We start from the raw sequence: 57,671 nt of genomic DNA on the forward strand, positions 1-57,671 counted from the left end.
TTGATCTCCTCAAGTCCCATAATTGGAAGGTTTTTGTCATCTGTTTTAGGCATTTTGTTTACTGCCCACAGAATCTTCTGATCCATGTTACTTTATCCTCCTTAAAATTTTTGGTTCTTAAAAATTTTTAGTTCTTAAGATGATTTACGACTGTTTACGTCGATGTAACTGTACAGAGTAAATTTGGAAATTCCAAAATACTTGGAGACTTTGTCTCCTGATTTTGTTATGAGAAAAGCGCCTGCGTCATTCAAAAACTGGATGGCGGTTACTTTTTCTTCCTTATTCATAAGAGCTGCCGGTTTTCCAATCAGAGCTACGGACTGTTCGATCAGGTTGTCCAGAAGATCATTTACATTGTGTACGATCTGTTCTGGCTGCTGTCTGGTATCACTTGGATCTTCTGTACTGATGAGAGCTTTAATGGATCTCTCAATGGTCATCAGACCGGTGATATCGTAGTTGATGGAAAAAATGTAATCCACAGCGGAATCCTCTGGGTTTCTGATAAAAAACGTACTGGATTTTAAGATCTTACCGTTTGATGTGCGGGTAAGATAACCAAGATGGTCTTTCAGTGAAGCCGGATCCCTATGCAGGGTTTCCAGAACTACCTTAGATGGTCCGTCGCCTTCACGCCGGTTGGTGATATGTCCGTTGTTGATGTGTACAACAGAGTGTTCCAGGTCGTGGCGCTTTAAGTCGTGGATCACAATTTCGCAGTCTGGTCCGAACTGTCTTGCAAGGCCGTCTGCAATCTGTTCAAGCAAGCTAAGTGTGTATGCCATGAACAACCTCCTCATTTCGGACTTTCATAATATGATATGGTAACTTTGTACAATAAACAATCTGCAAAACATTTTTGCGTTGTTTATGATTACATAATAGCACAAATAAAACAGATTGCAATAGTTTTTTACAAAAAAATTTTGAATAACTAAAAAAAATTGTATTTTTCCCTTGCAAATGGTATTTCCAGGTGTTAATATAAGAGTACGACAACATTGTTATTATATAGGAAAAGGAGAGAGCCATATGTTGATCATTGGAAACGGACGTCTGGTTACAAGAGATGCCGGACAGCCATTTTTCGAAAATGGAGCAGTAGCAATTGACGGAACTACTATTAAGAAAGTAGGAACTCTGGAAGAGATCAAAAAGGAGTTTCCGGAAGCTGAGTTTGTAGACGCTAAGGGGGGCGTTATCATGCCGGCTTTCATTAATACACATGAGCATATCTACAGTGCAATGGCAAGAGGCTTAAGCATTAAAGGATATGATCCTCACGGATTTTTAGATATCTTAGACGGATTATGGTGGACCATCGACCGCCATCTGACCAATGAGCAGACCCGTCAGAGCGCAAGAGTTACTTTCATCGACAGTATCAAGAACGGTGTTACCACTGTATTTGACCATCATGCAAGCTTTGGCCAGATCAAGGACAGCCTGTTTGCCATCGAAGATGCTGCAAAAGAATTTGGTGTAAGAGCCTGTCTGTGTTATGAAGTATCTGACCGTGACGGTATGGACAAGTCCAGAGAAGCTGTATTAGAGAATGCAAGATGGATCAAGCATGCATTAGCAGATGATACAGATATGTTTGCTGGTATGATGGGTATGCATGCACAGTTTACCATTTCAGATGAGACAATGGAATTTGCTGCAGCAAACAAACCAGATGAAGTTGGATATCATATCCATGTTGCAGAAGGTATCGAAGATCTTCATGACTGCTTACATAAATATGGAAAGCGCATTGTAGACCGTTTATACGACTGCAATATCTTAGGAAGCAAGACTTTACTTGGCCACTGTATCTATGTAAACCCACATGAGATGGAACTGATCAAGGCAACTGATACTATGGTAGTACACAACCCTGAGTCTAACATGGGTAATGCCTGCGGATGCCCTCCAACCATGGAGATCGTTCACAGAGGTATCTTGACAGGTCTTGGAACAGATGGTTATACACAGGATGTTCTGGAGTCTTATAAGGTAGCAAATGTACTTCACAAGCATCATCTGTGTGACGCAAATGCAGCATGGGGCGAAGTTCCTCAGATGCTCTTTGAAGGAAATGCTAAGATCGCAAACCGCTACTTCAAGAAGCAGTTAGGCGTATTAAAAGAAGGCGCAGCAGCAGATGTGATCGTTACAGATTATGTACCGAGAACACCTATGGATGCTTCTAATATCAACAGCCACATCTTATTCGGTATGACCGGACGCAGCGTTGTTACCACAGTCTGCAACGGTAAAGTCTTAATGAAAGACAGAGAGCTGATCGGAATTGATGAAGAGAAGGTTCTTTACGAAGTAAGAGAAGAGGCTAAGAAGCTGGAACGTTCCATTAACGGTTAATAATGTAAATGTTACAGTTCAACCATGCCATCTTCTTGTTTCCATATTCATGAAAACAAGAGGCTTGGTGGATCCACCATATGCTGATTTGAACAAGAAAGTGTTTATGCAAGCGAACTTGCAACACGCTTTCTCATTCAAATCAGCGCATGGTTGAACTGATGTAAATTAATTAGTAATAGCCGATTACAGGGCGGCGGGAAAACAGCACACCGGAATATCCGGGCGGCTGAGCCGTTGAAAGATAAAAACTGGCTTCTGCAAAGATACAAAAATTTTGCAGAAGCCCCCCTACGGTGCTGGGACCTGATCGGGTGCTATATATAAGGAGGAAATAGAATATGAGCGATATTATGACACCCATTCCCTTTGGAAAAATGATGAACTGGATCCTGGAGGAACACAAGAAAGGCGCGATCTTCGGCATCAGAAGACCTTTTGTTGCAGATCAGAGCAAGAAATATGAGATCTTTGGACGTACATTAGAGACACCTTTCGGACCTGCTGCAGGACCACACACCCAGCTGACCCAGAATATTGTAGCTGCTTATGTGGCAGGAAGCCGCTTCTTTGAATTAAAGACAGTTCAGAAGTTAGATGGTGAAGACCTTCCGGTAGCAAAGCCATGTATCAAGGCTGATGATGAGTGCTACAACTGTGAATGGTCCACTGAGCTTTATGTGCCGCAGGCATATGATGAGTACGTGAAAGCATGGTTTGCCTGTAAAGTATTAGCTAAGGAATATGGCCTTGGCTCTATGGACGGCTTCCAGTTTAATATGTCCGTTGGTTATGACCTGGACGGCATCAAACTGGAAAAGGTAGACCGTTTTATTGAAGGAATGAAGGATGCTTCTGCAGCACCTATTTTTAATGAGTGCCGTCAGTGGCTGTTAGATAACCTGGATCGTTTTGATAACCTGACAAAAGAGGATGTTGAAAGTATCTCCCCTGAAATCTGCAACTGTGCAACTCTCTCCACTCTGCACGGATGTCCTCCACAGGAGATCGAGCGTATCGCAAGCTATCTGCTCACTGAGAAGAAAGTACATACCTTTATCAAGTGCAATCCAACTCTGTTAGGATATGAGTATGCAAGAAAATTAATGGATGACATGGGCTATGATTATGTAGCGTTCGGTGACTTCCATTTCAGAGATGACCTTCAGTACACAGATGCAGTTCCAATGTTACAGAGACTGCAGAAGCTGGCAGATGAGAAGGGACTGGAATTTGGTGTTAAGATCACAAATACCTTCCCTGTTGATGTAAAACAGAATGAACTTCCAAGTGAAGAAATGTACATGTCCGGTAAGTCTTTATACGCTCTGTCCATGTCTGTTGCACAGAAACTGGCAAAAGACTTTGACGGAAAACTGCGTATTTCCTACTCCGGCGGTGCTGATTACTTTAATATCACAAAGATCGTAGACGCTGGTATCTGGCCTGTAACCATGGCAACTACCATGTTAAAGCCAGGCGGCTATGAAAGATTAGAGCAGATCGGACAGTTATTTAAGGCAAAAGAAGCAGCAGCTTTCGCTGGCGTAAGCGCAGAGAAGGTAGAAGCTATGGTAGAGGCTGCAAAGTCTGACAAACACCATGTAAAGGCTGTTAAGCCGCTTCCATCCAGAAAGGTGAAAAAGCCGGTTCCGTTAACAGACTGCTTTATCGCTCCATGTCAGGAAGGATGCCCGATCCATCAGGATATCACCCGTTACATGCAGTTGGCAGGTGAAGGAAAGTACGAAGAAGCATTAAAGGTTATCTTAAACAAGAACCCGCTTCCATTTATCACCGGTACCATCTGTGCGCACAACTGTATGAGCAAATGTACCAGAAACTTCTACGAGGCTTCTGTAAATATCCGCAGAACCAAGTTAGAGTCTGCACAGGGCGGAATTGATGCTGTTATGGCAGCATTAAAGGCACCTGCAGTTACTTCTGATAAGAAGGCAGCTGTAGTAGGCGGCGGCCCTGCTGGTCTGGCAGCTGCATACTTCCTTGCAAAGGGCGGTATGAAGGTTACTGTATTTGAGAAGGCAGAAAAGATGGGCGGCGTTGTACGCAATGTGATCCCAGGCTTCCGTATTTCCCACGAAGCAATCGATCATGACGTTGAGCTGGTTCGTGCTATGGGTGCAGAGCTGGTAAACGGCAAAGAGATCACTTCTGTTGATGAATTAAAGAAAGAATATGACTACGTTGTACTGGCAGTTGGTGCTTCTGAACCAGGCAGACTGAGACTGGAAGCTGGCGAGACCATGAACGCATTAGAGTTCCTGGCACAGTTTAAGGCAACTGACGGCAAGGTAGATTTAGGCAAGAACGTTGTTGTTATCGGTGGCGGTAACACAGCTATGGATACTGCAAGAGCTGCAAAGCGCAATGCAGGCGTAGAAAAGGTATCCCTGGTTTACAGAAGAACCAAGAGATATATGCCAGCTGATGAAGAAGAGTTAGTAATGGCAATTGATGACGGCGTAGAGTTTGCAGAGCTGTTAGCACCTGTTAAACTGGAAAATGGCGAACTGATCTGCCGCAAGATGCAGTTAGGTGATTACGATGCAAGCGGAAGAAGAAGCGTTGTTGAGACTGAGGAGATCGTTAAGATCGCTGCTGACACTGTGATCGCAGCTGTTGGTGAGAAGGTTCCAGGCGCATTCTACGAAGCAAATGGTATCGCTGTAGACGAAAAGAAGCGTCCAGTTGTTGACCACAACACTCTGGAGACCTCTGTAAAGGGCGTTTATGTTGCCGGCGATGGTCTCTTTGGACCAGCTACTGTTGTAGAAGGCATCAGAGATGGTAAGAAAGCAGCAGAAGCTATTATCGGAAGAGATTTATCTGAGGATATCTTCAAGATGGCTGATGCTGAGGTTGTTTACGGACGTAAGGGCAAACTGTCTGAGGAGAATGAAGAGTCTGACAGCAGAAGATGTCTCTCCTGCAACAGCATCTGCGAAAACTGCGTAGAGGTATGCCCGAACAGAGCAAACGTAACCTTAACAGTACCTGGCATGGACAAACATCAGGTGATCCATGTAGATTATATGTGTAATGAATGTGGCAACTGCCGCAGCTTCTGCCCATGGGACAGCGCTCCATATCTTGACAAGTTCACCTTATTTGCAAATGAAGCAGATATGGAAAACAGCAAGAACCAGGGCTTCACGGTTCTTGATGCAGCAGCAGGAACCTGTAAGGTACGTTTAGCAGGCAATGTAATTGATTACACAGTTGGAACTGCAAATGAGAATGTTCCGGATGGAATTCAGAAGATCATTAAGACTGTAATTTCTGATTACAGCTATCTGCTGATCGGTTAATTTTATAAAAGAAAAAAACTTCGGGGCGTGGCTTTTTGGTCATGCCCTAGAGGTTTTTTCACAAGCCATTAATGAAGGTTCCGCCTGCGTAAGCAGGCAGTGAAGCATGTCAGCATGTGTACGTGTGGATCTGAGCGAGAGAGGAAGATAACATGCCCAGAGAAAAGACAATGAAGGTGGTATTTGCATTTCCAACTACCACAATGGCAATGAAAATGGAAGCAGCTGCAAAAGCAAAAGAGGCTCCGGGACGTCTGATCCCGGTTCCAAGGCAGATCAGCGCAGGCTGTGGAATGGCCTGGTGCGCACCGGTTGCGGACAGAGTTTCTCTGGAGCAGCTGATCGCTACGGAACAGATCGTAACAGAGGGCTGCTATGAGCTGTTATTATAAAGGAGGCTGGATAATATGAGACAGATCATTAAAAACGGAACTATAGTCACAGGAAGCGGAAGTTTTCCTGCAGATATCCTCATTGATGGGGAAAAGATCGCGGCTACAGGTACAGCTGAAGAGATTAAAAAACTGGCACAGCCGGGAGATAAGGAGATCGATGCATCTGGATGCCTGATTTTCCCTGGATTTATTGATGCACATACCCATTTCGACCTGCATGTGGCAGGAACTGTAACAGCAGATGATTTTGCTACCGGTACAAAGGCTGCTTTAAAAGGCGGTACTACTACCATTATCGATTTTGGAACCCAGTATCCGGGAGAAACACTGGCAGAAGGCTTAAAGAACTGGCATGAAAAGGCAGATGGAAAGTGTTCCTGCGATTACAGCTTCCATATGTCTATTACAGACTGGAACCCTTCTGTTTCCAAAGAAGTCCAGGATATGATGGATGAAGGAATTACTTCTTTTAAACTGTATATGACTTATGATACCCAGGTAGATGATAAGACCTTATTTGAGATCTTACAGAGATTAAAAGAGACTGGCGGTATCACCGGTGTACACTGTGAAAACAGCGGTATGATTGCAGCTTTACAGGAAGAAGCAAAGGCAGCAGGAAAAATGGGTGTTTCCAGCCATCCAAAGACCAGACCGGTAGCTGCGGAAGCAGAAGCAATTGGAAGACTGTTACGTCTGGCAGAAGTAGCAGATGTTCCTGTAGTTGTAGTGCATCTGACCTGTAAAGAAGGATATGATGTGATTGCACAGGCCCGCAAGAGAGGACAGAAGGTTTATGTGGAGACCTGTCCACAGTATCTGCTGATGGATGACAGTCTTTATGAACTTCCTGGCTTTGAAAGTGCAAAATATGTGTGCGCGCCGCCTTTAAGAAAGAAAGAAGACCAGGACTGCTTGTGGAAAGGTCTGGCAGACGGTACCATCCAGACTGTTTCTACTGACCACTGCAGCTTTACCACAGAGCAGAAGAAGTTAGGAGAAGGCGACTTTACCAAGATCCCAGGCGGTATGCCGGGTGCTGAGACAAGAGGGACTTTGATCTATACTTACGGTGTAGATAAGGGTCGTATCACAAAAGAAGATATGTGTCGCGTTCTGTCTGAAAATCCTGCAAAACTGTATGGCTTATACCCGAGAAAGGGCGTGATCGCTCCAGGAAGTGACGCAGACCTTGTGATCATGCGTACAGGTGTAGAAGATGTGATCACAGCCAAAGATCAGGTCCAGAATGTAGATTATGCACCATTTGAAGGTACAAAAGTGACCGGAAGAGTGGAAAGCGTGTTCTTACGTGGACTTCAGGCTGTAAAGGACGGAAAAGTGGTAGAAGAGAAGAAGGGCGAGTTCCTGAAGAGAGGAAAATATGCTCTGTAAAATAGAGTGAGTGAGAAAACGGGCTCTGGCAGCTGACTAATGTGGCTGCCGGGCCCGTTTTTTGTTATGGCAGTTGACTTTCTCCGCCTGGCGGCGGGAAAGCGTGTGTATATGCACGCAAGCCCGTCAGCAGCTGGGAAATTGCAAGTCTTCCGCCAACAGCGGAAAAATCCTGAGTATATGCACGAAACCCCGCTGCCGGGCGGGGTTCCAATGCTATATTTATCTCACTTTCGTAAAAATTCCTCGCAAATCATAGATTGCATGCCGTGGACATTTCACTGCACACATACCGCAGCTTAAGCAGGATGCTTCATCAATCACTGCGCAGTTGTCTTCTACGTGGATGGCACTGGCAGTACAGGTCTTTTCGCAGATGCCGCAGCCGATACAGCTGACGGCACAGACACCTCTTGCGTCTTTGCCTTTATCTTTGTTGGAACATTTAACAGCAATGGTATTGGCACAGTCGTGTAAGTGGATGATGTGCTGAGGACATTCTCTGGTGCAGCGTCCGCAGGCGATACATTTTTCTTCATCTACTTCAGCTACGCCATGTTCATTCAGATGGATGGCACCGAATTTACAGCTTTCTACACATTTTCCGCAGGCGATACAGCCATAGGAACAGCTGGAGCCTTCTGTTACATGACATCCGCCGTTGCAGGCTACAAAAGCAGAACGATATGGAAATTTCTTTTTAACAGCCATGATTAGAATCTCCTTTCATAAGGTGTTCCTGAAATTGGAAGGCTGTAGCGGCGTTCTCCGTCACAGCGATAGTAAGCGTCTGTAATGGCCGGAGCAGTAGGGATAGAAGTGATCTCTCCGATACCGATGGCTCCGCAGGCTACATTCAGACCAGGTTTGTCAATAACAATGGCTTCGATCTCAGGTACTTCATGAGCGCGGAAGAGACCTAAAGAACCATATTTTTCAATAGGCTTGCAGTTGTCATCAATTGGATAACGCTCTCTTAAAGCATATCCCATGGACATAACGACACCGCCCTCGATCTGGCCTTCGCAGGATAATGGGTTTACTGCCTTACCTACATCATGGGCAGCAACCATTTTCTCGATCTTCTTGGTCTTTGGATCGACGATGCACATCTGGGTAGCATAACCGTAAGCTACGTGGGATACAGGGTTTGGTACGTCAGCTCCTAACGGGTCTGTCTTTGCAAGGTATTCACCGTAGAATACCTGTCCCTTCAGGTCATCTAAGGAATGATGTTCGCTGGCATTCTTTGCTTCCATTACCTTTTCGCAGGCACGGCGGCAGGCTTCACCGGTAACTAAAGTCTGGCGGGAACCGGAAGTATCACCGGAGTCAGGTGCGATCCAGGTGTTGCTCCGCTCATATACGATCTGGTCTCTTGTCAGGTCAGTATTTGTAACTACCATCTGTACCAGGACGGTACCAAGTCCCTGTCCAATACAGGAAGCACCGGTATAGATGTGCAGTTTTGCGTCATCTTCTACGATTAGTTTTACACGGCCCCAGTCAGGGATACCAACGCCGACACCGGCATTCTTCATAGCACAGGCAAGACCAACGGCTTTACCAGAAGCTACAGCAGCGTCATATTCTTCTTTTACAGCTTCCAGTGTTTCAACCAGACCGGTGGAATTATCTACGATCTGACCGTTTGGAAGAACGCCGCCCGGACGGATGGCATTGCGGTAGCGGATCTCCCAAGGAGTGATACCGATCTCATCTGCCATCATGTTCAGAAGAGTTTCTACTGCAAAACAGGTCTGTGTTACGCCGAAACCGCGGAAAGCACCGGCTGGCGGGTTGTTTGTATAATAAGCAGTTCCCTCGATCTCAAAGTTTTCATAAGCATAAGGACCTGCAGCGTGGGTACATGCACGTTCCAGAACAGGACCGCCAAGGGAAGCGAAAGCACCTGTATCAGAAGTAACTTTTGCCTTAACGCCCATGATCTTACCGTTTTCATCACAGCCCATGGTGAAATCCATAACAAAGTGATGACGCTTTGGATGTACCAGGAGAGACTCTGCTCTTGTAAGGCTTACTTTTACAGCACGGCCTGTGCAGTAGGTCATCAGTGCAGCGTGATGCTGAACGGACATATCCTCTTTGCCGCCGAAACCGCCGCCAACTAAGGCATTCTGTACCTTGACTTTTTTGCTTCCTAACAGTCTGGTACATTCGTGAAGGGTAGTATGGGAAGACTGGTCAGTAGTGATCAGGAACACATCGCCGTCACTGTCCATATAGGAAACAACACATTCCGGTTCCAGGAAAGCATGCTCAGTCCACGGAGTCTCAAAGTGATGGGAAATAACGTGTGCTGCATGTTTGATGGCTTCCTCAGCATTGCCGCGACAGACATGTTTGTAAGCCTGTACATTGGAGGTTTCCTCATCATATACTAAAGGTGCATCTGGTGCAGCTGCTTCTTCAATGTTGTGGATAGCCGGAAGTACCTCATACTCAACTTTTACCAGTTTCTTTGCTTTCTCCAGAGTTTCTCTGTCTTCAGCAACCACCAGGGCAATGGCATCTCCCAGATAATGGGTCAGACCGCCTACCGGGATCAGTGTATATTGGTCATGCTTTAAGTGTCCAACCAGATTTTCACCAGGAACATCTTCTGCAGTAAGTACAGCCACAACACCAGGAAGTGCTTTTGCTGCAGAAATATCAATAGAAAGCACACGAGCTCTTGGATATTTGCTTCGTACAGCAGAGCCATAGCACATGTTGTCAAAATAGAAGTCGTCCGGATATTTGCCATATCCTAAAACTTTTTCTTCTACGTCCAGACGATGGACTCTGGAACCGATCTTCCAGTCAGTTGCGCTGTCTTCCGGGATAATTCCTTCACGTTTGATCTTGGCTGCCAGACGGATCGCAGCAATGATCTTTACATAACCGGTACAGCGGCAGTAGTTGTTGCGGATGGCATAGCGTATCTCAGCTTCTGTCGGATCTGGATTTTTATCTAACAGTGCTTTGGTACACATAACCATGCCAGGGATACAGAAACCGCACTGTACAGCACCTGCTTCCCCGTAAGCGTAGGTGTAAACTTTGGATTCCCAGTCAGTAAGGCCTTCTACGGTAATAATGTTGCGGCCCTCTAAGGTGTCCGTGGTAGGAACACAGGCGCGACAGGTTTCACCGTCAATGATAACGGTACAGGCACCGCAGGCACCCTGACTGCATCCGTCTTTTACGGAAGTCAGTTTCAGCTCGTCACGCAGGAACCGTAACAGGGACTGCTTACGTGTAGTTGTCACAGACTTGCCGTTTACAAAGAATGTAGACATATGTATAATCTCCTTTCAAGGTAGGAACAAATAAGTTGTTAAAACGAATAATAAACCGACCATTTATACTTTTATTTTATCATAAAATAAACAAAAAGCAACAACAATCTCAAAAAAATTTATGTATGAACAAAAAAATTGTAAGCGCTTATTTCAAGGGAGAATAACGAAAATCCCCGGTTTTTGAAGATAACGTAAGTCACCTTCAGAAATCGGGGATGTAATTGGTAAAATATGGAAAAATTATTTTTGTGGGAGAAAAAACTATTTCTTTTTGGGGTCCGGACGTTCTGCACGAAGCTGGTCTGTCAGCTGCTCGATCATCTGCATTTTCATATACACATCAAAGGAAAGTTCACAGATAAAGGAAAATAATTTCAGGTAATCCTGGTCGCCGTCTTCCTCAGAAACATCCTGGAATGTATCCATTGCTTTCTGGAATTTAGAGGCGATATCTGTTTTAATAGAGGACATTTCACTTTCTTCTAATGTAAATACTTCTCTGTAAATGTCTTCCAATGAAAGACTGGAACCATGACCTGTAAAATGTTTGGCGGTGATAGGCTTAAACAGTTCTTCAATATCCCTGAAAGATAACAGGCTCTTAAAATAGTAGATAAAGATCAGCATGAGCATGTGTTCTTTGGAATATTTCTTTTTAACAGGTGGTGGGAGAAGATTATTTTTTGCGTAATTATTGATCATAGTCTTGGTAAGGACCTTGTCTTCTTCATACCGTCTGGTGTTCTTTAAATGTTCTTCCATAAAGGTTGTGACCTGATCCATATACAGGTCAATATTGGGGATCTCTTCCGGTTGTACGTGGGTCTGTCTGTCAAGATAGGCGAAAAGATCCTGAAGCCGTTCTTCATTTATTTTCATTAAAAGTCACCTCGGTTTATATTGTAACATTGCTATATATATTATATAGTATTGAATACTATATGACAAGAATAAAATGTTGATGATTTTTTGAATGAAATGGTTTATAATGTTTCGATGTAACGTTACTTTAATAAGTTCACGCGTAAAACAGCTAAAGAAGTGAAGGTGAAAATACACATAATATTAAGAGCAACTTAAAAAATACACTGTAAAAAACAAATAAAACAAAAACAGAAAAATAAAGATTAATAAAATAAATTGCACAAAAACTATTTGACATATATCATTGGCAATGCTATAATTCATTTAACAACATTATTAATAATATTAGAGATAATATTAAAAAAGGAGGAAGATATATGAAGAAGAGAGCAATGGTGATGGCGGTGGCAGCTATGATGGCAGCCGGAGCACTGACCGCATGCGGAGGCGGTTCCAAGGATACCGCAGGTACAGCTGACACAAAAGCCGCTGAAGAGACCAAGGCAGAGGAAAAGAGCGAGGAGACCGGTGCAGAAGCATCTGGTGAGAAGCAGGTATTCCCGGCTGGTACAGTAACTGTATATGCAATGGGTAACCCGCAGTACAGACAGCAGTGGTTTGAGACCTGGCTGGACAACCACAGAGACATCGCTCCGGATGTTAAGATCGAGTTTGTACAGACCAAGGGTACTGCTGATATCCGTGAGAAGATCACAATGACCGCACTTTCCGGTGCTACCGATGACCTTCCGGATGCAGCTATGTTAGACCCTGTTACCATCCAGGACCTTGCAAAGGCAGGATTATTAAAGGATGAGACAGAGTACCTGACCCCACTTATTGACAAGATGGTAGATGGTGCAACTACAGATGCAACCATCAGCGGTCACATCTATGCACTGCCTGACTCTGTAAGACCTCAGGTTCTGTTCTACAACAAAGCTATTTTCGATGAGTATGGCATTGATCCAGAAATGATGAAGACTATGGACGGCTATATCGAAGCTGGACGTCAGTTAAAGGAAAAGAGCAACGGAGAAGTTTACTTATCTTATATCGATCCTACCAGCAAGACCTGGAGATACTGGGGACGTCGTGGTTTAATGCCATCTGCAGGTGCTAAGATCTGGGATGAGAACGGTGAAGTTGTGATCGGTTCTGACGAAGGAACCAAGAAAGCTTTAGGCGCTCTTGATACTATGAATACAGAAGGACTTCTGTTAAAGACCACCATCATGGAGCCGGCTCTGTATGATGCAATCAACAAAAAGCAGGTTGCTACTTTCTGCATCGGCGCTTTCTGGGATGAGTTCATGCGTAAGAACTGTGAAGCTACCAAGGGTGACTGGAGAGTTATGTCCGCACCTGAATTTGAGGGTGTAAACAAGGCAGGTGCTCCTGTTTCCCAGTACATGGGTATCATTGAAAAAGGTGACAATCCTTATTCCGAACTGTTCCGTATGATGTGGTATGATTTCACCTTTGACGGAGCTGCAAAAGAAGAGTGGGTTAAGTCCATGGAAGAACAGAATGCTCCTTATTCCAACCCTGTTTCCAAGGAACTGTTACAGTCTGACTTCTGGAAAGAACCATCCGATTTCTACGGCGGAATGTCCTTCCGTGAAATGGAAGGTAAGTGCCTGGAGAATGGCGCAGAGAACCTGGTTGTAACTCCTCAGGATGCTGAAGCAGATGAGATCATTTCTGCAGAGTTAGAGAACTATGTTGCAGGCAACCAGACCATGGATGAAGCAATTGCAAACATGGACAAGAACTTAAAGGCTAAGATCGGAAAAGCCGAGATCGTTAAATAATCTATTTATAAACAGCCAGGCGGTTTACTGACAGAAGACCGCCTGGCGTAACTAAAGGAGGAGGTAGAACATGCTTAAGGCACTGAAAAAGTATAAAGCTCCCTATCTGTTTATTCTGCCCTTTTTTATCCTGTTTTTCGTATTCCAGCTGGTTCCTACCATATGGACATTCTACATCAGTTTTACTGACTGGAAGGGAATTGGGGATCCGGAATTTTCCGGTCTGGGCAATTACAAGAAAATGATGGTTGACAACATGTTCTGGGAGTCACTTGGAAATACAGTTGTCTATTGGCTGACAGGCCTCGTCTTTATTTTATTCTGTGCACTGTTGATTGCATGTCTGTTAAACAGCCGTTTTTTAAAGAGCAACAGCGCAAGAGCATTTTTCAAAACAGCTACATTCCTGCCAAATATCTGTGCAGCCATCGCTATGGGACTTATTTTCCGTATGCTGTTTGATGAAAATGTAGGTCTGTTTAATGAACTGCTTACCATATTTGGTGGCAGTAAGATCCCGTGGCTTACAAGTACCACGTATTCCAAGATCCCTGTTATCATCCTGAATGTGTGGAGATATACACCATGGTTTACCATGATCCTGTTATCCGGTCTTTTGAACATTTCAAAAGATTACTATGAGGCAGCAACTGTAGATGGAGCAACCGGACTTCAGCAGTTCTGGTACATCACACTGCCATCTTTAAAGAATATTTTATTCTTCTGTTCCGTGACTCTGACTGTAGATATGTGGAAACTGTTCAATGAGTCCTATATCCTGCCAGGTCCTGGTACATCCAATACATCCCTGTTCCAGTACATGTATGAGTCTGGTTTCAATGTATTTAACATGGGATATGCATCTGCTATTGGGGTAGTACTGATCCTGATCCTGATCGTTATATCTGTGATCCAGTTTATCGTGCGTCATAAGCAGGGAGAAATTTAGGAAAGGAGAACCGACATGAACCATAAAAAAGCAATGTCTTCCGCGATCACATATGGGGTACTGGTGCTGATCACTATTGTATGTCTGTTCCCTATTGTATGGATGTGCCTGATCTCTATCAAAGACATTTCTGAAAGCATTACCGGCTTTAACTCAATTCTTGTAACTCATCCTACACTGGGCAATTTCAAACGTCTGTTTGAGATGATCCCTGTAGGCCAGAATACATTTAACAGTGTATTTACCACCATTATGGGTACTGTAACTTCCCTGTTTTTCTGTGCACTGGCAGGTTTTGCTTTTGCAAAGTATAAATTCCCGGGAAAGACAGTTTTATTCTATTTTGTAATTGCTACCATGCTGGTACCGCCGGAAGTTGGTTCTGTACCACTGTTCATCATCATGAAAAAAGTGGGACTGATCAACAGCCTCTGGTCTTTAGTTATCCCAAGAATTGCAACAGCAGTTGGTATCTTCTACATGAACCAGTATATCACCGATGTTCCGGATGAACTGGTAGAAGCAGCCAGAATTGACGGCTGTACGGATTTTGGTATCTTTATGAAGATCATCCTTCCGGTTATCAAGCCGGCTATGGCTTCCTGGGGTGCGATCACACTGATCGCAAGATGGAATGACTTCTTCTGGCCATTACTTTACTTAAGAAAACAGGCAAAATACACATTGATGGTAACCATTTCCTTACTGCCAGTCAGTGAAGGTTTGTCTACACCATGGCCTGTTATCCTTGCAGGTACCACATTAGTTATCATTCCTATCATTATACTGTATCTGATCCTGGAACGTTTCCAGAAAGCAGGTATGATGGAAGGTGCTGTAAAGGGCTAAATAATGAAAATGACCGATCTTTATTAAAGGGTTCGGAGAAAATAAGAACAGAATGCCGTGTTTCAGGCTGTATGGAGAACGCCTGGAACATGGCATTTTTGTGTTTAGGGAGAACATTTGTTTTTGTGCCTGCTTGCAGGATAGGTACAGGGATGTTATAATGACTCCAGAGAAAAAAAGGCGGTAATAATATGAGCATTTATGATACATTAAATCCAAAACAAAAAGAGGCAGTCTTACATACAGACGGCCCTCTTCTTATACTGGCAGGCGCCGGTTCCGGAAAGACAAGGGTCCTGACCCACAGGATCGCTTATCTGATCGATGAATGTGGGGTAAATCCATGGAACATCATGGCGATCACTTTTACCAATAAAGCAGCCGGGGAAATGCGGGAACGTGTGGATGACCTGGTTGGCTTTGGGGCAGAGAGTATATGGGTCAGCACCTTCCATTCTTCCTGTGTGCGCATCCTGCGCCGTCATATTGAAAGTCTGGGCTATACCACCAGTTTTTCCATTTATGACAGTGATGACCAGAAGACCCTGATGCGTCAGGTGTTTAAGGCAATGAATGTTGATACCAAACAGTTTAAAGAACGGTCTGTCCTGGCAGCTATTTCTTCTGCAAAGGACAAGCTGATCACTCCGGAAGAGTTTCTGTTAAATGCAGGAGCGGATTTCAGGGAAAAGAAGACAGGGGAGATCTATAAAGAATACCAGAAGCAGCTGCGCAAAAATAATGCCCTGGACTTTGATGACCTGATCGTTAAGACTGTAGAACTGTTCCAGAATAACCCGCAGGTACTGGACTATTACCAGGAACGTTTTAAATATATCATGGTAGACGAGTACCAGGATACCAATATGGCCCAGTTTAAGCTGGTAAGCCTCCTGGCTTCCAAGTACCGCAATCTCTGCGTAGTGGGTGATGATGACCAGTCTATTTACCGGTTCAGAGGTGCGGATATCCAGAATATCTTAAGTTTTGAACATACATTCCCAGGCACAAAGGTGATCAAACTGGAGCAGAATTACCGTTCTACCCAGAATATTCTGGATGCGGCAAATGGAGTGATCCGTCATAACTTCGGGCGAAAGGATAAGACTCTGTGGACAGCCAACGGTGAAGGAGACAAGATCTTATTTAAGCAGTTTGATACAGCAAGGGATGAGGCGGATTTTGTAGCCCGCCAGATCCGTGACAGTTCATATTCCTATCAGGATCAGGCAGTGCTTTACAGGACCAATGCACAGTCACGACTGATAGAAGAGCGGTGTATTTTCTATAATATCCCTTACAGACTGGTAGGTGGAGTCAACTTCTATCAGAGAAAAGAAATCAAGGATGTACTGGCGTATTTAAAGACTATTGCAAATGGAGTGGATGACCTTTCCGTGATCCGTATCATCAATGTGCCGAAACGGGGGATCGGCGCCACTACCATTGGAAGGGTGACTGCCTTTGCGTCAGAACATGGAATGAGCTTTTATGATACTTTAAAAGAGGCAAAACAGATCCCGGGTATCGGTAAGGCGGCAGAAAAGATCAGCCGTTTTATTGCCCAGATGGAAGCCTTCCGGGCGATGGCACATTCAGAAGAGTACTCTATTAAAGATCTGATCGATCATATTCTGGAAGATACGGGTTATGAAGAGGAACTTCAGGAAGAGGGCGAGATCGAGGCCCAGACCCGTCTGGAAAATATTGAGGAATTGATCAACAAAGCAGCTGCCTACGAAGAAGACAGTGAACATCCTACACTGGATGAATTTTTGGAGCAGGTGGCGCTGGTTGCGGACATTGACAATGTAGATGACTCGGAAGACAGGGTAACCTTAATGACCCTTCACAGTGCCAAGGGCCTGGAATTTCCAAAGGTCTATTTAGTAGGTATGGAGGACGGGCTTTTCCCGGGAATGATGTCCATTATGTCTGGTGATAAGACAGAAATGGAAGAAGAGCGCAGGCTTTGTTATGTAGGTATCACCCGGGCAAAGAAGGAACTGGTGCTCACAGCAGCCAGACAGCGCATGGTAAACGGAGAGACCAGATGGTCCAAGCCAAGCCGCTTTATTAATGAGATCCCGCCGGAACTTTTAGATACGGATAAATTGCAGCCGGTCCTTGGAAAAGGAAAGCAGGATGACTTTGACGAGTCAGGACTTCCATGGAACCAGGGCACTAAAAGCGGTGTCAGCCGGTTTGGAATGGGATATAATGCCTATGCTTCTAAAACAGCATCACCAACGGGAAGCAGTAAAAGTTCTGGAATGGGCGGTTTTGGCAGCAGCATGCAAAGCTTAGAGCCAAAGAAAAAGCCGGGCTTTGGAAAGACATTTACAGTCCAGAAAGCAGCATCCCTTGACTACAAAGAAGGGGACCGTGTAAAACATGCAAAATTTGGCGAAGGAACTGTAAAAGAGATCATAGACGGGGCAAGGGATTATGAGATCACGGTAGAGTTTGACAAAGGTGGCCAGAAGAAGATGTTAGCGGGATTTGCAAAGCTGGAACGTGTCTGAAAACAGTAGTAAAAAGTAAGAGTTTATGGTATACTAAATAACAAGGAAAATAAGTGCAGAAAGGATGGACCTGCTATGAACAGATTTGACAGAGAAAGATGGGATACCATGGGAAAAGAGGCTTTAAGCCGTGTAGAAGAACTGATGAATACCAGCCGTATCAACGAACTGATCCACAAGAGAGAAGAAGATGAAAAGAAAAAGAACTGTATTCTCTGGGTACTGGCTATTATCGGTGCAGTAGCAGCAGTAGCAGGTATTGCATACGCAGTTTACCGTTTCTTTACCCCTGATTATCTGGAAGATTTTGAAGACGATTTCGATGATGACTTCGACGATGACTTCTTCGAGGATGAAAAGGCAGAAGAGAAGAAAAGCGAAAAGAAAGAAGAGAGGGCTGAGGAAAAAGCTGAATAAAATAAGAAAGAAGCCATAACAGGTGTAAAATCTTATAATTTTAAAAGCGTGTCTCATATAAAAGGGACACGCTTTTCTTAGGTATAGGTTGCTATTCGGGCATATTTGTGATAAATAAGTGATAGACTGAAATATTTAAAGTGACAGAATACAAAATAAGGAGTAGAAAAGTGAAAAAAGGCGAGATTTACGAAGCGATTGTAGAAAAGGTAGAATTCCCAAACAAAGGTATTGTTCATGTAGGCGAGGAAAAAGTGATCGTGAAAAATGCCATTCCTGGACAGAAAATACAGTTTGTGATCAATAAAAAAAGAAATGGAAAATGTGAAGGACGGCTTTTAGAAGTGTTAGAAGCCTCTGAACTGGAACGAAAGGAAGGCGCATGTCCTCATTTTGGCGTATGCGGCGGCTGTCTGTACCAGAGCCTTCCATACGAAGAACAGTTAAAGATCAAAGAGGGACAGATCAAATCACTTTTAGACAGTGTGTGCAAGTCCTATGAATTTGAAGGTATCAAGGGAAGCCCCGTTTCTGATGGCTACAGAAATAAAATGGAATTCTCTTTTGGTGATGAATATAAGGGTGGTCCCCTGGCACTGGGAATGCACCGCAGAGGCAGTTTTTATGACATTGTAAATACCCCGCAGTGTCATATTGTCCATGAGGATTTCCGTAAAATATTAACAGCTACCTTAGAGTATTTTACAGAAAAAGGCATGGGCTATTACAGAAAGCTGCAGCATGAGGGCTATTTAAGACATTTGCTGGTGCGTAGAGCTGTTAAGACAGGTGAGATCCTGGTAGCTTTGGTTACTTCCGGACAGACCGGCAAAGAAGGAATGCCACAGTCCTTAGAAACAGAAAAAGTGTTATTGGAAGAGTGGAAGAAAACACTGTTAGCTCTTAAAATGGAGGGAAGTTTTGCAGGTATCCTTCATATCCGCAATGATACTCTGGCAGATGTGGTACAGAGCGATGAAACTACAGTTCTTTATGGAAAAGGCTATTTCTATGAAGAATTGTTGGGCCTGAAATTCCAGATCACCCCATTTTCCTTCTTCCAGACCAATTCTCTGGGAGCAGAGGTGCTTTATGAGACAGCCAGAGGTTATGTAGGAGAAACAAAGGATAAAGTAGTTTTCGACTTATACAGCGGAACCGGAACCATTTCCCAGATCATTGCACCGGTAGCAAAGAAGGTAGTAGGGGTGGAGATCGTAGAAGAGGCAGTAGGCGCAGCAAAGGAAAATGCAGAAGCAAATGGTCTGCATAACTGCGAATTTATTGCAGGAGATGTATTAAAGGTGATCGATGAGATAACCGAAAAGCCAGACCTGATCATCTTAGATCCGCCAAGAGACGGCATCCATCCAAAGGCATTAGACCGTATCATTAATTTTGGTGTGGATCATCTGGTCTACATTTCCTGTAAGCCAACCAGCCTGGTAAGAGATCTGGTGATTTTACAGGAGAGAGGTTATAAGCTGGAAAGGGCAGTAGCTGTAGACATGTTCCCGGCAACTGCTAACTGTGAAACCGTAGCAAAACTGATCCGTGTAAAATAATCCGGTTATAAAAGGGGGTTACATTATGAAACTTCTGTTCCGTCAACGCTTCTTTTCCTGGTTTGACAGCTATGATATTTATGATGAAAATGAGAATACTGTATACACAGTGAAAGGTCAGCTTTCCTGGGGACACTGCCTGAAGATATATGATGTGGCCGGCCGTGAAGTGGGGACAGTGAAAGAGCGGGTATTTACTTTTCTGCCAAAGTTTGAGCTGTATGAAGGTCCGCAGTACATAGGCTGCCTCAGCAAGGAATTTTCGTTCTTAAAGCCGTGTTACAATATTGATTTTAACGGCTGGGAGATCCAGGGAAGTTTTATGGAGTGGGACTATACGATCGCGACGTCCGATGGGCGGAAAGTGGCAGTGATCTCCAAGGAACTGTTCCATATGACGGATACCTATATACTGGATATTGCGGATCCGAAAGATGCCCTTCATGTGCTGATGTTTGTGCTGGCCATTGATGCGGAGAAATGTTCCAGAAACAGGCATTAAAAGCGGTTTAGAATAAAATTACAGAAGATAAAACGAGGTGTAGAATGGAATTGGCGGTGCTGACACTGTTTGCAGTGCTTTTGATCGGTGCGCTGGCGGCAGGTGTCCCTATTTTGTATGCCCTGATAGCAGGTCTGATCCTGTTTTCGGCATACAGCTTGAAATGTGGATTTACCCTGGAACAGACGGGGAAAATGTGTTTAAAAGGCGTAAATACAGTAAAAAATGTGCTGATCACTATGACGATCATCGGAGTTCTTACAGGGTTATGGAGATCATCAGGAACGATCCCGGCTATTGTTGGCTATTGTGTGCAGCTGATCACACCTTCCGTATTTTTGCTGCTTACCTTTTTGTTAAACAGCCTGGTATCTTTTCTGATCGGAACTTCCTTTGGAACGGCAGCCACTATGGGAGCCATCTGTATTGCCATGGCCCAGGCAATGGATATAAGCCTTGCCCTTGCAGGCGGAGCAGCTATATCCGGCGCCTTTTTCGGGGACCGGTGTTCGCCTGTATCCACCAGCACTCTGCTTGTGGCAGAAGTGACCCATACGGATATGTATAAAAATATACCGAAACTGATGAAAGATTCTATCGTTCCTTTTGTGATGTCCTGTGTGGCATACCTGGTAATGGGATGGCTGCAGTCTGCTTCCGGCAGTGCGGCAGCAGGAGCAGGGGAGCTGTTTTCAAGAGAATTCCGTATGGGACTGATCCCTCTGATCCCGGCAGCAGCCATTTTTATTTTAGCAATATGCAAAGTAGAAGTGAAAAAGGCTATGGCAGTGAGTATTTTTCTGGCATTTGTGATCTGTCTGGTCTACCAGCATCGTCCTCTTACGGAAACTTTATACTCTATGGTATTTGGCTATGTTTCAGAGGATGCCCAGATCAGTAAAATGCTAAATGGGGGCGGCATCCAGTCCATGATAAAAGTGGTAGCTGTAGTGTGCCTGTCTTCCTGTTATTCCGGTATTTTTGAGAAAACAGGGCTTTTGCTGCCTTTACAGGAAAAGATCATAAAAGCAGGAGAAAAGCTGGCGCCTTTTGCCGTTGTACTTCCGGTTTCTGTGATCGCCTGTGCAGTGTCCTGCAACCAGTCGCTGGCTACACTGGTAACAGAGCAGCTTTGTAATAAGCTGGTGACAGATCAGGAGAAAATGGCCATGTATCTGGAAGACGGTACCATTGTGATCGCACCGCTGATTCCATGGTCCATTGCAGGCGCTGTTCCTTTAGCTTCTATGGGAGCACCTGGGACTGCGCTGTTTGCAGGGTGTTATCTGTATGCCCTTCCTTTATGGAGGCTGATCACAGACTGTTTTACACGGGGAAAACAGAAGGTATAAAGTGTATTGGTTTGATTGGGGAAAAACATGAAAAGGAAGTAAAAGTCATGGCATAGGATTTGACAAAGGGAAATCCATTTTCCGTAATCTTAAAATTTTCACTGCCGGTTATCGGTGGTAATCTATTTCAGTTATTTTATACTCTGGCAGATACAGTGATCGTAGGCAGGACGCTGGGAGCAGACGCTTTGGCAGCAGTTGGTTCTACGGCGATTGTTATTTATCTGGTACTCTGTTTTATCCAGGGTATTACCGGCGGTTTTGGTATCTGTCTGGGACACAGGTTTGGCGCAAGAGATGAAAAAGGAATGCGTCGCAGTGTGGCAGTGTCTATTATTCTATGTGTTTTTTTCTCACTGGTTATCATGGCGATCTGCTGCGGCCTGGCTCATCAGATCCTGTACTGGCAGAAAACACCGGAAAAGATCTACGATATGGCTTATGATTATATGTTTGCTGTATTGTTAGGAACCGGTGCGACTATCTTTTATAACATGATATCCAATATTCTTCGTGCATTGGGAGACAGCCGTACACCCCTGGTTTTCCTTGTATTTTCCTCTCTTTTAAACATTGTCCTGGATGTAGTATTTATTGTCCCGTTTAAAATGGGAGTAGCAGGAGCTGCCTGGGCAACGGTACTCAGCCAGCTTTTATCAGCAATATTATGTACAGTGATAGGCGTGAGAAAATTCCTCATACTTAGACTGAAGAAAGAAGATTTTCAAAATCTTGGTTCTGTGATAAAAACTCACATGAGTATGGGATTTCCTATGGGATTTCAGATGTCTGTTATGTGCATCGGCCAGCTTGCCATGCAGGGAGCCGTTAATGCACTGGGAACAGAGGCAATTGCCGGATATACGGCAGCGACGAAAGTGGATCAGTTTTCTGTACTTATGAATGCAGCTTTTGGTATCGCCATCTCCAACTATGTGGCCCAGAACTATGGTGCCGGTCTGTGGGACCGTATCCGCAAGGGAACGGCAGCCTGCCTGCTTCAGACAAGCATTGCAAATGCTCTTATGTGTGTGATGATCATTTTCGGACGCCATCTGGTCGTGCCCATGTTTGTAACACAGCCCACAGCAGAGATCATCTGGTATTCTGATTATTATCTGATGACCGTAGCGCCTTTTTACCTGCTTCTTGGAGTGCTGCAGATCTATCGTTCTGCCATCCAGAGTATGGGCAACAGCTGGATACCCTTTACAGCCTGTATCATTGAACTGATCTTTCGTATTACATCCACCACTGTGTTTGCAGGGATCATCGGTTATGTAGGGATCTGCTTTGCAACGCCCTTTGCATGGATCGGGGCGAGCGCATTGTTAGTGCCTGTGTACTGGCATGAAATATTAAAAAGAAGAAAAAAGTAAATTCGGAAAAGAAAAGGACAGAGGTGATCAACCTTCTGTCCTTTTTAGCTATTCATATTTTTTCTTTTTCTCATATTCAGCCAGCGCAGATAAGGCCTCATTTGAAAGAGGAAAGAGCACTGCCAGATTAAAAATAGTCATCAGTCCGATGCCAACATCTCCCAGATCCCACACCACTGTATAAGCCTGGATGCCGCCGATGAAGAGCATGATCAGGGCCAGGATCTTATAGAGAGTCTGCCACAGCCAGCGGTTTCCGAAAAGATAGGACACATTGGAACGGGCATAAAAGAGGATACCAAGGAAAGTGGAGAAACTGAACAGGGCCAGGATCACAGCTACGAAGATCACACCAAAGCTTCCCAGGTGGTAGTTCATGGCAGTCTGTAACAGCTCCATTCCCATAAGGCCACGGGTCAGTTCTTCCGGGACAAGGAGCAGGATAAAGGCAGTACAGCTGCAGATCACAATGGTATCAATAAATACGCCTAAAGCCTGGATCAGTCCCATTTTAACCGGTTCCTTTTCATCAGCAGCAGCTGCCGCGCAGGGAGCAGAACCGGAGCCAGCCTCGTTGGAGAAAAGACCACGTTTTACACCATTCATCAGTACAGCTCCAAAACCACCGCCTGCTACTGCACGAAGTCCGAAGGCTTCTTTAAAAATCCTGGAAAATACGCCTGGAAGCTGTCCGATATGGGTCACAATGATAAAAATAGTGATGATAAAATACATAGCTGCCATAATAGGAACAATGATATCCAGTGCCTTTATGGTGGCATTTTTACGCAGCACGATAATGGCGGATAAGATCACCAGGATCACAGTGGTGATGATAGGTGGTACAGAAAAAGCATTTTCAAAGGCAGAGGCAACGGAGTTGCTGATCACCTGGCTGATGCCGCACCAGCATAAGAGTCCGGATAAGGCGAAGAAAACTGCGATCACAGAGTGGTTCAGTTTCTTTCCACGGACTTTTTCTGCATAATAGTGGATATAGTAAGCCGGACCGCCGTGATAGCCGCCGTACAATGAATCTTCCTCTTTATGGATCTGGGCCAGAGTTGCCTCGATAAAAGCAGTGGCAGAGCCTAAAATAGCGGAAAGCCACATCCAGAACACAGCACCTGCGCCGCCTGCAGAAACAGCAGCCACTACGCCCACCAGATTTCCCATACCAACCCGGGTAGCGGTAGATACTAAAAGAGTCTGTAACGGTGATAAGCTGTTGCCATTTCCTTTCTTTTCTGTCAGGGAACGCACCATATCCGGAAAAAGACGCACGGATACAAAGTTAGTACGGAAGGTAAAATAAATACCTGTTGGGATCAGAAGCAGTACCAGAAGAGGAATACCAATGGAAGTGCCTGAAAGGTGCAGTGTAACCAGATCTCCCCACAAAAAGTGGTAAACAGCTTCGATTATATGAACGATCATAAATTATCTCCAGTCATTTTCATTTTCGGACCTGTTAAAACGTTGAAACACACTTAAACGCTTTAAAGGGCCAGTCTAATTATTGTACACTGTTTTTGATGATTTGTAAAACTATAAAACAGTGGAAAATGTCTATTATTGGTAACTTCTTGCCGTTTCATGGTATACCCGGGTGATCTCCTGAAGGATATCCATATGGGTAAAGTCTTTTTTGTATACGATCTTGGTCTCACGCATCATACTTAAGTTTTCAATAGGAAGAACGGCCATTTTTCCTTTTTTCTGTTCTCTTGCGCAGGCACTCTGAGGCAGGATGGAAACGCCCAGTCCTTTTCGTACCAGGTCTTTTATAGTGGCGATATTGTCAACTTCCAGAGTGATGTTGAAATTGTCAATGGAGTCCCCGATGCTTTTTAATGTGGACTCAAAAAGCATGCGTGTATCAGAAGTAGGAAGCCGCAGGATCATCCGTTCCTGTTTTAATTCTGATAAAGTGACCATGGCACGTTTGGCCAGAGGATGCCGGATGGACATAACACACACCAGATAATCGGTAGCTAACATCAGGGAACAGAGGGAATGCCCGGTTGGCGTTCCGTCCACAACAGCCAGATCGATCTCGTAATTATCCAACATATCATAAAGATTATTTATGGTATCCGTAATAATTGTTATTGAAAAATTATTATCAGCATTGCTGCAACGGGCCAGAACCTCCGTGATCAGGTTGCTTTCCGAGGTGTGGGTGATGCCGATGCGGACTTTGGTCAGCTGTTTTCTGGAATTATCGATCTCCGTCTCCATCTTTCCATACAGCGCTTTGATCCTTCGGGCATATTTTAAGACGATCTCACCTTCCGGGGTCAGCATTAAACTGCCTTTTCCGCGGATAAAAAGGGTGACTCCCAGTTCTTCTTCCAGCTGATTGATATGATGGCTGACTGCCGGCTGGGTAAGGGAGAGAGAAGCAGCCGCTTTTGTAAAATTCTGGAATTCAGCTACTGCCAGCAGAGTTTCTATTTTTGAACCGAGCATGGTACCTCCTTATTGTGTATAATAAATAAAATTTATCATACATAAAAATAAAATAATTTGCTTTTATTATAAAACAGTATATCATATAGAAGCATGACACACAAGGAAAACGAGGGGGTTATAGCATGAAGTCATTTTTATTTTACCATGCAACAAGCCAGGCATCGGTGGTCATTATCACCATTGCACTGATGCTGTTTGTTGGTTATCTTATGACCCGCATCACCAGAAAGTTTAAACTGCCAAATGTAACGGGGTACATTCTGGCAGGGATCCTTATGGGACCCTACTGTCTGGATATGGTGCCGGTGAAGGTCATAGATGGGATGGATTTTCTTTCAGATATCGCGCTTGCTTTTATTGCATTCAGCACAGGGGAATTTTTTCGCTTTTCCGTGTTAAAGAAAAACGGCTGGAAGGTGATCGTGATCACGGTTATGGAAGCGGTGCTGGCATCGGTATGTGTATTTGCAGCGGTTTATGGGGTGCTCCACTTAAATCTGGCATTTTCCATTGTACTGGCAGCTCTGGCATCAGCTACAGCTCCTGCGTCCACCATCATGACCATCCGTCAGACCGGAGCGAAGGGAGATTTTGTTGATACTCTTTTGCAGGTGGTGGCATTGGATGATGTGGTTGGTCTGGTGGAGTACAGTGCGGCTATTTCTATTGCGCTGGCAGCTCTTTCCGGGACTGGTGGTTTCCAGGTGGGAAATATCTTAAAACCGATCCTGATCAATGGGGCAGTACTGGTGTTAGGCGGTATTTTTGGCTGGCTGTTAAAATGCATGATGCCAAAGAAAAAATACAAAGACAACCGGCTGATCATATCGGTGGCAGCACTGTTTGCTTTTTGCGGAATCTGTTCTCTGGCAGATGTATCCCCTCTTCTGGGATGTATGTCCATGGGAACCATTTATATTAATTTATCTGATGATGATAAGCTGTTTAAACAGTTAAATTATTTCAGTCCGCCGATCCTGCTTTTGTTTTTTGTACGGTCCGGACTTTCCTTCCGGTTAGATGCGCTTCTTAATCCCTCAGCAGGAGAAGACGGGGCTTCCCTTTTAGTGATCGGAGTGGCATATTTCCTGACACGTGTCATAGGAAAATACGCAGGTGCTTATTTAGGCTGTCTTGCAGTACATAAGAAAAAACAGGTGCGCAATTATCTGGGGCTGGCACTGGTGCCTCAGGCAGGCGTAGCCATTGGTCTGGCGGCTCTGGGAGCAAGAACTTTAGGCGGTCAGATGGGGATTGATCTGCAGACCGTTATTCTTGCATCCAGTGTACTTTATGAACTGACGGGTCCGGCATGCGCAAAATTGTCCCTGTATCTGTCCGGATCCTATGGGGATATTGAACTGCCAAAAGAGGCGAAAGAAAAAGATCCGGTGACCCGGTTGGAAATGCTGATCGAGCGGATCCATGAGATCCAGCAGGAAATACCGGAAACAGAAGAGAATATTTCTCCGGAAGAACAGGCATTTTTGGAAGCTGCCAATGAGCAGTACGAAGCAGTGGGGGCGCTGCGCAATCATTTAAGAGCAAGGAGGACGTATTGATATGGGACATATAACAGCAGAACTGACAAAGGGATGGATGATGGAAGGAATAGGAATGCAGGTGATCCTGCGGATCCTATTATCACTGGCGCTGGCGGCGATCATTGGATGTGAACGCTCCAGCAAGCGTCATTCCGCAGGTATGAGGACTTTTATGCTGGTCAGTGTATCTGCTACAGCAGCCGTGTTCACAGATCTGTATCTGTCCAGTGAATTTTCTTTTGGGATCCCTGTTATTTCAGGAGCGGCCGTTGTGGGCATTGCCATGTTAAGCGGCAACTCCATTCTTTTCAGTTCCAAGAACCAGATCAAGGGACTGACTACATCTGCAGCACTCTGGGCCTGCGGTTTTATGGGCTTAATGGTTGGGGCCGGAATGTATATTTCCGCATTTGTGATCTTTATGGCACTTCTTTGTGGGATTTCCCTGTTCCCATCTGCAGAGCGTTATTTAAAAGACCGTTCCAATCATTTTGAGGTGCATCTGGAATTAAAGAGCAGTTTCAAACTTCAGGATTTTGTAGCGACGATCCGTAAACTGGGGATCCGCATTGATGATATTGAGGCAAATCCGGCTTATTTAAATTCCGGTCTCAGCGTGTATACGGTTTCTCTGACTGTGGACAGTCAGGAACTGAAAAAAGATAAAAAACACAGTGACATCATTGAAGCACTGCGCTCTCTTGATTACATTTACTATATAGAAGAAATCAAATAAAAACGATTTGCCTACTACCCAAAGCAGGAAAAGTATTGTATAATTAACAAGTTAGCAATAACAGGAGGAATACCCAAGTGGTTGAAGGGTCTGGCTTCGAACACCAGTAGGTCGGTAGCACCGGCGCAAGGGTTCAAATCCCTTTTCCTCCGTAAATAAGAATGTGCCTTGGCACATTCTCGCGCCGAGCGCGGTCGCTTGCGACAAACTTCCTCATTGCGCGAGTGCGCATCGTTGGCAGGTCGTGCCTTTTTGTGTACTAGAGAGTTCCAACGGAATTTCCTAGTACATAAGAAAACAGCCGCAGGAAATGCACCTTTGATGTGTTCCTGCGGCTGTTTTGCTATTATTTCAGATCACCGGTTACAGACTGGGGAATGGTAAACTCCACAGCTCCCATATAAGCCGGGGCTACCTCGGTCTCGTCAAAAGTAATGACCAGTTCTCCTTTTTCATTAAAATAGAAGCTTTCATCACCTTTTAATTCCTTAAAATCCCATTCCGGCATGTCACTGTCAATAAAATAAGTAACAGAGGAGTCGGCAGCCATCTGCTGTTTCATCTGTTCTTTTATGTTGTCGCTGATGGCAGTGAGCATTTCCGGTTTGTTTTTAAATAAATCAGAAAGAGAAATAATATCACCAGTGGTCTTATCAATGGTAAATACCTTGGTGTATTCGGTTCCGCTTGCCATCACAAGGGTGGTGTCAATGCGCAGGCACAGGTATCTGTCTGTGTCAGTTACTACCTTGTAAGTAGAAGTGAGAGAGTAGTTGCCTTCTCCCTGGGATGCCCGAAGATCCTTTTCGTACTGGGCGATCAGTTCATTTGCGTAGTCTTCAATGGAGCGGTTTACAGCTTCCGGTGCAGAGTCTATTTCCGGAATATCCACTTTGGCTTCAAAATGATTGGTCTTATCTTCGTATGTACGTAAAGTGACCACTTTTGCAATGGCACCGATCACCGGCAGGTTTGTCATGGCATTGGCAATGGTTGGGCTTACGTTGGTGACAATGGCCAGAGCTACTACAGCAGCGGCAGCAGTAGTGCCGGTGGTGCGTAAAATACGGAAAAATGGGTTGTGTTTTTTATTCATGGTTTTTCCTTTCTGGATACCTGACATGATACGTGCTTTTGCGGCTTCTGGAACGGGAATGTTGTTATATTCCTGCTTTAAAGACTCCAGTTTATCTAAATCATCAAAATATTCTAAATTACGATCCTGTTCTTTCATTAATATGTGCTCCTTTCTTTTAAAAACTGGCAGTGCCGTCTAAATGGATCCGAAGCTTTTTTAACGACCGGTATAATCTTGCTTTTACGGTGTTTACATTTTCGGCTACCGCAAGGGCAATGTCCTCTAATTTCATATCTTCAAAATAGCGAAGGATGATGATGGTGCGGTTTTTCGGTTCCAAATGGTTCAGTGCTTCTTTTAAGTCAAATTCCTCATATGTATCTTCTGTTGCCGTTTCAGGAAGTTCCTCGGCAGGCTGCTCTTTTGTCCGGCTTCGCAGCAGGTCCAGGCTTGTATTTACTACGATCCGGCACAGCCATGGAAAAAGTTTTTCTGTATCCTTTAAATTTTTACACTGTGTAATGGCTTTACAGGCACTTTCCTGGACGATATCCAAAGCGTCTGCTTCGTTATGTACATAACTGTAGGCCAGGCGGTAAAGGCGCTCATATTGGTCAATGAGCATTTTTTCCGTCTGCGCGGTTATTTGTTTTGTCTGATCAGAATGGTTCATGATATGTTCTCCTTTCATGTCTTACACTTATTAGACGCATGAACCGGGAAAAAAGTTGCAAAAGATATTATAATCTTCATAAAATTTACTGCAAGTCCTTAAGAAGTTCTTCATTGAGTTTTTCAGGGAATAATGTTATATTGGAAAAAAGATAAGATACAGGGGATAGATAACTTGGAAAAGCGAGAACGAAAGGTGATAACCTTTCCTATGGCGGCCGTTTTTATGGCAATGATGATCGGTATTCTCACCGGTCTTGGAAGCGGCTATTGTATATGGGGAAGAGAGCCTGAAAATACAATTGATCTGAAAGCAGTGGAAATGCCTGACTGGGTACAGCAGGATTTTTTGCGGAAAAATATTTTTTCCCGCCCGGATGTGACCCGCAGGCAGGTGAAAAATATTGTGATCCATTATGTGGGAAATCCGGGAACCAGTGCAAAGGCTACCAGAAACTATTTTGACGGTCTGGCAGACCAGGATGCACAGAAAGAGGGGGTTTCTTCCAGCAGCCATTTTGTAGTGGGACTGGACGGGGAAGTGATCCAGTGCATTCCCATTGATGAGGTGGCATATGCCAATGCTCCCAGAAATGACGATACGCTTTCCATTGAAGTCTGTCATGCGGATGATACAGGCAAGTTTAATGACGCTTCTTATGAGTCAGTGGTGAAATTGACAGCATGGCTCTGCAAACAGTTAAAACTTAAAAGTTCCGATGTGGTCCGTCATTATGATATTAATGGAAAACAGTGCCCGAAGTATTATGTAGAAGATAAAGAAGCCTGGAAACAGTTAAGAGAAGATGTAAAAGAGCAGATGAAGGCAGATTAATGGAGCCGTCTTGCAAATGTCATTGGCACGATACATGGATCTGTAAAAAACTCTGTAAAAAAGCGGAGACGCCCCTATAATGGGAGCATCTCCGCTTTTCTTTCGTGGAATACTGTATAATAGCGGAAACCATATTCTTTTAACATTTCCCGGCAGTAGTCAAAGCCGATGCCTAAAGTTTCCGGCGTATGGGCGTCAGAGCCAATGGTGATCCCTTCACCGCCCAGTTCTTTATAGAGACGGAAAACATCAGCACATGGATTGGTGTTTCCCAGTCCATAGCGGATGCCGCCTGTGTTACATTCCAGGCATTTTCCATTTTCAATAAGAAGTTTTAAAAGAGGACGGATATAGGGTTCGTAATCATTCCAGGAATAAAATTCATTTTTATGGGGAGCATATCTTACAACATAGTCCAGGTGGCCATAGGAGTCGAAAGTATCAAGGAGGTTTTGTACCCGCTTAAGGGATACTTCAAAAAATGCACGAAATCCTTCTTTTTCCTCGAAATGTTTCCAGTATTCCCTTTCATATGGATCCATCCGGTCTACGAAATGGCTGGAACCAAGGACAAAATCAAATTCCTTTCCCAAGGTTTTGGCAAAATCGTGGAGATACTCACCTACATGGTTTTGTAATCCTAATTCGATCCCTATATTTAAACGGATCCGTCCAGCGTATTCGTCCCGTATTTTGCGTAAACTTTCTATATAAGAAGGAATGTCTAACGTAAAATCGTCAGGACAGAATTCGCTGCCGTAATCATGATGATCGGTAATACAGATCTCTTTCATTCCAAGGGAGATGGCTTTTTCTAACTGATCCCGTACCGGGGTTTCGGAGTCTGCGGAAAATTCTGTGTGGAGATGGCAGTCATAAATGGCATCCATAGTGATATGCCTCCTTTTTATCATATTGCGTTTGTATCCATAAAAGCACATATCTGCCCCACGGGGAGTGCGGCAGCTGTATTCGTCTCTCACATTATACTCATAAACTGCCACAATAACAAGTCTATGCCCCACCCTTCTATTGAGAAAATAAAAATGCGCTGAAAATTAATGGAATTTATGAGAGAAAATAGTCAGAATGGCAGAAACAAAAAAAAGGCTTGCTATTTTGGATAAAATTGAGTACAATGTAGGCAGTTGATTAATATTTAACAAATAATATTTTTTTAACAAACTAGGAGGAATTGAATCATGGCAGTAAAAGTTGCAATTAATGGTTTCGGACGTATTGGACGTCTGGCTTTCCGTCAGATGTTCGGAGCAGAGGGTTACGAGGTAGTAGCAATCAACGACTTAACCGATCCTAAGATGTTAGCACATCTGTTAAAGTATGATACAGCACAGGGTGGATACGCTGGACGCATTGGCGAAGGCAAGCACACTGTAGAGGCTGGAGAAGATTCCATCACAGTTGACGGCAAGAAGATCACTATCTACAAAGAGCCAAAGGCTGCTGACCTTCCATGGGGCGAACTTGGCGTAGATGTAGTATTAGAGTGCACTGGCTTCTATACTTCCAAGGAAAAAGCACAGGCTCATATCGATGCAGGCGCTAAGAAGGTTGTTATTTCCGCACCAGCTGGAAAAGACTTAAAGACCATCGTTTACTCTGTAAATGAGAAGACTCTGACAGCAGAAGATACCATCATCTCCGCTGCATCTTGCACCACCAACTGCTTAGCACCTATGGCTAAGGCATTAAATGACTACGCTCCAATCCAGAGCGGTATCATGAGCACCATCCACGCTTACACCGGCGACCAGATGATCCTTGACGGACCACACAGAAAGGGCGACTTAAGAAGAGCACGCGCAGGCGCAGCTAACATCGTTCCTAACTCTACTGGCGCAGCTAAGGCAATCGGCCTGGTTATCCCAGAACTGAACGGCAAGCTGATCGGTTCCGCACAGCGTGTACCTGTACCAACCGGTTCTACCACAATCTTAACAGCTGTTGTTAAGAAGGCAGACGTAACTGCAGAAGAGATCAACGCTGCTATGAAGGCTGCTGCATCTGAGTCCTTCGGATACAATGAAGATCCGATCGTATCTTCTGACGTTATCGGTATGAGATATGGTTCTCTGTTTGATGCAACCCAGACTATGGTTTCCCATATCGCTGATGATCTGTATGAAGTACAGGTTGTTTCATGGTATGACAACGAGAATTCTTACACCAGCCAGATGGTAAGAACTATCAAGTACTTCGCTGAGTTAGCATAATCCAGATCATAAATCCAGATTTTAAAGACTCATAAGGGGTCCGGTCTTTAGGACCGGGCCCTTTTTTCGCGAAATAAATTTATCTATTTGCGAGTTTACTGAAAGGAGATATCCACCATGTTAAACAAGAAATCAATCGATGATATCAATGTAAAGGGAAGAAGAGTTTTAGTCCGCTGCGACTTCAACGTACCGTTAAAGAACGGCGAGATCACAGATGAGACCCGTATCGTAGCAGCTCTGCCAACCATCCAGAAGCTGATTAACGACGGCGCAAAGGTTATCCTGTGCTCCCACTTAGGAAAAGTTAAAAATGGCCCGAACGAAGGCGAGTCTTTAGCTCCAGTAGCAAAGAGACTGTCTGAGAAATTAGGCAAGGAAGTTGTTTTCGTATCTGATTACAATGTAACCGGCGAAGCAGCTACCAAGGCTGTAGAAGCTATGAAGGAAGGCGATGTAGTTCTTCTGCAGAATACACGTTTCCGCGGCGCTGAAGAGACCAAGAACGGCGAAGAGTTCAGCAAGGAACTGGCTGATCTGGCTGATGATTATGTATGCGACGCATTCGGTTCCTCCCACAGAGCACATGCTTCTGTAGCAGGCGTTACCAAGTTCATCTCTGCAAAGGGCGGCTCCAACGTAGTTGGTTACTTAATGCAGAAAGAGATCGATTTCTTAGGAAATGCAGTTGAAAATCCAGTAAGACCTTTCGTTGCTATCTTAGGCGGTGCTAAGGTTGCTGATAAGTTAAATGTTATCTCTAACCTCCTTGAAAAGTGCGATACACTGATCATCGGCGGTGGTATGGCATTCACCTTCTTAAAGGCTGAAGGCAAAGAGATCGGTAAGTCCTTAGTAGACGATACCAAGTTAGATTACTGCAAGGAAATGATGGCAAAGGCTGAGAAGCTTGGCAAGAAGCTTTTACTTCCAGTAGATGCTGTAGTAGCAGCTTCCTTCCCAGATCCGATCGATGCTGAGATCCCTGTAGAGAACGTTTCTGTAGACGCTATCCCAGATGACAAGATGGGTCTGGATATCGGTGCAGAAAGCGCAAAGCTGTATGCTGAAGCTGTTAAGAGCGCTAAGACCGTTGTTTGGAACGGACCGATGGGCGTATTCGAGAACCCTGTTCTTGCAAAGGGAACCATCGCAGTAGCTCAGGCTTTAGCTGATACTGACGCAACTACCATTATCGGTGGTGGTGACTCTGCAGCAGCAGTAAATCAGTTAGGATTTGCTGATAAGATGAGCCACATCTCTACCGGCGGCGGCGCTTCTCTGGAATTCCTGGAAGGAAAGGAACTGCCAGGCGTAGCTGCAGCAGATGACAAATAAAGATAACTGATATTGCAGGCGGCTGTTTTAGAAATAACTGGGGATAAAAACAGACCGCCTGTGAGTCGTGTATGTGTATAAAGGAGACGGAAGTTATGGCAAGAAAGAAGATCATCGCAGGCAACTGGAAGATGAACATGACACCTTCTGAGGCAGTTGCTCTTGTAAACGAATTAAAACCATTAGTAGTAAATGATGAAGTAGATGTAGTATTCTGTGTACCGGCTATTGATATCATTCCGGCAATGGAAGCAGCAAAGGAAACCAATATCCAGATCGGTGCTGAGAACATGTATTTTGAGGAAAAGGGCGCTTATACAGGCGAGATCTCCCCAAACATGTTAAATGACGCAGGCGTTAAGTATGTGATCATCGGCCACTCTGAGAGAAGAGAGTACTTTGCTGAAACAAATGAGACCGTAAACAAGAAAGTATTAAAGGCATTTGAGCATGGAATTACTCCTATCATCTGCTGCGGTGAATCTTTAACTCAGAGAGAGCAGGGCATTACCATTGACTGGATCCGTCAGCAGATCAAGATCGCTTTCTTAAACGTAACAGCAGATCAGGCAAAGACAGCTGTTATCGCTTACGAGCCGATCTGGGCTATCGGAACCGGTAAGGTAGCAACCACAGATCAGGCTGAAGAAGTATGCGCAGCGATCCGCGCATGCATCGGTGAGATCTATGATGAGGCAACTGCACAGGCTATCCGTATCCAGTATGGCGGTTCTGTATCAGCAGCAAGCGCACCAGAACTGTTTGCACAGCCGGATATCGACGGCGGCCTGGTAGGCGGCGCTTCCTTAAAGCCAGACTTTGGTAAGATCGTAAACTATAACAGATAATTACTCAGGACGGCGGTAAATTTGACCCAAAAAGGAGCGTCAAGCTTGCTTGTAAGCGCCTTTTTGGGGCAGATTTCACATTGGAGTGATCTCTGATGCTTCTTGTGCGGCAAAGCCGTGCAAGAAGATGCGCCGTCCGGGTGGTTGCGAATTTAGCCCTGGGGTCGTGAAAACGGGTCTCAGGGCATTTGTATCCATTTTATAAAGCCTTAGTAAAAAAGGCAGATTTAAGAGGAGAAAACAGATATGAGCAAGAAACCAGTAGTATTAATGATCCTGGACGGCTATGGACTGAATGATAACTGTGAGCACAACGCAGTATGCGAAGGAAAAACTCCTGTTATGGATCAGTTAATGAGCCAGTGTCCATTTGTAAAAGGCCAGGCAAGCGGCCTTGCAGTAGGACTTCCGGAAGGACAGATGGGTAACTCCGAGGTAGGACACTTAAATATGGGCGCAGGCCGTGTTGTATACCAGGAGCTGACAAGAATTACCAAGTCGATCAACGACGGTGATTTCTTTAATGTACCAGAATTTTTAACAGCAGTAGAAAACTGCAAGAAAAACAATTCCGCTCTGCACCTGTTCGGTCTGGTATCTACCGGCGGTGTACACAGCCACTTAAATCATATTTACGGCCTGTTAGAGCTGGCAAAGAGAAATGGCCTGGAAAAAGTATATGTACACTGCTTCTTAGACGGTCGTGACACACCACCGGAATCCGGCAAGGAATTTGTTACTGAGCTGGAAGCAAAGATGGCAGAGCTTGGCACAGGCAAGGTAGCATCTGTTATGGGACGTTACTATGCAATGGACCGTGATAAGAGATGGGATCGTGTAGAGTTAGCTTACAAGGCTCTTACAAAGGGCGAAGGAAATACAGCAGCAAGCGCTACTGAAGGCATCCAGGCTTCCTATGATGCAGGAAAGTCCGATGAGTTCGTTGTACCATTTGTAGTTACTGAAAACGGAAAAGCACTGGCAACGATCAATGACGGTGACTCCGTTATCTTCTTTAACTTCCGTCCGGACCGTGCAAGAGAGATCACCCATGCATTCTGCGATGACAATTTTGACGGTTTTGCAAGAGAGAAGAAGTTAGACCTGGTATATGTATGCTTCACCGATTATGATGAAACCATTACCAACAAACTGGTTGCATTTAAGAAAGAGTCCATTACCAATACCTTTGGCGAGTTCCTGGCAGCAAACGGCAAGAAGCAGGTAAGAATTGCTGAGACGGAAAAATATGCTCACGTTACCTTCTTCTTTAACGGCGGCGTAGAAGAGCCAAACGAAGGGGAAGACCGCATCCTGGTTCCTTCTCCAAAGGAAGTTGCTACCTACGACTTAAAGCCGGAGATGAGCGCTTACGGCGTATGCGATAAGTTAACTGAGGCGATCAAGTCCGGCAAATATGATGTGATCATCATCAACTTCGCTAACCCGGATATGGTTGGACATACAGGCGTAGAAGCAGCAGCAATCAAGGCAATCGAAGTAGTAGATGAGTGTGTAGGCCGTGCTGTAGAAGCATTAAAGGAAGTAAACGGCGTTATGTTTATCTGTGCTGACCACGGAAATGCAGAGCAGTTAGTAGACTATGAGACGGGAGAGCCATACACCGCTCATACTACCAACCCGGTTCCATTTATCCTGGTAAATGCAGACGCTGACATGAAGCTTCGTGAAGGCGGCGCACTGTGCGATATCGCACCGACCCTGATCGAATTAATGGGTATGGAGCAGCCAAAAGAGATGACTGGTAAGTCACTGATCGTTAGAAAGTAATAAGTAAAAATAAGCAGACGCGCCTTTAGGGCGCGTTTGTTGTATATATAATGTATGGGTCCATGAAACGGCCTACTAAATGTGACGGGAATTATAAATGCATTGCATCAAAAATCCGGAGGCAGCCCATGTGGGCCGCCCCCGGATTTTTTAGGAGTAACTGCTATAAATAAGAGGTGATTGCGTGCTTTCTTATTAGAAGCCCTTAATGAGTTCGCCGTTCTTTGGCTCGAAACGTCCAGTGAAGAAGCGGAGAACTTCTGGCTCGTAAACCCATTTCAGACCGCTGATGTCATGTCTTCTCTGGTACAGGCCGATGATAGCGTCAGCAACATAATCCATATGAGCGTATGTATAAACACGACGCGGGATTGTAAGACGAACGGTTTCCAGTTTCGGAACGTGGTTTTCACGGGTGTGTGGATCACGTCCTGCAGAGATGATGCCGCGCTCCATTGTACGAACGCCGGAGAACTCGTAGATTGCTGCGGAGAGTGCCTGAGCTGGGAAGTCCTCTTCCTGATCTAAGTGATCTAAGAATGCTCTTGCATCTACGAAGATCGCGTGTCCGCCGTAAGGTTTAACCATTGGAACACCTGCTGCGTCTAACTTTTCGCCCAGGTAACGGATCTGGTTTACACGGTGGCTGATGTAATCGAAGTTCATGGACTCGCGAAGACCAATAGCCATTGCTTCCATATCTCTTCCTGCCATACCGCCGTAAGAAGGCATTCCTTCAAACTGTACAACCATTCCAGTTGCGCGAACATACAGGTCATGATCGTTCATACACAGGAAACCACCGATGTTGGTTAAGCAGTCTTTCTTACCAGACATTGTACAGCCATCGCCGTAGGAGAACATTTCATGAACGATCTCTTTGATGGTCTTGTTCTCGTAGCCAGGTTCACGGGTCTTGATAAAGTATGCGTTCTCAACGCAACGGGTAGCATCGTACATAACCTTGATGCCGTATTTGTGAGCCAGTTCGGAAACAGCTTTGATATTAGCCATGGAAACAGGCTGTCCACCTGCCAGGTTTACGGTAACAGCGAGGCAGATATAAGGAATGTGCTCTGCGCCAACTTCGTCGATCAGTGCCTGGAATTTATTTAAGTCGATGTTGCCCTTGAAATCAAGGATTGCACTTGGATCGTGAGCTTCGTCGATGATAACATCACGGAAAGTAGCACCATTGCGCTCCTGATGGAAACGGGTGGTAGTAAAGTACATGTTGCCTGGAACATAATCGCCTGGCTTGATGGTCAGAGAGGAGAGAATGTTCTCTGCGCCACGTCCCTGATGAGTAGGAACTACATATTTAAAGCCAAACAGTTCACGAACAGTTTCTTCCAGGTGATAGAAGTTGCGGGATCCACCGTAAGCTTCGTCGCCTAACATAAGGCCAGCCCACTGATGATCACTCATTGCATTGGTTCCGGAGTCAGTTAAAAGGTCGATAAAGCATTCTTCAGACTTTAATAAGAATGTATTGTAACCAGCAGTCTTGATCGCTTCTTTACGCTCTTCTTTGTCTAAGCGTGCCATGTTCTCTACCATTTTGATCTTGAAAGGCTCCGGCGCAAATTTCATCATATCCATGTTCTTCTCCATTAAAAAATCCTCCTATTATATAGTTTTTATATAGTTTTTTGCAGCGCAACATTACGCTTTTTGCTTAATTAATAATATGTTTTTATGCTTTTTTCTTCTTATAATTAGTTTCGTAATCCTTTAAGGCATTGATGGCCTGGCCGGAGAGTGGGACGATCGCGATCATATTAAATACTGTCATAAGGCCTACGCCAAGGTCGCCAAGTTCCCAGACAAATTCATAGGCTGCCACGCCGCCGATAAAGAGCATGATCAGTAAAAAGATCTTGTATCCTGTCTGAGCTTTCCAGGTATCGCCGAATACGTAAGATACGTTGCAGCGGGCATAATAGAGAATGCCAAGGAAAGTGGAAAAGCTGAACAGGAAGAGTACAACTGCGATAAATACAACGCCTGCATATCCAAGGTGATGGTTCATAGCTGCCTGTAAAAGGTCCATTCCCATAAGACCTTCGATCTTTTCAGCCGGAGCTAAAAGCATCAGGAATGCGGAACAGCTGCAGATCACTAATGTATCGATAAAAACACCAAGTGCCTGGATAAGGCCCTGTTTTACCGGATGGCTGACTTCTGCTGCGGCTGCAGCACATGGAGCAGAACCACTACCTGCTTCATTTGAGAAAAGTCCGCGCTTTACGCCGTTCATTACGATTACACCAAGTCCGCCGCCGGCAAACTGTCTGATACCGAATGCCTGGGAGAAAATGTTTCCAATAACAGATGGAAGCAGGGTGATGTTCTTAATGATAACGAACAGAGTTACTAAGAAGTAGGCGCCTGCCATAACAGGAACTACCATATCTAAAACCTTAACAGTTGCGTTCTTGCGAAGAACGATGACTGCGGACATAGCTACCAGAATGGTAGCAGTTGCAACCTGCGGGATACCGAATGCGTTCTGGAAGGAAGTGGTAACGGAGTTTCCGATTACCTGGCTGATACCTGCCCAGCAAAGCAGTCCGGAGAGTGCGAATGCGGTTCCTAAAAGACCGTATTTACAACCGCGGGTGTAATAAGTCTGTTCATCATCTGCCACATATTCGGCTTCTTCTTTTACGTTCTTTACGAAAACATCTTCTCGTTTGATTTTTGTCACCAGTCGGATACGGTCCATTACATAGGCAGGACCGCCGCGATAACCGCCGTAGAGTGGGTCTTTTTCTTTGTAGATCTGTGCCAGGGTAGACTCTACGAAGCTGCTGGAAGAACCAATGAGTGCGGTCAGCCACATCCAGAAAACAGCTCCTGCGCCGCCAAATGAGATAGCAGCAACAACACCGGCTAAGTTACCCATACCTACGCGGGTAGCGGTAGCAACGATCAGTGCCTGAACACCGGATATAGAGTTTTCATCTTTTTTTGCGTCGTCTTTTTCCAGTGTGACCCGGATCATTTCCGGGAACAGGCGGAATGGAAGAAATTTAGTTTTAAATGTAAAGTATAAACCCGCTGGAATAAGGATCAATACCAGAAGAGAAAGACCAAACTGAACTTCTCCCCCTGAGAATTCCAGGATAATTAAATCTCCCCATAACAGATCATTGATAGCTCCCACAAGTTTGATGATCATGTGGAGTATTCGGTTGATGAGATACACCTCCTTTTGTAATGTGTGAATTGAGGTTCACGTTGCGTCAAACCGTCAGGGCCCTCTGACATGTCTTGCACGATCATACATCTGCAGCAACCGCTGGCGGCTGGTTCTACAGATGATGTTTGATGCGTGATGCGTGATGCATCACATATCTTGTAATTCATATAATACACTATTTTGCACAAAAGTCAATGGTTATTTTAAAAAAAATTATGCAAAATAAAAAAGAAGCCGACCCTGATGGCGCAGAAGGATGGGACAGGAAGAAAAAAACGGGAAATGTGTGACGGGCGGATACACCTGTAGTTGTGATACGGAAAAAGAATGCGAGGGGCAATTTTGAAAATATATTTTGACCGTTTGCTAAAATTGTAGTATCATGAAAAAAGTAAGTGGATCCATGCGTGATGCACTGATAACAGTACAACAGAATAAAGAAAATAAGAAAAACAATTAAGAAAAGAAGGAGGCGGGGGCTATGCCCGAAAAAATCATTAAACAGACACTCAGTGAACAGATCTACAACATTCTGAAGGAAGATATTCTGTCTGGTAGGATTTTAATGGGCGATAAGCTTACCAATCGGGAACTTCAGGAGCGGTTTCAGGTTTCATCCACACCCGTGCGTGACGCCATTAACCGACTGTCAAAAGATGGACTGACCCAGGAAGTATCAAAAAGCGGAGCACAGCTTATCACCTTTGATTATTCCTACGCCAACGAACTCAATGACTTCATCACATTTTTAGCCTGTAGGGCTGTGATGCTTTCTTCCACAGAGCCTGATACAGAAAAACTGGTAGAAAAGCTTCAGATGTATGAAGAAGAAATGGCAGGAGCCAAAACATCCATGGAATACTTTGAGGCGGATTTTCGCTATCATAAGGTATTCTTTGACCATTGCGGAAACCGTTTTATGAAGGAAACCTATAAGCAGTATAATTTTATCCGGACCCTTCTTATACGTTATGCCATCCGGACCGAAGATGAACGGGATCTGGGGATCAGACAGCACCGGGGGATCACTCAGGCTTTTCAGAAAAAGGATTATGAGAAGGCAAGAAAGCTTATGGAAGAACATTATCTGTCCGGTATGCAGTTAGCAAGAGAGCATTACCGGGAAGGGGATACTTTCAGAGAAAATAAAAAATGATCAGAAATATTGGGAAACATTAAGGAGACAGTTATGAGAACAGCAATCGCTACAGACAGCAACAGCGGTATTACACAGGAGCAGGCAGCAAAATTAGGTATTTATGTGCTGCCTATGCCTTTTATGATCAATGGGGAAATGTTTTATGAAGGTGTGAACCTGACCCATGAGGAATTTTTTAAACGGATGGAAGAAGGGGCAGATATCACTACTTCCCAGCCTTCCCCAGGTGAGGTAACTGACTTCTGGGATAAGCTGTTAAAGGAATATGATGAAATTTTATATATTCCCATGTCCAGCGGTTTAAGCGGTTCCTGCCAGACAGCTATCATGCTGGCAGATGATTACGACGGAAAAGTACAGGTGGTAAACAACCAGCGTATTTCTGTTACCCAGGAGCAGTCAGCACTGGATGCAAGGGATTTAGCTGCAAAGGGATATGAGGCAGCCCAGATTAAAGAAATCTTAGAACGTACCAAGTACGAGAGCAGTATTTATATTACCCTTACTACTTTGAAATATCTGAAAAAAGGCGGACGTATCACTCCGGCTGCTGCAGCCCTGGGAACTCTCCTTCGCATTAAGCCGGTTTTAACCATTCAGGGAGAAAAACTGGATGCATTTTCAAAGGCACGTACAGCCAAGCAGGCCAAGACCATTATGCTCACTGCACTGGCAAAAGACTTAGAAGAGCGTTTTCATGACAAGAATGCGGAACATACCTATCTGGAGATCGCCCATACCTGCAATGAAGAAGGGGCAAAAGAGCTGGAAGAGGCTTTAAAAGAGCAGTATCCAGGTGCCCCGATCACCATAGCACCTCTTTCTTTAAGCATTGCCTGCCACATTGGACCAGGAAGTTTTGCAGTAGCCTGCTCCAGTAAGCTGAAGGAGCTGGAATAATTTGGAAAAAGAAAAATGGTATGAAAAGTTAAAGGCACAGGGACAGAGTATTACTGTCCCCATGACTCTTTTGATGATCGCAGTGGCTGTTATCCCTCTTTTATTACAGACATGGATCCTCATCGGCTCTTTTAAGCAGAACCAGATAGAAGCCAGGAGCATTGAGATACAGAACCAGTGTGTGATCTTAAGCAACCGAATGACCCGCTCCGGGTATATGACGGCGGATAAGGCCAATAATGTAAGCCTAGATGCCCAGATGCAGACCATAGCGGATCTGTATAATGGCCGTATCGTTATTGTCAACAGCAGTTATAAGATCATGACAGATACTTTTAATCTGTCTACAGGAAAATATTATATATCCGAAGAAGTTATCCGCTGTTTTAAAGGGGAAAGCGGCAGCAGCTTTAATAAAGAGGGTGGATATTTTTACCAGACTATCCCTGTTTATGATCCGGCAGATGAGAAAAAGATCCAGGGAGTGATCGCAGTGACTGCTTCCATGGAAAATGTTGTGTCGGTAACAGAACGGGTAAAAAGCAGTGCCCAGCTGTTCTTTCTGTGTATGGCACTGGTGGCAATCCTGTTTTCCATTATGTCAGCTCATTTCCTGGTGCGGCCTTTTAAGCGGCTCCTGCGTTCCTTTGACCGGGTGGCCCAGGGGGATCTGGATGCAGATATCAGCGAAGATGCTTACAGTGAGACCAGGCAGATGTCCCAGGCAGTGCAGAAGTCTCTTCGCAAGTTAAAAGCAGTGGACCAGTCACGTCAGGAATTTGTTTCCAATGTGTCCCATGAGTTAAAAACCCCTATTACATCCATCCGTGTACTGGCGGACTCCCTTATGGGAATGGAAGATGCGCCGGTGGAACTGTACAGGGAGTTTATGGCAGATATTTCAGATGAGATCGACCGGGAAAATCAGATCATTGAGGATCTGCTTACACTGGTGCGTATGGATAAGTCCGCAGAAAGCCAGATGAATATTTCCCAGGTGCATATCAATCATGAACTGGAAATGATCTTAAAGAGACTGCGGCCTATTGCCAAGAGAAGCAATGTAGAACTGATCCTGGAGAGCATCCGTGAAGTAACTGCAGATGTGGATAAAGTGAAATTAAACCTGGCTGTGACCAATCTGGTGGAAAATGCCATCAAGTATAATATAGACTCCGGCTGGGTCCGTGTAACACTGGATGCAGACCATAAGTATTTTTATGTTAAAGTGGCAGACTCCGGCATTGGTATCCCGGAGGACAGTGTGGACCATATTTTTGAGCGCTTTTTCCGTGTGGACAAGGCACGTTCCAGGGAAGTTGGCGGTACAGGACTGGGACTTTCGATCACAAAAAATGTGATCCAGATGCATCATGGTGTGATCGATGTGGAAAGTACACCGGGAGAGGGAACTACCTTCAGTATGCGTATCCCGTTAAATTATGTGCCAAGACAGGAGGAACGGTTATGAAACATGGAAAAAGAAAGTTTCTTCTGAGTATACTTTTAGGTGTACTGGTGGCTGCAATGGCAGTCCTTTCCGGATGTAAAGCCAGGACAGAACCAAAATCGGATCCGGGAGCCGGAAAATACCTGATCTATTATCTGAATTCCTCGGTTACGAAACTGGTTGCCCAGGAATATGAAACAGAAACAAAAGATCAGGTGGCGCTGGCAGAGGAACTGGTCGATCAGCTGACTTATGTGCCAAGGGATCTGGACTGCCAGACTGTTTTAAATGATAAAGTGTCTTTTAAAGCCTGCAGGATCGATGAACAGGTACTGTATCTGTATTTTGACGGCAGTTATACGGCTATGAAACCGGAACAGGAGATCCTTTGCAGAGCGGCCCTTGCAAGGACTATGACCCAGATACCGGGAATTGATTATATCAGTATCTACTGTGGGGACCAGCCGCTGATGGACCGTCAGGGAAATCCGGTGGGATTTATCTCAGCAGGTGATTTTATTATCAATACAAGTAATGTAAATGCCTATGAAAAGACGGAACTGACCCTGTATTTTGCAAACAGCACCGGTGACAAGCTGGTGGCAGAAAAGCGGGAAGTGGCCCACAATATCAATACGTCCATGGAGCAGCTGATCGTGGAACAGCTGATCGCAGGACCATCCGACAGCAGCCATCAGGCAGTACTGCCATCTGACTGCAAGATACTTAGTGTGTCTGTAACGGATAATATATGCTATATCAATTTTGACTCTGCTTTTTTAAACAGCAACCAGGCGGTAAATGAATATATCCCTATTTACGCCATTGTAAATTCACTGGTAGATAAAACCTCTGTTTCTAAGGTACAGATCATGGTAAACGGTTCCCAGGATGTAATGTTTCGGGAAGTGGTATCTTTGAATACGGCCTTTGAGCGGAATACGGATTATATTGAGCAGGAATAAAGGCGGATCAAAAGCGGAAAGATAAAGCGGAAATTAAGAACAAAACAGGAGAAAACAGAATATGAAACGGCCCCTTGTGGTGATAACTGCAGGCTTTGTACTTGGAGAGGTGCTTGCCCTGTGTTTGCAGGAGGCTGTATACAGAATTTGTTTCTGGTTTGCAGGAGTGCTGTTTTTGACAGTGCTTGCTGCCAGGCGTTTTTTAAGCAGGAGTGTCATATACAGGACACTTCTGCTTATTTTTGTGTTTGTTTTTGGCGGGATGACGGCAGGAAGTTTTTCAGGTGCCAGGTGCCGGGACCAGATGGAGCAGGAAGAAAAGAGGATTATCCAGGCTGGATTTGGGGATGTGGTACAGTTGGTTGGTCAGGTAGTGGATGTACGGGAAAAAAGTGAAAAACTGGAAATAATTGTAAACCAGGTAAAAGTGGGAAAGAGAGTGCGAAATATTGCTGACCCGGATAACATCCGGTGGCTGTCACTTCAATACCCGGTGCAGCTTTCTGGAACCCCAGGTGATCTGGAAGGCTGGGAAGAGAAGCTTCTTCCTGGGAAACAGGTGAAAATGGCCTGTTCTTTCCGTCTCACAGAACCTGCTAAAAATCCGGGGGAATTTGATGCAAAGCTGTATTACCGGTCAAAGGGAGTGGTGTGTACCGGTTACATAAAAGCTTTAAAAGAAAGCAGCGGGGCGGATCAGCCGTTTATGAGGCTTATTCTGTGGTTCAGACGATATTGCAGTCATGTTCTGGAAGAATACGGTGGGAAAGAAGACAGCAGTATTTATAAAGCAATGTTACTGGGTGATACCTCGTTTATGGAGAAGGATACCCTGGATCTGTACCGCAGCAGCGGGATCGCCCACTTGCTGGCAGTCAGCGGGCAGCATTTGTCACTGATCGGTGGTGGAATGTATCTGCTTCTTAGAAAGACAGTGGGAGGTTTCCGTGCTTCCGGGATAATAGGATGCGGTTTTGTGATCAGCTATGGCATATTTACCGGCTCATCCGGGTCTGCTATCCGTGCAGTCCTTATGATCTGCTGTCTGTGGCTGGCAGCAGAGCGGGGACGGACCTATGACAGTCTTTCTGCCTTAAGTTTTGCAGCGTTAGGTCTTCTGGGAAACAATCCCTATCTGATCTTTCACAGCGGTTTTCAGCTATCGTTTTCAGCGGTCCTGGCTATTTCCGGACCGGGGCAGTGGATGATCCGGGAGTATAATATTGGAAAAAACTGGGAAAAGACAGTGGTGATCAGTTTATGGGTGCAGATTTTTCTTCTGCCTGTTATGGCATGGCATTATTACCAGTATCCTCTGTATGGGATGTTTTTGAATTTTCTGGTATTGCCGTTGGTGCCGGTTTTGATGATAGCGGGGATCATGATATTGCTTACAGGAGGATTTTTGCCTTTGGCAGCAGGGACAGCTGCTAAAGTGGGGCATGTGATATTGGGTTATTATAAATGGATCTGTGAAGGTTCCCTGAAACTGCCGGGGGCAGTAAGGATAATGGGGAGGCCCGGTCCGGGACAGATCCTGGGGTATATTGTGTTGTGGGGGATAGCGGTGGCTTTATTGAGATGCCAGAGGTGGGGGCAGACCAGAAAGATCCTGAAAAAATATATAAATTTGATATTTGCAGTTGCAACTCTGCTCACAGCAGTATTGTTTAGTTTCGCTATTCTTTCTCCACACCCGGTCCGTGGTTTTGAACTTCTCTGCCTTGATGTAGGTCAGGGGGATGGTTTTTTGCTTAGGTCAGGAACAACCAACATCCTTATAGACAGCGGAAGTTCTGACCAGAAAAAACTGGGAAGCAGGACTCTTGAACCCTGCCTTAAGTCTAAAGGGATCTCCCGTTTAGATATAGCAGTCGTAAGTCATGGGGACAGTGACCATATAAGTGGTCTTTTGTATTTATTAGAGCAGAAAATGCCCATAGATTTATTAATATTGCCTGGTGGGGGAAAAGGGGGAGAGATCTACGGTCAATTGGAACAGCTGCAGACAGAAGCAGGGGGAAAAACATATTACATGCACCAGGGAGATAAGATAAAGGCCGGAGAAATGGAATTTACCTGTATTTTTGAGAAGGAGACAGAAGAAGAACGTAACGCCCATTCCCTGGTTTTATGCTCCCACTATAAAGATCTGCATATTTTATTTACCGGTGATATGGGAATATCAGAAGAGACAGAACTTTTAGATCTGGCAGAAGAAAATGGCAGCATCCAGCAGGAACATTTGGAACATGTACAGATCCTGAAAACGGCCCACCACGGTTCCAAAGGATCTTCCAGTCCTGCCTTTTTGGAAGCAATGCCTTTAAAAGCTGCTTTTATTTCCTACGGTAAAGACAATTCCTATGGACATCCATCCGGGCAGGTCACGGAGGAGATGAAGAAACAAAACATTTCCCTTTATGAAACCGGCGGAAAGGGGGCATGGACATTAGAAAGTAAAGCGAGAAACGTTATTATAAAAAGAACCGTGAAAAGCAGGGGAGAAAATTAAAATAAAAGGTTTTCAAGTAAGAAAAGAAGTGGTATTGTTATTAACAAAATTTGCAGCCCCATATGCCAGGGACTTGAATACAGGAGGCCAGAATAATGAGTGAGAAAAATGAAAATGTAAAGATCCAGGTGGCATCAGTGGAAGATGCAGAGGAGCTGCTTGCAATTTATGCTCCTTATGTAGAAAAGACAGCGATCACTTTTGAGTATGAGGTTCCGTCCGTAGAAGAATTTAAAGGACGGATTGCCCATGTATTACAGCGTTTCCCATATCTGAAAGCAGTGGAAGATGGTAAGATCCTTGGATATGCTTATGTAAGTCCTTTTAAAGAGCGGGCTGCTTATGACTGGTCAGTGGAAACATCTATTTATGTAGATGAAAATGTGAAGCACAAAGGGGTTGGAAGAAAGCTTCATGAGGTCCTGGAAGCTGTCTTAAAAGAGCAGGGCATCCTGAATATGGAAGCCTGCATCGGTTATCCGGAAGTGGAAGACGAATACCTGGATAAAAACAGTGTCAATTTCCACGCACACATGGGATACCGCATGATAGGCGAGTTCAAAAAATGTGGATACAAATTTGACCGCTGGTACAACATGGTATGGATGGAGTACATCATTGGCGAGCATCAGGCCCATATGACAGCACCGGAAAGCTTCCCGCAGATCCGGGACAGACTGAAAGAAAAATATGGTTTAGAGTAGAGTTGTAAATGCGTTGTAAGCGTCCTTCGGGGCGCTTTTGCTTTGTCTGGGGAAATTTTATTTAAAGCAGTTTTTGGAAAAAAGAAGTGTTGTTGATACAATAAATCCGTGGTAAACTTGGAATGAGTTTTTTGAAAATGGTAGTAAATATTTAACTGCGAGGAGAAAAAAATGCCAGTTTTTGATTTTAATGATGAACCGAAAGAAGAAAAGAAAGCACCGGAATGCACCTACACTGTGATCCGTTCCAATGAAACAACCGCTTCTCCAGAACATCCGATCCTGGTTCTGGACAACAGTAATAGAAAATGGGAGCACCATTCCTGGGGTGTATTTACAAATCCCATCCGTAAAACAGCTTTTGAATTTCAGGTAGAAGGCGGCGGCACTGTCAGTGCTGACATCTTAAAAGTAGATGCCCGCTTTGTAAGCCTGCTTAAATGGCTGGGCGAGAGCCATATCAATGTACGCCTTTCCGGCTCCAATGAGGCGGACGGGTATGCTGTATACAAGATCCGTGAGATCGCCTTTGGCGGCGGCACCAAGCTTTCCGCAGAGGACGGCTTTTTACAGTACATGATCGAGCGCCTTCAGGCCAGCAGTGCGCCTGCAGAGGAGATCCGGGAAGAGGATGCAGATGAAGACGGCGATGATATGAAGCTGACCAGTTTACAGAGTATTACCGACTTTATGACCTGCGCGGGAAGGACCCTTCCTGACAATATCCGTCTTTGGGCAAGAAGAAACCTGGCAGTTGCCAATTCCCATGAGGTTTCACCGGAAGAACGCCGTCACGCACAGAGAGCTTTATCCATTATGATGAACATCCAGTGGAAGAGCAATTATTTTGAGGCCATTGACCCAGACGAGGCAAGACGGATCCTGGATGAAGAATTATACGGAATGGAACGTGTAAAACAGCGTATCATCGAGACCATTATCCAGATCAACCGTACTCATACACTGCCTGCTTACGGTATCCTTTTGATCGGACCTGCAGGAACCGGAAAGTCCCAGATCGCCTATGCAGTAGCAAGGATCCTGAAGCTGCCGTGGACTACTCTGGATATGAGTTCTATTAATGATCCGGAACAGCTGACAGGAAGCTCCCGTGTATATGCAAACGCAAAACCAGGTATCATCATGGAGGCATTTTCCCTGTCCGGTCAGTCCAATCTTGTATTTATTATCAATGAGTTAGATAAGGCTGCTTCCGGCAAAGGAAACGGAAATCCGGCAGATGTGCTTTTAACATTGCTTGACAATCTTGGATTTACAGATAACTACATGGAGTGTATGGTTCCTACTGCAGGTGTATATCCGATCGCAACAGCCAATGACCGTTCTCTTATCAGCGCTCCGTTAATGTCACGTTTTGCAGTGATCGATATTCCGGATTATACAGAAGATGAAAAGAAGATCATTTTCACAAAATTTGCCCTTCCAAAGATATTAAAGAGAATGAGCATGAAGGAAGATGAATGTGTGATCCTTCCGGAAGCTTTAGATGAGGTAGTCCGCCACTATTCTGATACTACCGGTATCCGTGATCTGGAGCAGGCAGCAGAGCACATTGCAGCCAATGCCCTGTATCAGATCGAAGTAAATCATGTGGATCAGGTTGTATTTGACGCAAAAATGGTTCGGGAACTGTTAGGTTAAGGGACAACTCACATGAAACATGTAAAAGATAAAATGATACCGGCAGTGCTTATTCTGGTGCTGCTGGTGATCTGGGAGGCAGCAGTGGACCTGCTGCACATCCCTTTATATGTACTTCCATCACCTCTGGAAGTGGTAAAAGCCCTGTTCACAGAAGGAACAGAGCTTTTTAGCCATGGCCTGACTACAGTAGGAGAGGGACTTTTGGGAATTTTGATCGCGTCAGCTTTGTCACTGGTGCTTGGAATTTCCATGGACTGGTTCCCGGCTGTGCGAAAGGGACTCTATCCTATTCTGGTAGTGACCCAGACGGTTCCCATGATCGTTATGGCTCCGATCCTGATCATTTATATGGGATTTGGAATGGCACCGAAGATCCTTACGGTAGTTCTTATGTGTTTCTTTCCAGTGGCAGTCAGTTTTGCAGACGGACTGCAGCGGGTAGACGAAGAATATGTACATCTGGTGCGCTCCTATGGGGCAGATCGGTGGAAAGCTTATTGCCTGGTAAAGATACCGGCAGCGCTGCCGGAACTGTTTTCCGGACTGAAAGTGGCAGCGACCTACAGCATCAGCGGTGCTGTAGTAGGAGAGTGGCTTGGTTCCCAGAAGGGACTTGGCTATTACCTGTTAAGGGTAAAGAACAGCTATATGCTGGATAAGGTGTTTGCCTGCGTGGTGGTCATTATCCTGTTAAGTCTGGCTATGAACGGGCTGATCCGGGTGATCGCTAAGGTGTCTATGCCTTATGAGAGAAATAAGAGATCGTGAGTTTCCCGCCGCAGGCGGGGAGCAGGTGTACCATTTCCTGCAATCAACAGAGAAACAGACAGAAAATGAGAGGAAATATTATGAAAAAATCTTGGAAAAAAGCCAGTGCTATTTTTATGGCAGCAGCTCTTGCAGCCGGACTTGCAGGCTGCGGCGCGTCTAACAATAACAATACAGCTACAACAGCTGCAGGCAAAAGCGCAGCAGAAAGCAAAGTAAATGGTGAAAACAGCCCAGAGGCAGATAGCAAAAAAACAGATGTGACTGTTATCTTAGATTATGTTGCAAACACCAACCACACCGGTATGTATGTGGCTCTGGACAAAGGCTATTATGAGGAAGCTGGACTTAATGTAAACATTGTAGAGCCGACAGAAGGCGCTACTGCCACACTGGTTGCAGTAGGAAAAGGTGATTTTGGCATCAGTTATCAGGAAGATGTAACCGTTGCCTTAGCGTCCAAAGACGCCCTTCCGATCAAGGCCATCGCAGCCATCATCCAGCACAATACCTCCGGTTTTGTAACTTATGCAGACAAGGATATCCACTCTCCAAAGGATTTTGAGGGAAAGACCTATGCAGGCTGGGGCGGACCTGGTGAAGAGGCTGTTTTAAAAGCTGTTATGACACAGGCAGGTGCGGATCCTTCCAAACTGAACCGTATTATCTCTGACGGTTCCGGTTTTGAAGCACTGAAAGACAAAGTAGATATTGAGTGGTTTTTTGAAGGCTGGGATAATGTAAAGTGCAAGCTGAATGATTTCCCGATCAACTACATGGAGCTGCGCCAGTTAGATGAGCGTCTGGATTACTATACTCCGGTGATCATTGCAAATAATGATACGTTAGAAAACCGCCCGGAACTGGTAAAAAGCTTCCTGGCAGCAACAGAAAAAGGCTATAAATATGCCATTGAAAACCCGGACGAAAGTGCCCAGATCCTTCACAAATATGCCCCGGACTATTCTATGGATCTGTTAAAAACATCCCAGGAATATCTGGCTGGAAAGTATATGGAAGATACCGACCGCTGGGGTGAGATGAAGGACAGCGTATGGGATAACTATACGGACTTTATGACAGAATACGGCGTCATTGACCATGCCATTCCTGCTGCAGACTGCTATACCAACGAATTTCTTCCAGAATAAAAGCGTATTACTTATAAAAGAGTATCACTTATAAAGGAGTGCCACTTATGACAAAAAAGCTGGAGGTCTCAGACCTTGTATTTGACTATGAAAACCGGAAAATACTGAACCACCTGGATTTTTCTGTAAATGAAGGGGAGTTTGTCAGTATCCTGGGACCTTCCGGCTGCGGTAAATCCACTCTTTTAAAGCTGCTTACCGGAGTTTTAAAGGCAGAGAAAGGTCATATTTTAGTGGACGGACAGGAGATAAAAGGCGTTACAGAGCATTTTGCCTATATGCCACAGAATGACCTTTTATTCCCCTGGAAGACCATTTTAGAAAATGTGTGCCTTTATGGCCGGATCCATGGAAGCGCTGATGGGATGAAGGAACAGGCAATAAAGCAGATGGAAGCCTTTGGTTTAAAGGGTTATGAAGATGAATATCCATCTTCCTTATCCGGCGGAATGCGCCAGAGAGCAGCATTTTTACGTACCCTTTTGTGCCATGCGGATATCCTGCTTTTAGATGAGCCTTTTGGCGCTTTGGATGTGATCACCAGAGGAGAGATGCAGGACTGGCTTTTAAGTGTGCGAAAACAGATGAACCGTACAGTTCTTCTTGTGACCCACGATATGGATGAGGCCATCTATCTTTCCGACCGTATTCTGGTACTGGATGCGAAAAAAGGCAAGGTACGGCAGGAATTTACAGTAAAAGAAGAAAAACGAAACAGGGAGTGGCTGTATGAACAGGGCGCTCTGCGCAGGGAGATCTATAAAGAGATCATGGAAGGTAAGGTAAATGTATGATACAGCTTACAGATGCCCATGCACATATAAAGAATGAAAAACAGGCCATGGAACGGATAACCTTAGGGATCCCTACCATGGCCTGTGCCGGTACACCGGGAGAAATGCAAGAACTGGAAAAATTTGGAAGGCTGCAGGGAGCAGAAAAGATCCTGATCCCTGCCTGCGGCCTTCATCCATGGTACAGTGACAAATGGGAACCGGAAGAGATGTTTTCCTTAATGGAAAAAGTGCCTGTAATAGGCGAGATCGGAATGGACAGTGTGTGGTGTGATGTGCCACTTGACCGGCAGAGGAAGGCTTTGGAAAAACAGCTGCAGTTTGCCTGTGAGATCAAAAAGCCGGTAGTCCTTCACACCAAAGGCCAGGAAAAGGAGATCGCCCGTATCATATCCCATTATCCAAACACCTATCTGGTCCACTGGTTTTCCGGGGATACAGGTCTTGAAGATTATTTAAAACTGGACTGCTATTTTTCCATTGGACCGGATGTTTTGTGGAACCCGGCAGTACAGAAGGTGGCAGAGCAGATGCCGGAAAACAGGATCCTTATAGAAACAGATGGAATGGAGGCTGTGGACTGGGCTTATGAAGAAGGAAAGAAACAGGGATTTCTTAAAGAGAAAAAAGAAAACCTGACGCCGGAAACTTCTCTGTTTGAGACCCTGAAAACAACGGCAGGACTTAGAAACTGTGAACCGGAAGCGCTGGCAGAGGCGGTGTACGCCAATTTTTATCGTTTTATATCCGTTCATATGGTCGTATGGCGCAGTGATAAATTACTAAAAACTGGACTGGTTAATTAATTGAAAACTGGATGTTTGAAAAAAACCAATTATCATTTATCCTTGTGTTAAGCTAATAAAGCAAATACAAAAAGAAAGCCTGATGCTATTCTCCCTGGGCCCCGAGAACCCGTCAGGAAGAGAGGAAAAGGATGATGAGTATGAACACAAAACAGGCAGCTGCGGCTGCAAAAAGCGGATACAGCACAAAAGAACTTGTTTTAGACGCAATGTTTATTGCACTGACCTATGTATTTACAGCATTTGTAAATGTTAGACTGCCTATCGCTGCCAATGGTGGACTGATCCATTTGGGAAATGTGCCTTTATTTATCTGTGCCATTCTGTTGGGCAAGCGCACCGGTATGTTAGCAGGCGCTTTCGGTATGGGACTGTTTGATCTGTTATCCGGCTGGACTGCATGGGCACCATTTACATTTGTGATCGTAGGTGCTATGGGTTATGTAGTTGGTGCTATGACAGAAGGACACCGCAGCACAGCAAGAGATGCGGCAGCGATCGCTGTAGCCTGTGTGATCAAAGTAGTTGGTTACTATATTGCAGAAGTGATCCTGTATCACAACCTGTTTGCTCCGGTTGCTTCTATTCCTGGAAACCTGGTGCAGATCGGTACAGCAGCTGTGATCGTTCTGATCTGTGTAGAGCAGCTTCGCAAGGTACTTCGTCCTATTTTAAAATAAGACAGAAAAATAAGAGAAAGGAACCATTATCATGTACGATATCATGACACCCGGCCCAACACAGGTAAGGGAAAATGTACGTCAGGCGAGAGCGCTTGCCTGCACCAATCCAGATCTGGATGCAGATTTTTATGATTTTTATAAGGAGACCTGTGAAGAGATCAGCGAACTCCTTTATACAAAAAATGAGACCCTGATCCTGGACGGAGAAGGCATTTTGGGACTGGAAGCAGCCTGTGCCACTCTCACAGAAAAAGGAGACCGGGTGTTGGTAATGGACAATGGAGAATATGGAAAAGGTTTCGCCGGTTTCGTGACTATGTACGGCGGAGAACCAGTCCTGTATTCCACAGATTACCGCAATGCTTTTGATGTAAAAGCGCTGGAAGAATATCTGGAAAAGGATCACGATTTTAAGTATGCAGCCTTAGTGCACTGTGACACTCCAAGCGGTATGTTAAATGATGTTTCAAAGCTTTGTCCATTATTAAAGAAATATGGTATCCTGACCCTGGTAGACTCCGTTTCCGCCATGTTCGGTGAAGAAATGCGTGTGGATGATTACCGGATCGATCTTCTGTGCGGCGGTTCCCAGAAGGCAGTTTCCGCACCTCCAGGATTAAGTTTTGTTACCATCAGTAATGATGCTTATAAGGCAATGCGTTCCAGAAAAACACCGGTTGCGTCTTTCTATGCAAATATCCTGGCATTTGACGGCTACTATGAGAAGCAGTGGTTCCCATATACTATGCCGATCAGTGATATCTATGGTCTGCGTCAGGCCTTTGATAATATTAAAAATGATCCGGGCATGTTAGAGCGCCACGCAAAGATCGGTGAAGCAGTGAGAGGAGCGGTAGTGGAAGCAGGACTGGAATTATACCAGGAAACCGGTTTTTCCAATACAGTCACTGTATTTAATGTTCCGGAAGGAACCACAGATACAGCCATCCTTACTGCAATGAAGGAAAAATGCAACATTATGTTAGCAGGTTCTTTCGGTGCTTTTGCAGGAAAGGTGATCCGTATCGGTCATATGGGTGAAAATGCATATCCTGAAAAAGTAGAAGCTGTGATGGCCGGACTGGACAGAGTATTTGCAGATCTGGGAATTACATTAAAATGCAGCCTGAAAGAGGCTTATGATAAGAGAATGAATGGATAATGGTTTAAAAGAACGGGGGGCTGAGATGCCCCCTTATTCTTTTTTGGCATAAAAGCTGATGAGATAAATACCGCATATGCCTACTATGGTATAGATGATCCGTGACAGCAATGTCATGCTTCCAAAAAGAAATGCAACAAGGTCAAACTTAAAAAGGCCGATCAGCCCCCAGTTTACAGCTCCGATAATGGATAAGGTAAGAGCTGTAGCGTCCAGTGCCGTATTTTTCATGGCAGTTTACCTCCTTATACATAGCCAGTATGGACCGGAGACAGTTAAAATATACATGATCTTATGGGATCATTGAAAAATCACCTGCCAAAAAATCTGTGAAAGAGTAAAAAATTTTCAATGACAATTAACGGACAGTGTGCTATGCTATGTTGCGCGGAACCTGAGTCCGCGTTTATTTATGATCTGTTTTGATATAAGATAAGAAAGGTAGAAAATTATGGAACAGGATATGACCAGGGGCAATCCACTGTCAGTTATTTTTATGTTTACATTGCCTCTTGCAGTTGGAAATATTTTCCAGCAGCTTTATAATATGGCGGATACGATCATCGTAGGCCGCTTTGTGGGAGCAGATGCCTTAGCGGCAGTTGGCTCCACAGGAACCATTATGTTTTTGCTCAACGGTTTTGCACAGGGCATTACAGCCGGCTTTTCCGTTCTTACGGCCCAGCGGTTTGGTGCGGGAAAAAAGGAAGGGGTAAAAGAAAGCGTGACCAACGGCGTTCTTTTATCTATTATAGGTGCCATTCTTTTTACCGTTTTAAGCTGTGGGATCATGAACCCGCTGCTGCATCTGATGAATACGCCGGATGATATTTTTGATAAGGCATATACCTATATCATTTTGATCAGCCTGGGAATGATCGCCAATGTATTTTATAACTTATTGTCCTCTTATTTAAGAGCAGTTGGAAACAGCAAGGCACCTTTATTTTTCCTTGTTTTTTCAGCCTGCTTAAATGTAGGTCTGGATCTGTTTTTTATTGTAGTCCTGAAAACGGGAGTGGCGGGAGCAGCCTGGGCTACCAATCTGTCACAGGGAGTATCGGCTGTTTTGTGTGCAGGATACATTTTTTTGAAAGTGCCTGCCCTGGTGCCGGAGAAAAAGCACTGGCGTCTTACCAGAAGAGATACCCGCTATCAGCTGCAGATGGGTATTCCCATGGCTCTTCAGTTTGCAATTACTTCTTCCGGAACCATGATCATGCAGTCAGCTATCAATCTTTTCGGTTCAGAGGCAGTAGCCGCCTATACTGCAGCCTGCAAGGTACATAGTTTGCTGACACAGGGAATGGTGGCTATGGGACAGACCATGGCAGTTTACAGCGGCCAGAACTACGGAAAAGGAGATGCAAAGAGGATCCGGGACGGTGTTAAGGCAGCATTGCTGATCGATGTGATCTACTCTGTTGTATCAGCCGTGCTGGTATCCCTGCTCTTAGGTGTGACACTGGGCCTGTTCTTCTCAGGAGATGTGGACCTTACGGTTATGATGCCCTGGGCAAGGACTTATATTACCATCTGTACATTGTTTTATATTCCTCTTAGTACGATATTTATTTTCAGAAATACCATGCAGGGATGCGGCTATGGTTTCCTTCCAATGATGGGAGGTGTAGTGGAACTGGTAGCCAGATTGAGTGTGGCTATGATCGCCATGCGTGTTCACAGCTATGCGTTGTCCTGTTTCTGCGATCCGGCTGCATGGCTCAGTGCAGGTTTGTTTACAGGTGTGTCTTATCTTTTTGTAATGAAGAAGATCAGGGCATCACTGGAACCGAAGTCAGTTACGGTTCAGCCATGACAGAACGGTAAAACTCTATAGTAAGTATAGATAGGTATAGACAAAAACTGAGGCATTTTTACAAAAAAATTTGGGGTGTACGGGGGTGAAAATTATGGATCTGAGTATTGGTCAGATGGCCAGGATCAACCACATCAGCATCCAGACTTTAAGACTGTATGATAAAATGGGGCTGCTAAAGCCGGTAGCAGTAGATGCAGGATCCGGATACAGGTATTACAGTATCCTTCAGTGTGCCAAGCTGGATCTGATAGGCAGCCTGAAGCAGTGCGGCCTCAGCCTGAAAGAGATCGGGTCATACTTTGAAAACGGGAATATTGAAAGCCTGGAGGGGGAACTTCGCAATACCTTAGACCAGATCGGTACAGAGATGAGACGGCTGTCAGAACAGAAAGAGGCAGTAAAACGCACGCTGGAGTCTTTTGAACAGTACCGTGTGGCTCCGCCTGCAGGTACCATTACCCTGGAATATATCCCCAGACGCAGTATTATCGTGCTGGACAGCGGGAATAATTACTTTGAAGAAGGGCTGGAATTTTATGAACACAGCCTTTTGCAGTTAAAACACGCCTTGGCAGATCGGAATGTGGAGCATATTTATTACCGCAATCCAGGGACCATCTGGCGCAAAGATAAGGTGATGAAGCGGGAATTTGTTTCCACGGAAGTTTATGTCCGGGCAGATGCGGAGAGGTTCCGTCCTGATGAGATCACAGAGATCCCGGCGGGAATGTATCAATGCATTTACTGCAGCAGTTTTGATACAGAAAAGGAGCTGGCATGTAAGCTTCTTGATCAGGTGGAAAAGAACGGATATACCATTGCAGGGGATTATCTCTGTGAGACTATTGTGGAAACACCTATTTTTGAGAAGGATGAAAGAGGAATGTTTTTGCGGCTTCAGGTGCCTGTAAATGTGAGGTAAGAGAAAAAATTGTCCTAAATCTGCCCTTGACTCTCTACTTAGTATAGGCTCTATAATGAAAGTACAAAGAAGGTTAATTAATTAACAAGCAAATCAATGTTGCCAATGTTATTATTCATGTACATCATTACAAGGAGGTTACACTATGAATAAAGAGAGAATCAGAGTGGTTCAGTACGGATGCGGAAAGATGTCAAAATACACACTGCGTTATCTTTATGAGAAAGGCGCAGATATTGTAGGCGCGATCGATGTAAATCCTGCTGTAGTAGGCATGGACGTTGGACAGTTCTGCGGACTGGGATTTGATCTGGGCGTAAAGATCCGTAACGATGCAGATGCAGTATTGGATGAGTGCCAGCCGGACATTGCCATTGTAACCTTATTCAGTTTTGTGGATGACTGCTATGAGCATTATGCAAAATGTTTAAGCAGAGGCATC

48 protein-coding genes and 1 tRNA gene (1 of these 49 running past the window's edge) are annotated in these 57,671 nt (G+C 44.8%); 37 read left to right on the forward strand and 12 right to left on the reverse strand.

Annotated elements, in window-relative coordinates; all coding sequences use genetic code 11:
* Positions 1 to 134 precede the first annotated feature (134 nt).
* A complete protein-coding gene (locus DW251_RS10415; protein ID WP_118301015.1) occupies positions 135 to 788 on the reverse strand; it encodes a helix-turn-helix transcriptional regulator in 654 nt (217 codons plus the stop codon).
* A gap of 247 nt (positions 789 to 1,035) precedes the next feature.
* Between DW251_RS10415 and ssnA the strand changes: the two genes are divergently transcribed.
* From ssnA to hydA, 4 genes are all read left to right on the forward strand, one after another.
* Complete coding sequence (gene ssnA, locus DW251_RS10420) at positions 1,036 to 2,367, forward strand: putative aminohydrolase SsnA (RefSeq protein ID WP_021869020.1); 1,332 nt, start codon at positions 1,036 to 1,038, stop codon at positions 2,365 to 2,367.
* Between the two features lie 341 nt (positions 2,368 to 2,708).
* The gene (gene ygfK / locus DW251_RS10425) at positions 2,709 to 5,696 is read left to right on the forward strand and encodes a putative selenate reductase subunit YgfK (RefSeq protein ID WP_021869019.1); all 2,988 of its coding nucleotides are present in this window, start codon (positions 2,709 to 2,711) and stop codon (positions 5,694 to 5,696) included.
* A 152-nt stretch (positions 5,697 to 5,848) separates the two neighbouring features.
* Positions 5,849 to 6,088 (forward strand): DUF3343 domain-containing protein, encoded by a 240-nt coding sequence (locus DW251_RS10430; RefSeq protein ID WP_021869018.1) that lies wholly within the window; start codon positions 5,849 to 5,851, stop codon positions 6,086 to 6,088.
* A 15-nt stretch (positions 6,089 to 6,103) separates the two neighbouring features.
* Positions 6,104 to 7,486: a dihydropyrimidinase gene (gene hydA / locus DW251_RS10435; RefSeq protein WP_021869017.1), complete on the forward strand. Its 1,383-nt coding sequence runs from the start codon at positions 6,104 to 6,106 to the stop codon at positions 7,484 to 7,486.
* A gap of 222 nt (positions 7,487 to 7,708) precedes the next feature.
* Here hydA and DW251_RS10440 read toward each other — a convergent pair whose 3' ends face one another.
* The 3 genes from DW251_RS10440 to DW251_RS10450 all read right to left on the reverse strand — a co-directional run bounded on the left by DW251_RS10440 (position 7,709) and on the right by DW251_RS10450 (position 11,670).
* A complete protein-coding gene (locus tag DW251_RS10440; RefSeq protein WP_021869016.1) occupies positions 7,709 to 8,197 on the reverse strand; it encodes a 4Fe-4S binding protein in 489 nt (162 codons plus the stop codon).
* Positions 8,198 to 8,199: 2 nt separating this feature from the next.
* Complete coding sequence (gene xdh / locus DW251_RS10445; RefSeq protein ID WP_021869015.1) at positions 8,200 to 10,788, reverse strand: selenium-dependent xanthine dehydrogenase; 2,589 nt, start codon at positions 10,786 to 10,788, stop codon at positions 8,200 to 8,202.
* A 264-nt stretch (positions 10,789 to 11,052) separates the two neighbouring features.
* Positions 11,053 to 11,670 (reverse strand): DUF1836 domain-containing protein, encoded by a 618-nt coding sequence (locus tag DW251_RS10450; protein ID WP_021869014.1) that lies wholly within the window; start codon positions 11,668 to 11,670, stop codon positions 11,053 to 11,055.
* 362 nt (positions 11,671 to 12,032) lie between these two features.
* On the opposite strand from DW251_RS10450, the gene DW251_RS10455 reads away from it, so the two are divergent.
* From DW251_RS10455 to DW251_RS10495, 9 genes are all read left to right on the forward strand, one after another.
* Positions 12,033 to 13,469, forward strand: a complete 1,437-nt coding sequence (locus DW251_RS10455) for an extracellular solute-binding protein (protein WP_021869013.1) — start codon at positions 12,033 to 12,035, stop codon at positions 13,467 to 13,469.
* A gap of 70 nt (positions 13,470 to 13,539) precedes the next feature.
* Positions 13,540 to 14,418 carry a sugar ABC transporter permease gene (locus DW251_RS10460; RefSeq protein ID WP_118301017.1) on the forward strand — a complete coding sequence of 293 codons (879 nt, stop codon included), beginning with the start codon at positions 13,540 to 13,542 and terminating at the stop codon, positions 14,416 to 14,418.
* A 15-nt stretch (positions 14,419 to 14,433) separates the two neighbouring features.
* Positions 14,434 to 15,267 (forward strand): carbohydrate ABC transporter permease, encoded by an 834-nt coding sequence (locus DW251_RS10465; RefSeq protein WP_021869011.1) that lies wholly within the window; start codon positions 14,434 to 14,436, stop codon positions 15,265 to 15,267.
* Positions 15,268 to 15,458: 191 nt separating this feature from the next.
* Positions 15,459 to 17,792 (forward strand): DNA helicase PcrA, encoded by a 2,334-nt coding sequence (gene pcrA, locus DW251_RS10470; RefSeq protein ID WP_021869010.1) that lies wholly within the window; start codon positions 15,459 to 15,461, stop codon positions 17,790 to 17,792.
* Positions 17,793 to 17,867: 75 nt separating this feature from the next.
* Positions 17,868 to 18,209 (forward strand): hypothetical protein, encoded by a 342-nt coding sequence (locus DW251_RS10475; RefSeq protein WP_021869009.1) that lies wholly within the window; start codon positions 17,868 to 17,870, stop codon positions 18,207 to 18,209.
* 170 nt (positions 18,210 to 18,379) lie between these two features.
* On the forward strand, positions 18,380 to 19,774 hold the full coding sequence (gene rlmD, locus DW251_RS10480) for a 23S rRNA (uracil(1939)-C(5))-methyltransferase RlmD (protein ID WP_118301019.1): 1,395 nt from the start codon (positions 18,380 to 18,382) through the stop codon (positions 19,772 to 19,774).
* 25 nt (positions 19,775 to 19,799) lie between these two features.
* Positions 19,800 to 20,276 (forward strand): LURP-one-related family protein, encoded by a 477-nt coding sequence (locus DW251_RS10485; protein WP_021869007.1) that lies wholly within the window; start codon positions 19,800 to 19,802, stop codon positions 20,274 to 20,276.
* Between the two features lie 44 nt (positions 20,277 to 20,320).
* Positions 20,321 to 21,628 carry a Na+/H+ antiporter NhaC family protein gene (locus tag DW251_RS10490; RefSeq protein ID WP_021869006.1) on the forward strand — a complete coding sequence of 436 codons (1,308 nt, stop codon included), beginning with the start codon at positions 20,321 to 20,323 and terminating at the stop codon, positions 21,626 to 21,628.
* Between the two features lie 59 nt (positions 21,629 to 21,687).
* On the forward strand, positions 21,688 to 23,007 hold the full coding sequence (locus tag DW251_RS10495; protein ID WP_118301020.1) for an MATE family efflux transporter: 1,320 nt from the start codon (positions 21,688 to 21,690) through the stop codon (positions 23,005 to 23,007).
* 48 nt (positions 23,008 to 23,055) lie between these two features.
* Here DW251_RS10495 and DW251_RS10500 read toward each other — a convergent pair whose 3' ends face one another.
* Together DW251_RS10500 and DW251_RS10505 are read right to left on the reverse strand one after the other, a co-directional pair.
* Positions 23,056 to 24,444, reverse strand: coding sequence for an alanine/glycine:cation symporter family protein (locus DW251_RS10500; protein ID WP_118301022.1), 1,389 nt, complete (start codon positions 24,442 to 24,444; stop codon positions 23,056 to 23,058).
* Positions 24,445 to 24,579: 135 nt separating this feature from the next.
* Positions 24,580 to 25,479 carry a LysR family transcriptional regulator gene (locus DW251_RS10505; protein ID WP_118301024.1) on the reverse strand — a complete coding sequence of 300 codons (900 nt, stop codon included), beginning with the start codon at positions 25,477 to 25,479 and terminating at the stop codon, positions 24,580 to 24,582.
* 125 nt (positions 25,480 to 25,604) lie between these two features.
* Here DW251_RS10505 and DW251_RS10510 point away from each other — a divergent pair, with 125 nt between their 5' ends.
* From DW251_RS10510 to DW251_RS10520, 3 genes are all read left to right on the forward strand, one after another.
* Positions 25,605 to 27,044, forward strand: a complete 1,440-nt coding sequence (locus DW251_RS10510) for a cation:proton antiporter (protein WP_118301026.1) — start codon at positions 25,605 to 25,607, stop codon at positions 27,042 to 27,044.
* Between the two features lies 1 nt (position 27,045).
* A complete protein-coding gene (locus tag DW251_RS10515; protein ID WP_118301027.1) occupies positions 27,046 to 27,762 on the forward strand; it encodes an MgtC/SapB family protein in 717 nt (238 codons plus the stop codon).
* A gap of 63 nt (positions 27,763 to 27,825) precedes the next feature.
* Positions 27,826 to 27,914, forward strand: a tRNA-Ser gene (locus DW251_RS10520).
* 194 nt (positions 27,915 to 28,108) lie between these two features.
* On the opposite strand, the gene DW251_RS10525 is transcribed toward DW251_RS10520, so the two are convergent.
* The gene (locus DW251_RS10525) at positions 28,109 to 28,996 is read right to left on the reverse strand and encodes an RsiV family protein (RefSeq protein WP_021868999.1); all 888 of its coding nucleotides are present in this window, start codon (positions 28,994 to 28,996) and stop codon (positions 28,109 to 28,111) included.
* Positions 28,997 to 29,015: 19 nt separating this feature from the next.
* Positions 29,016 to 29,513, reverse strand: a complete 498-nt coding sequence (locus DW251_RS10530; RefSeq protein WP_021868998.1) for a sigma-70 family RNA polymerase sigma factor — start codon at positions 29,511 to 29,513, stop codon at positions 29,016 to 29,018.
* Between the two features lie 210 nt (positions 29,514 to 29,723).
* Here DW251_RS10530 and DW251_RS10535 point away from each other — a divergent pair, with 210 nt between their 5' ends.
* On the forward strand, positions 29,724 to 30,347 hold the full coding sequence (locus tag DW251_RS10535; protein WP_243034925.1) for a peptidoglycan recognition family protein: 624 nt from the start codon (positions 29,724 to 29,726) through the stop codon (positions 30,345 to 30,347).
* Positions 30,348 to 30,421: 74 nt separating this feature from the next.
* On the opposite strand, the gene DW251_RS10540 is transcribed toward DW251_RS10535, so the two are convergent.
* Positions 30,422 to 31,237, reverse strand: a complete 816-nt coding sequence (locus tag DW251_RS10540; protein WP_118301031.1) for a histidinol-phosphatase HisJ family protein — start codon at positions 31,235 to 31,237, stop codon at positions 30,422 to 30,424.
* 312 nt (positions 31,238 to 31,549) lie between these two features.
* On the opposite strand from DW251_RS10540, the gene gap reads away from it, so the two are divergent.
* From gap to gpmI, 4 genes are all read left to right on the forward strand, one after another.
* A complete protein-coding gene (gene gap, locus DW251_RS10545; protein WP_021868995.1) occupies positions 31,550 to 32,581 on the forward strand; it encodes a type I glyceraldehyde-3-phosphate dehydrogenase in 1,032 nt (343 codons plus the stop codon).
* A 117-nt stretch (positions 32,582 to 32,698) separates the two neighbouring features.
* Positions 32,699 to 33,919, forward strand: a complete 1,221-nt coding sequence (locus tag DW251_RS10550) for a phosphoglycerate kinase (RefSeq protein WP_021868994.1) — start codon at positions 32,699 to 32,701, stop codon at positions 33,917 to 33,919.
* 95 nt (positions 33,920 to 34,014) lie between these two features.
* Positions 34,015 to 34,767 (forward strand): triose-phosphate isomerase, encoded by a 753-nt coding sequence (gene tpiA / locus DW251_RS10555; protein WP_118301032.1) that lies wholly within the window; start codon positions 34,015 to 34,017, stop codon positions 34,765 to 34,767.
* A gap of 246 nt (positions 34,768 to 35,013) precedes the next feature.
* Positions 35,014 to 36,558: a 2,3-bisphosphoglycerate-independent phosphoglycerate mutase gene (gene gpmI / locus DW251_RS10560; protein ID WP_118301034.1), complete on the forward strand. Its 1,545-nt coding sequence runs from the start codon at positions 35,014 to 35,016 to the stop codon at positions 36,556 to 36,558.
* A gap of 195 nt (positions 36,559 to 36,753) precedes the next feature.
* Here the strand turns inward: gpmI and DW251_RS10565 are convergent, their stop codons facing one another.
* Together DW251_RS10565 and DW251_RS10570 are read right to left on the reverse strand one after the other, a co-directional pair.
* Complete coding sequence (locus DW251_RS10565; RefSeq protein ID WP_347474654.1) at positions 36,754 to 38,154, reverse strand: tyrosine phenol-lyase; 1,401 nt, start codon at positions 38,152 to 38,154, stop codon at positions 36,754 to 36,756.
* Between the two features lie 100 nt (positions 38,155 to 38,254).
* Positions 38,255 to 39,742: an alanine/glycine:cation symporter family protein gene (locus DW251_RS10570; protein ID WP_118301036.1), complete on the reverse strand. Its 1,488-nt coding sequence runs from the start codon at positions 39,740 to 39,742 to the stop codon at positions 38,255 to 38,257.
* A 502-nt stretch (positions 39,743 to 40,244) separates the two neighbouring features.
* On the opposite strand from DW251_RS10570, the gene DW251_RS10575 reads away from it, so the two are divergent.
* The 13 genes from DW251_RS10575 to DW251_RS10635 all read left to right on the forward strand — a co-directional run bounded on the left by DW251_RS10575 (position 40,245) and on the right by DW251_RS10635 (position 54,485).
* Complete coding sequence (locus DW251_RS10575) at positions 40,245 to 40,919, forward strand: GntR family transcriptional regulator (protein WP_021868989.1); 675 nt, start codon at positions 40,245 to 40,247, stop codon at positions 40,917 to 40,919.
* Between the two features lie 33 nt (positions 40,920 to 40,952).
* Positions 40,953 to 41,822, forward strand: a complete 870-nt coding sequence (locus tag DW251_RS10580) for a DegV family protein (RefSeq protein WP_118301038.1) — start codon at positions 40,953 to 40,955, stop codon at positions 41,820 to 41,822.
* A 1-nt stretch (position 41,823) separates the two neighbouring features.
* On the forward strand, positions 41,824 to 43,293 hold the full coding sequence (locus DW251_RS10585; RefSeq protein ID WP_021868987.1) for a HAMP domain-containing sensor histidine kinase: 1,470 nt from the start codon (positions 41,824 to 41,826) through the stop codon (positions 43,291 to 43,293).
* Positions 43,290 to 44,237 carry a GerMN domain-containing protein gene (locus DW251_RS10590; RefSeq protein ID WP_021868986.1) on the forward strand — a complete coding sequence of 316 codons (948 nt, stop codon included), beginning with the start codon at positions 43,290 to 43,292 and terminating at the stop codon, positions 44,235 to 44,237. The genes DW251_RS10585 and DW251_RS10590 overlap by 4 nt, the downstream gene beginning before the upstream one ends.
* A 61-nt stretch (positions 44,238 to 44,298) precedes the next feature.
* Positions 44,299 to 46,752: a DNA internalization-related competence protein ComEC/Rec2 gene (locus DW251_RS10595; RefSeq protein WP_118301040.1), complete on the forward strand. Its 2,454-nt coding sequence runs from the start codon at positions 44,299 to 44,301 to the stop codon at positions 46,750 to 46,752.
* 95 nt (positions 46,753 to 46,847) lie between these two features.
* A complete protein-coding gene (locus DW251_RS10600) occupies positions 46,848 to 47,456 on the forward strand; it encodes a GNAT family N-acetyltransferase (protein WP_118301042.1) in 609 nt (202 codons plus the stop codon).
* 171 nt (positions 47,457 to 47,627) lie between these two features.
* Entirely contained in the window at positions 47,628 to 49,118 is a 1,491-nt protein-coding gene (locus tag DW251_RS10605; protein ID WP_118301044.1) for an AAA family ATPase, read from the forward strand.
* Positions 49,119 to 49,130: 12 nt separating this feature from the next.
* Complete coding sequence (locus DW251_RS10610; RefSeq protein ID WP_118301046.1) at positions 49,131 to 49,889, forward strand: ABC transporter permease; 759 nt, start codon at positions 49,131 to 49,133, stop codon at positions 49,887 to 49,889.
* Between the two features lie 80 nt (positions 49,890 to 49,969).
* Positions 49,970 to 51,040 carry an ABC transporter substrate-binding protein gene (locus DW251_RS10615; protein ID WP_118301048.1) on the forward strand — a complete coding sequence of 357 codons (1,071 nt, stop codon included), beginning with the start codon at positions 49,970 to 49,972 and terminating at the stop codon, positions 51,038 to 51,040.
* A 47-nt stretch (positions 51,041 to 51,087) separates the two neighbouring features.
* Complete coding sequence (locus DW251_RS10620; protein ID WP_118301050.1) at positions 51,088 to 51,834, forward strand: ABC transporter ATP-binding protein; 747 nt, start codon at positions 51,088 to 51,090, stop codon at positions 51,832 to 51,834.
* Complete coding sequence (locus DW251_RS10625) at positions 51,831 to 52,640, forward strand: TatD family hydrolase (protein WP_118301051.1); 810 nt, start codon at positions 51,831 to 51,833, stop codon at positions 52,638 to 52,640. Before DW251_RS10620 ends, DW251_RS10625 begins: the two co-directional genes overlap by 4 nt.
* 140 nt (positions 52,641 to 52,780) lie before the next feature.
* Positions 52,781 to 53,320 carry an ECF transporter S component gene (locus DW251_RS10630; protein ID WP_347474651.1) on the forward strand — a complete coding sequence of 180 codons (540 nt, stop codon included), beginning with the start codon at positions 52,781 to 52,783 and terminating at the stop codon, positions 53,318 to 53,320.
* A 31-nt stretch (positions 53,321 to 53,351) separates the two neighbouring features.
* Entirely contained in the window at positions 53,352 to 54,485 is a 1,134-nt protein-coding gene (locus DW251_RS10635; protein ID WP_118301055.1) for an alanine--glyoxylate aminotransferase family protein, read from the forward strand.
* Positions 54,486 to 54,518: 33 nt separating this feature from the next.
* Here the strand turns inward: DW251_RS10635 and DW251_RS10640 are convergent, their stop codons facing one another.
* Complete coding sequence (locus DW251_RS10640; RefSeq protein WP_118301057.1) at positions 54,519 to 54,716, reverse strand: DUF378 domain-containing protein; 198 nt, start codon at positions 54,714 to 54,716, stop codon at positions 54,519 to 54,521.
* Between the two features lie 220 nt (positions 54,717 to 54,936).
* On the opposite strand from DW251_RS10640, the gene DW251_RS10645 reads away from it, so the two are divergent.
* The 3 genes from DW251_RS10645 to DW251_RS10655 all read left to right on the forward strand — a co-directional run.
* Positions 54,937 to 56,304 (forward strand): MATE family efflux transporter, encoded by a 1,368-nt coding sequence (locus tag DW251_RS10645; protein WP_118301059.1) that lies wholly within the window; start codon positions 54,937 to 54,939, stop codon positions 56,302 to 56,304.
* 94 nt (positions 56,305 to 56,398) lie between these two features.
* A complete protein-coding gene (locus DW251_RS10650) occupies positions 56,399 to 57,229 on the forward strand; it encodes a helix-turn-helix domain-containing protein (protein ID WP_118301061.1) in 831 nt (276 codons plus the stop codon).
* 145 nt (positions 57,230 to 57,374) lie between these two features.
* Positions 57,375 to 57,671, forward strand: the 5' portion of a protein-coding gene (locus DW251_RS10655) for a dihydrodipicolinate reductase (RefSeq protein WP_021868974.1). Its footprint extends 744 nt past the window's final position; 297 of the gene's 1,041 nt are visible here — the first part of the coding sequence; the start codon lies at positions 57,375 to 57,377; the stop codon falls past the right edge of the window.

It is taken from the genome of Clostridium sp. AM22-11AC, assembly GCF_003473545.1.
Taxonomy (GTDB): domain Bacteria; phylum Bacillota; class Clostridia; order Lachnospirales; family Lachnospiraceae; genus Enterocloster.

Bases quoted from the DNA above. Each gene is read 5' to 3' on its own strand.
- gap (WP_021868995.1), top strand. From the start codon at position 31,550: ATGGCAGTAAAAGTTGCAATTAATGGTTTCGGACGTATTGGACGTCTG.
- DW251_RS10450 (WP_021869014.1), bottom strand. From the start codon at position 11,670: ATGAAAATAAATGAAGAACGGCTTCAGGATCTTTTCGCCTATCTTGAC.
- DW251_RS10530 (WP_021868998.1), bottom strand. From the start codon at position 29,513: ATGAACCATTCTGATCAGACAAAACAAATAACCGCGCAGACGGAAAAA.
- ygfK (WP_021869019.1), top strand. From the start codon at position 2,709: ATGAGCGATATTATGACACCCATTCCCTTTGGAAAAATGATGAACTGG.
- DW251_RS10595 (WP_118301040.1), top strand. From the start codon at position 44,299: ATGAAACGGCCCCTTGTGGTGATAACTGCAGGCTTTGTACTTGGAGAG.
- DW251_RS10525 (WP_021868999.1), bottom strand. From the start codon at position 28,996: ATGAAAGAACAGGATCGTAATTTAGAATATTTTGATGATTTAGATAAA.
- DW251_RS10465 (WP_021869011.1), top strand. From the start codon at position 14,434: ATGAACCATAAAAAAGCAATGTCTTCCGCGATCACATATGGGGTACTG.
- DW251_RS10625 (WP_118301051.1), top strand. From the start codon at position 51,831: ATGATACAGCTTACAGATGCCCATGCACATATAAAGAATGAAAAACAG.
- DW251_RS10460 (WP_118301017.1), top strand. From the start codon at position 13,540: ATGCTTAAGGCACTGAAAAAGTATAAAGCTCCCTATCTGTTTATTCTG.
- DW251_RS10475 (WP_021869009.1), top strand. From the start codon at position 17,868: ATGAACAGATTTGACAGAGAAAGATGGGATACCATGGGAAAAGAGGCT.
- DW251_RS10565 (WP_347474654.1), bottom strand. From the start codon at position 38,154: ATGATGAAATTTGCGCCGGAGCCTTTCAAGATCAAAATGGTAGAGAAC.
- DW251_RS10440 (WP_021869016.1), bottom strand. From the start codon at position 8,197: ATGGCTGTTAAAAAGAAATTTCCATATCGTTCTGCTTTTGTAGCCTGC.
- tpiA (WP_118301032.1), top strand. From the start codon at position 34,015: ATGGCAAGAAAGAAGATCATCGCAGGCAACTGGAAGATGAACATGACA.
- DW251_RS10535 (WP_243034925.1), top strand. From the start codon at position 29,724: ATGGCGGCCGTTTTTATGGCAATGATGATCGGTATTCTCACCGGTCTT.
- gpmI (WP_118301034.1), top strand. From the start codon at position 35,014: ATGAGCAAGAAACCAGTAGTATTAATGATCCTGGACGGCTATGGACTG.
- ssnA (WP_021869020.1), top strand. From the start codon at position 1,036: ATGTTGATCATTGGAAACGGACGTCTGGTTACAAGAGATGCCGGACAG.
- DW251_RS10615 (WP_118301048.1), top strand. From the start codon at position 49,970: ATGAAAAAATCTTGGAAAAAAGCCAGTGCTATTTTTATGGCAGCAGCT.
- DW251_RS10490 (WP_021869006.1), top strand. From the start codon at position 20,321: ATGGAATTGGCGGTGCTGACACTGTTTGCAGTGCTTTTGATCGGTGCG.
- DW251_RS10635 (WP_118301055.1), top strand. From the start codon at position 53,352: ATGTACGATATCATGACACCCGGCCCAACACAGGTAAGGGAAAATGTA.
- DW251_RS10570 (WP_118301036.1), bottom strand. From the start codon at position 39,742: ATGATCATCAAACTTGTGGGAGCTATCAATGATCTGTTATGGGGAGAT.
- DW251_RS10590 (WP_021868986.1), top strand. From the start codon at position 43,290: ATGAAACATGGAAAAAGAAAGTTTCTTCTGAGTATACTTTTAGGTGTA.
- DW251_RS10485 (WP_021869007.1), top strand. From the start codon at position 19,800: ATGAAACTTCTGTTCCGTCAACGCTTCTTTTCCTGGTTTGACAGCTAT.
- DW251_RS10605 (WP_118301044.1), top strand. From the start codon at position 47,628: ATGCCAGTTTTTGATTTTAATGATGAACCGAAAGAAGAAAAGAAAGCA.
- DW251_RS10455 (WP_021869013.1), top strand. From the start codon at position 12,033: ATGAAGAAGAGAGCAATGGTGATGGCGGTGGCAGCTATGATGGCAGCC.
- DW251_RS10540 (WP_118301031.1), bottom strand. From the start codon at position 31,237: ATGGATGCCATTTATGACTGCCATCTCCACACAGAATTTTCCGCAGAC.
- DW251_RS10640 (WP_118301057.1), bottom strand. From the start codon at position 54,716: ATGAAAAATACGGCACTGGACGCTACAGCTCTTACCTTATCCATTATC.
- DW251_RS10510 (WP_118301026.1), top strand. From the start codon at position 25,605: ATGAAGTCATTTTTATTTTACCATGCAACAAGCCAGGCATCGGTGGTC.
- DW251_RS10620 (WP_118301050.1), top strand. From the start codon at position 51,088: ATGACAAAAAAGCTGGAGGTCTCAGACCTTGTATTTGACTATGAAAAC.
- DW251_RS10650 (WP_118301061.1), top strand. From the start codon at position 56,399: ATGGATCTGAGTATTGGTCAGATGGCCAGGATCAACCACATCAGCATC.
- DW251_RS10430 (WP_021869018.1), top strand. From the start codon at position 5,849: ATGCCCAGAGAAAAGACAATGAAGGTGGTATTTGCATTTCCAACTACC.
- DW251_RS10500 (WP_118301022.1), bottom strand. From the start codon at position 24,444: ATGATCGTTCATATAATCGAAGCTGTTTACCACTTTTTGTGGGGAGAT.
- DW251_RS10550 (WP_021868994.1), top strand. From the start codon at position 32,699: ATGTTAAACAAGAAATCAATCGATGATATCAATGTAAAGGGAAGAAGA.
- xdh (WP_021869015.1), bottom strand. From the start codon at position 10,788: ATGTCTACATTCTTTGTAAACGGCAAGTCTGTGACAACTACACGTAAG.
- hydA (WP_021869017.1), top strand. From the start codon at position 6,104: ATGAGACAGATCATTAAAAACGGAACTATAGTCACAGGAAGCGGAAGT.
- DW251_RS10575 (WP_021868989.1), top strand. From the start codon at position 40,245: ATGCCCGAAAAAATCATTAAACAGACACTCAGTGAACAGATCTACAAC.
- DW251_RS10645 (WP_118301059.1), top strand. From the start codon at position 54,937: ATGGAACAGGATATGACCAGGGGCAATCCACTGTCAGTTATTTTTATG.
- DW251_RS10415 (WP_118301015.1), bottom strand. From the start codon at position 788: ATGGCATACACACTTAGCTTGCTTGAACAGATTGCAGACGGCCTTGCA.
- DW251_RS10505 (WP_118301024.1), bottom strand. From the start codon at position 25,479: ATGCTCGGTTCAAAAATAGAAACTCTGCTGGCAGTAGCTGAATTCCAG.
- DW251_RS10600 (WP_118301042.1), top strand. From the start codon at position 46,848: ATGAGTGAGAAAAATGAAAATGTAAAGATCCAGGTGGCATCAGTGGAA.
- DW251_RS10610 (WP_118301046.1), top strand. From the start codon at position 49,131: ATGAAACATGTAAAAGATAAAATGATACCGGCAGTGCTTATTCTGGTG.
- DW251_RS10580 (WP_118301038.1), top strand. From the start codon at position 40,953: ATGAGAACAGCAATCGCTACAGACAGCAACAGCGGTATTACACAGGAG.
- DW251_RS10515 (WP_118301027.1), top strand. From the start codon at position 27,046: ATGGGACATATAACAGCAGAACTGACAAAGGGATGGATGATGGAAGGA.
- DW251_RS10630 (WP_347474651.1), top strand. From the start codon at position 52,781: ATGAACACAAAACAGGCAGCTGCGGCTGCAAAAAGCGGATACAGCACA.
- pcrA (WP_021869010.1), top strand. From the start codon at position 15,459: ATGAGCATTTATGATACATTAAATCCAAAACAAAAAGAGGCAGTCTTA.